Origin of the sequence: Amycolatopsis jiangsuensis (genome assembly GCF_014204865.1) — a bacterium.
Classification (GTDB): Bacteria; Actinomycetota; Actinomycetes; order Mycobacteriales; family Pseudonocardiaceae; genus Amycolatopsis; species Amycolatopsis jiangsuensis.
This window is the reverse complement of record NZ_JACHMG010000001.1, coordinates 3,002,501-3,060,171: the sequence shown is the minus strand read 5'-3', so window position 1 is coordinate 3,060,171 and position 57,671 is coordinate 3,002,501. Positions and strand designations below refer to the sequence as shown.

Below are 57,671 nucleotides of genomic sequence, written 5' to 3'. Positions count from 1 at the left end.
GCTGCTGTGCGGCGCCGGCGCGGTGCGGGGAGGCGGCGTGAGCGGGATTCCCGGGCACAACGCCGCGATGGCGTTAATCGGTCGACGTCCCGGTGCTGATCGGGCAGGGTGAAGATCATGCGCGTGATCGTGATCGGCAGCGGGATGGGTGGCGCCGCCACCGCCTACCACCTGGCCTCCCGTGGGGCGGACGTCGTCGTCGTGGACGCAGACCTGCCCGGGGTGGCCACGGACGCGGGCGCGGGGATCATCAGCCCGTGGACCTCGCGAGGCGACGACGCGGTGTACCCGCTCGCCGCCGCGGCCGGCGGCTACTACCCACGGCTCGCTGCCGAGCTGCGGGAACTGGGGCACGAACCGTCGTACGAAGTCGTCGGCGGGCTCGTCGTCTCGGCGGCCGGCGAGGAGCTGGCCGAGGTGGAGGAACGGCTTGTCGCCCGTGCCGCGGACGCCCCCGAGGTGGGCACCGTGCGGCGGCTGGACCCGGAGCAGGCGCGGGAATTGTTCCCGCCGCTGGCGCCGGACCTCGCCGCAGTGCACCTGAGCGGCGCGGGCCGGGTCGACGGGCGGGTGCTGCGCCGCGCACTGATCTCCGCGTCGATCGACCGTGGCGTGCAGTTCGTCGAGGCACCGGCTTCGCTGCTGCCCGGGCTGCGGGTTCGGGCGGGAGCGGACGAGCTGACCGGGGACGCGGTCGTGCTCGCCGCCGGCGCGTGGTCGGCCGAGGTGGCCGAGCCGGTGGGCATCTCGGTGCCGGTCACGGCGCACCGGGGCCAGATCAGCCATTTCGACCTGCCGGGCACGGAGACCGCGGCCTGGCCGGTCGTGCTGCCGCGCAGGAGCCACTACCTGCTGTCGTTCCCCGGCGGCCGGGTGGTCGCGGGCGCGACCCGGGAGGCCGGCACGGGCTTCGACCACCGGGTGACCGTGGCCGGTCAGCGGGAGGTCCTGGACGAGGCGCTGCGGACCGCCCCCGGCCTTGCCGACGCGAGCCTCGCCGAAACCCGCGTCGGCTTCCGGCCCGCGACCCCGGACACGCTGCCGCTGCTGGGTCAGGTCGCCCCCGGCCTGTTCCTGTCCACCGGCTTCGGCCCGGCCGGGCTGACGCTGGGCCCGTACGCCGGGAAACTGGTCGCCGACCTGGTACTGGGCGAGGACGTCCCGGCCGACCTCCTCGCCGCCTGTGCCCCGACGCGGTTCTCCTGAACCCTGCTGTGGCTGGGCTTGATGGCGTGGGGGCTGGCCTTTTGGCTGTCTGTGCTGCGGCGCGGTTCTCCTGAACCCTGTTGTGGCTGCGTGGCCGGGCTTGACGGCGTGGGATTGTGGCGCTCTCCACGGTGCTTGACCGCGTCTGTGGACGGCTCCTGAAGTGCCGTGAAGGCGCCTTCACGGCACTGTGGGCCGGGGTCAGTCTCCGGTCAGGAGTTCCAGTGCGTGTTCGCCGGTGCGTTCGACGGTGAGGCCTGCCTTCGACGCCACCCGGGCCAGCTGGTCCACAGTGGACGGCTCGCTGCGGGTGGTGGCGAGCACCGCGGCCAGCCGTCCCTTGTAGGCCTTGTTGAAGTGACTGACTGTGGTGCGGTTGCCGTGCGCGTCCTCGGTGACCACGCGCACCGTGACCGCGTCCTGGCGCAGTTTCGCGAAGGCCGCGTAGCTGCCCGAGCGCAGGTCGACCACCAAGCCTTCGACGTCGCGCAGCACCGGTTCCAGCACCGGCTTCCACAGCCCCCGCACGGTTCCCAGCGCAGGCACCGTGGTGCCGCCGGAAAGCCGGTAGGCGGGGATCGGGTCGACTGCCGAGACCGCCCCGAACAGCGCGGAGGTGACGGCGAGCCGCCGCTGTGCCTTGTCGAGCGCCGCGCGGGTGAAACCGCGCACGTCGAGCGCGTCGTAGAGCACGCCGGTGTAGCGGCGCAGCGCCGGCATCGTGGGCGAGGTCCACAGCTGCGCGTTGCGGGTGACTTCGTCGGCCTGCCGGGCCGAGATGCCGAGCGCGGCCAGGCTCGCGGGAACGTCCCGGGCCAGCTCGACCAGCGCGTCGGCGAGCTTGGCCCGCACCGGATTCAGCTCGGGGAACGACAGGGCGTCGAGGTCCAGCGGAGCGCCTTTGCCGCCGTCGGCCTTGGTCTCGGAGGGAGGGAGGAGCACCAGCACACCCCGGAGCGTAGCCGCCGGAACATCCGGAGCACCGGGCCCGTGCCGCGCTGCCCGTACTGCGCCGGATGGACGTGCGGTGCTCGGATGGTGCGGCATGGACCTATGTGGCGTGAGGCGGTGGGCATGCCCCTGCGCGACCTGGACGGCGCGACCTGGACGGCGCGACCTGGACGGCGCGACCTGGACGGCGCGACCTGGACGGCCCGGCGTGGAGCTGCGAGGTTCGTCCGCGCGACATGAACCCGCGACATGAACCCGGTACGACATGGATTTGCGCGGCGTGGAGCCCTACGACAGAACCCGCGCGGCATGCCCCTGCGCCACACGAACTCGCGCCGGCACCGTTCCCGCTCCTGCCGGTCACCGGCTCGGCTTTTTCACCCCGCTTCGGTCAGCCGACGTCCCGCTCGGCGACGCAGAACTCGTTGCCTTCCGGGTCGGACAGCACCGTCCACGCGAGGCCGGGCTGGGTTTGCCGGTCCAGTTCCGTGGCGCCGAGTCCGACCAGCCGGCGTACCTCTGCTTCCCGGTCGGAGGCGACGAAGTCTGTGTGCACCCGGTTCTTGCCCGGGCGCGGTTCCGGGACCTGCTGGAATCCCATCGTCGGTCCGCCCGAGGCGGGGCGTTCGAGCATCACGAACGCCCCGTAGTCGGCTGCGACCCGTACGCCCAGCGCAGCCGTCCAGAAGGCCGCCAAACCGCGCGGGTCGGCGCAGTCGACGGTGATCATGCCCAGTTCGAGTGCCATGGGAGCGACGCTAACGGGCACCACCGACAAAAACGGCCGCCCCGGATAACCCGCATGCGTCCGGGCCCGGGGGTTGACTACTCTGTGCGAAACGTCTAAAAGCACCGCTCAGTGCAGGGAGTCCGCAGTGATCACCAGGATGTCGTCGTTGTTCCTCCGCACGTTGCGTGAGGATCCGGCGGACGCCGAGGTACCCAGCCACCGGCTGCTGGTCCGCGCCGGCTACGTCCGCCGGGTCGCGCCGGGTGGTTACTCGTGGCTGCCGCTCGGGCTGCGGGTGCTGCGGCGCATCGAGCAGGTGGTGCGCGAGGAAATGAGCGCGATCGGCGGCCAGGAGATCCAGTTCCCCGCGCTGCTGCCGCGGGAACCCTACGAGGCCACGGGCCGCTGGACCGAATACGGCGACACCCTCTTCCGGCTCAAGGACCGCAAGGGGGCGGACTACCTGCTCGGCCCCACGCACGAGGAGCTGTTCGCGCTCACGGTGAAGGGCGAGTACACCTCGTACAAGGACTTCCCGGTCACGCTGTACCAGATCCAGACCAAGTACCGCGACGAGGCGCGCCCCCGCGCGGGCATCCTGCGCGGGCGCGAGTTCGTGATGAAGGATTCCTACTCCTTCGACCTCGACGACGAGGGTCTCGAGCGGTCCTACCAGGCGCACCGCGGCGCCTACATCAAGCTCTTCGACCGGCTCGGGCTGGAGTACGTGATCGTGGCCGCCACGTCGGGCGCGATGGGTGGCTCGGCGTCGGAGGAGTTCCTGGCGGTCGCCGAGACCGGGGAAGACACGTACGTGCGCAGCACCGGATCGGGTTTCGCGGCCAACGTCGAGGCCGTGGTCACGCCCGCGCCGCCCGCTCGCCCGCTCGACGGGCTGCCCGCGGCGCAGGTGCACGACACCCCGGACACGCCGACCATCGAAACGCTGGTCGCGTTCTTCAACGCCGCGGGGCTCGGCCGCGAGTTCACCGCCGCGGACACGCTCAAGAACGTCATGGTCAAGACCCGCCGGCCCGGTGCGAAGGAGTGGGAGCTGCTCGGCGTCGGCGTGCCGGGCGACCGCGAGGTGGACTTCAAGCGGCTCGAGGCGTCGCTGGAGCCGGCCGAGGTGGAGCTGATCGAAGAGGCCGACTTCGCGAGGAACCCGTTCCTCGTCAAGGGGTACATCGGGCCGAAAGCGTTGCAGGAGAACGGGGTTCGCTATCTCGTCGACCCGCGCGTCGTCGAGGGCACGGCCTGGGTGACCGGCGCCGACCAGCCCGGCCGGCACGTACTGGACCTCGTCGTGGGCCGCGATTTCACCCCGGACGGCACCGTCGAGGCGGCCGAGGTGCGCGAGGGTGACGCTTCGCCGGACGGCCACGGCACGCTGGTCGCCGCGCGCGGGATCGAGATCGGCCACATCTTCCAGCTCGGCCGCAAGTACACCGACACCTTCGAGGTGGACGCGCTCGGCCCGGACTCCAAGCCGGTCCGGATCACCATGGGGTCCTACGGCGTCGGCGTGTCCCGGCTGGTCGGCGTGCTCGCCGAGCAGAACCACGACGCGTCCGGCCTGGTCTGGCCGCGTGAGGTGTCCCCGTTCGACGTGCACGTGGTCATCGCGGGCAAGGACGAGGCGGTGCGCGCGGGCGCGGAAAAGCTCACCGCCGAACTCGACGAGGCCGGGCTCGAGGTGCTGCTCGACGACCGCAAGTCCACGCCCGGTGTCAAGTTCGCGGACGCGGAACTGGTCGGGGTCCCCACGATCCTCGTGGTCGGCCGCGGCCTGGCGAACGGCGTGGTCGAGGTGAAGGACCGCCGCACCGGGGACCGCGAGGAGATCGCCCTCGACGAGGTGGTCGGCCACCTCGTGAAGCTGGTCCGCGCCTGACCCTGCGATGGCACTGTTCCGGCGCCGCCCGCGCGCCCGCTCGGGCGGATACCAGGACAACGCCGCCCTGACCGGCTTCGGCGGCTACGAACCGGCCGGGGACGGGGACTCGACGGGTTTCGGTGCCGGTGTGTTCGACGGTGCCCGGGACGTGGCAGGGTCGGGTTCGGCGGGCTTCGGTGCGGGTGTGTTCGGTGGTGCCCCGGATTCGGCGGGGTCGGGTCCGGCAGGTTCGGGCGCCGGTACTGCCGGTGCTGTTTCGGGTTCGGCGGGGTCGGGTCCGGCAGGTTCGTGCGCCGGTACTCCTGGCGCTGCTTCGGGTCACGCAGATTCCGGTACGAGTGCATCCGGTGGTGGCCCGGGTTCGGCAGGTACAGGTTCGGCAGGTTCGGGCCCGGCAGGGTCCGGCGCCGGTACGCCTGGCGCTGCTTCGGGTCACGCAGATTCCGGTACGAGTGCGTCCGGTGGTGGCCCGGGTCCGGCAGGTTCGGGCCTGGCAGGTTCCGGCGCCGATACTCCCGGCGGTGCACCGGATTCGGCAGGTTCCGACTCCGTGCGTTTCGGCACTGGCGCGCCGGACAGCGACGTGGCCGGTTTCCCGGTCGCCGAGCACAGGCGCGGGGCGTCTCGGCCGGTAGTACCCGCTCGGTCGTCGTCCGCGGGTGCTGTGCCTCGTCGCGGTGGGCGGCGGGTGGGGATGCTGCTTCTGCCGTTGGCCGTTGTCGTCGGGGCCGGGTACGGGCTGGTGCGTGCTGTGCTGCCCGCAGGGGACAGCAGCGGCCACAGCGTTCCGCGCGGCCCGGTCACTGACCAGCCGTCGCCGCGGGTGGTCGTGCCGCCGGTTGTCGCCGGGTGGCAGTCCGTCGCCGGCCGGGACGGGGCCTACGCCTACGACGTGCCGCCATCCTGGACGCCGGAACCGCGTGTCGTGCACGGCTGGGAGCCGGGCGTCGGTTCGGCCGGGGTCACGCTCGCCGCCAGTGCGTTCCTCGGCGAGGGCAGCTGCCCGGCCAACGAGGTCACCTCACGTGGTGGCGCCGGCGTCACCAGCAGCGAGCTGCCCGATGCCGAGGCGGCCGCACGGCAGACCGTGACCGAGGTCGGCGTCGGCGCCTACACCGCGGACGGCGCCCCGCCCGCCCGCGTCGCGTTCGGACCGGTCGAGCCGGTTTCCGTTTCGCTGTCCGGAAAAACCGTGCCAGGACGGCTCGTCGTGGCCGACGTGCAGCCCAGCGGTGACGGTCCGTGCCGGCCGGCGCACGCGCTCGTCGGCGCGGTCGCGGTCGCGGGCGGATCCCGTTCCGTCGTGCTCGCCGCGTATGCCGATGAAGGCAGCGCGCCGCGCGACGAGCTGACCCGGATCCTGCGCAGCTACCGAGGGGTGCCCGCCGCCGACCGGTCCACCACGACCCCGCCGCCCACCACGCGCTGACGGCGCAGGGCCAGCTTCGCGAAGTCCTTCAGCCCGGCGTTCGGCAGGTACGCGCGACTCAGCGCGACGCCAATCCGCGGCAGATCCGCCGCGTCGCGGAAAGCGAGGTACATCGGTTCGTGCCGCGGCTGGAACTTCGCCTTGAACGCGTGCAGGGAGCGGAATCCGTAGTACGGCTCCATCAGCGCGCCGACCTTGTCGAGCATCCGGTCGACCGCGCGGCCCGGCGCGCATTCGCGGCTGCGCACCAGCGGAGCACCGGACAGCGACACGAACTTCGCGCCCTCCCTGCGGAAAGCCAGGCACGCCGAGGCGATCAGGAACTCCATCACCGGACGGAATCCGTCGCCCCGCCTGCGCATCACGTCGAGCGTCCACCCGCCGACGGCGCCCTCACCGGTGTGCACCGGCAGCCACGACGTCACCCCGTGCACGACGCCCTCGCCGTCCACCGCCAGCCCCACCCTGGTCGCCGGGTCCATCGCCTCGTCCACCCCACCGAGGGTGAAGCCCATCTCCGGCAGGCCCTTGTCGCCGAGCCATTCCTTCGACAGCTCGCGCACCTGGCTCCGGATCGACCGCGGCTCCTCGGCGAGGCGCACCAGGCGGAACTCGATGCCGTCCTTCTTCGCGCGGTTCAGCGCCGTGCGCACGTCCTGCCACGCCTTGCCGCGGAACTGCAGGTTTTCCAGGTCCACCAAGGTGTCTTCGGCGACCTGCACGTGCTGCCAGCCCAGCTCACGGGTCACCGCGACCGTCGCGGACGTCGCGGAGAACACGCACGGCACCAGCCCGGTGTCCTCGCACATCGCCGCGAACTCCCGCAGCGTGCGTTCCCCGGAGCCGTCCGGGGCCACCGGGTCGCCGAGTGCCACCGCGGCGCCGGCGTGGCGCTGGTAAGCCAGGTACGACGCACCGTCGGAGGCGACGAAGTAGGCGTTCTGCGGCCAGGTCGTCATCCACGAGATGGTGCTGCCCCCGTTGCGCCCCAGCAGAAGCCGCGCGAACGCCGGATCCGGGCCCGGCCGGAACAGCTTGCGGCAGCGTCGTCGCGACGGTACCCGGAAGGCTCGGCGCGCGGCGAACAGCAGCACCAGCTCCACTGTCCACAAGAGATTGTCCACGAAGAACAGGGCAAGCCCGTGCCCGTCGAAGTCCGCGTGGAGGATCCGCCCGACCGCCACCACGCCGCCGACCACGAGCGCCTGCGACACCGCGAAGGCGCTCAGCGCAATCGTGCACCGCCAGGCGAACCGCGAACCACGGCGCAACCCGTTCAGCATCGGCACCACGAGCAGGCACAGCACCAGAATCTCGATCCCGGACAGCGACACCTCGTCGGCGGAACCGAACGGGCCGGTGTCGGGCAGCAGCCACATCAGCACCTCGGCGACGGTGAGCAGCACCAGCCCGGCACAGGCCAGGAAACGCCATTCACGCTGGCTCAGCTTGCGGCCGTCCTGCGCGCGGCCCGGACCGGCCAGCCGGTGCCCGAGCGGCAAAGCGACCACGAGCGCGAAGAAGTGCACGAGATCGGCGAGCGTGCCGACGAACACGATGGCCACCCCGGCGTACACGCACAGCGCGGCTCGCAGCCGCAGCCGCCACGGATGGCGCAGAGTCGCGCTCGCCACCGCGATCGCCACGAGCGCGCCGCCGGAGAAGCCGACGTCGAGGGTGGTCGCGATCCGGTCCGCCCATGCCCAGCCGGAATGCCGGCACAGTTCGAGGAACTGCAGGGCGGCGATCGTGGAAACCACCTGGCCGCCGACGGTCACCGCGATCGCCCGCCGGGTCCCGAGCTGCCATTCGGCGAGCCCGGCGAGCAGGGCGAACGTGCCCGCCATCGGCAGGTAGAACAGCGGCCGCAGCGCGAAGAACGGCCCGGTCGCCAGCGTCCACCAGCGTCCGTGCTCCATCGACGGCAGTCCGTAGGCGTAGTAGCCGAACGCGCCTTGGTGCTCGGCGGCGTGCCACAGCGCGCCGCTCGCGAACCCCACGGCCAGGATCGCGAGCACGACAATGGTGGTGAACGGTAGCCGGTGCCACAGCACGGCGAACCGCCCGAGCGCCGCTGTGGCCGCCCGCCCGCGTCCCCCAGTACCGGCACCGTCGGCGGTCCCCGCCGCCGGCGTTGCGGTCGTCATGATCCTCAGTCTGGCGTGCCGGACGCCCGCGGACATCGGTCAAGCTACTGACTTCTCCCCCTAAGGGAGTGCCACCCCGGACGGAGCAAAGTCTGGCCGAAAGGATGATCAAGGGGGAGACCGGCGGTACCCACCTGGGCAAACGTCCCCGAGCCCGGCACTGAGCAGGTCCGGGAGGACCCGGAGCAGGGGTTGCCGTCCCGCGCTCAGCCGAGTACGGCCGTGCGCACCGCGTCCAGGTCGGCGAGGTCGGGCAGCACGGTGTGGGCCCCGGCATCGGCCAGCTCGGCAGCGCTGTACCGGCCGGTGGCCACGGCGACCGCGACCGCACCGTGGTCCAGCGCGGCCCGCACGTCGTTCGGTGTGTCCCCGATGATGACGACCGCCTCCGGGGCGAAGACCGCACCGTGCTTCTCCGCGGCGGCGGAAACCGCGTGCGGGACCAGATCCCGACGGTGCGCCGACAGCGAACCGTAGCCGCCGATCTCCAGGTCGAGGTGGGTGTCCAGGCCGAACGCGGCGAGCTTGTACCGCGAGATCTCCGGCAGGTTCCCGGTGACCAGGGTCTGCACGACCCCGTCCCGCCCGGCGAATTCGGCGAGCGCGGCGGCGGCGCCCTCCAGCGCCCGGCCCTGTTCGGGCAGCGTGGCCTCGGCGCGGCCGGCGACCGCGACCAGTTCCCGCCAGAGTCGCCGGATCACCTCGTCGTCGGCTTCGATCCCGTGCAGGGTCAGGATGTCCGTGCTGATCGCCCGTTCGGTGCGGCCGCCGTAGTCCGGCTGGGTGTGCATCCGCACCCCGGTCGCGGTGGCCAGCGCGTCGGCGTACCAGAGGCTGCCGAGGCCGGTGTAGTCCACGAGCGTGTGGTCGATGTCCCAGAGCACCAGCCGGTGCGCGCGCGTCGTCACGTCCGGCGATGGTACCGGCTCACCCGGCGAGAAAGCTGAACCGGACCTTGCGCACCGGATTGTCCACGTTGGTGTCCACCAGGCAGACCGACTGCCAGGTGCCCAGCACCAGCACACCGCCGAGCACCGGGATGCTCGCGTACGGCGGGACGAGCGCGGGCAGCACGTGGTCGCGGCCGTGGCCGGAGCTGCCGTGCTGGTGGCGCCAGCGGTCGTCGCGGGGGAGCAGGTCGTCGAGGGCGGCGAGCAGATCGTCGTCGCTGCCGGCGCCGGTCTCCAGCACGGCGAGCCCGGCCGTCGCGTGCGGCACCCACACGTGCAGGAGGCCGTCGGTGGCGTCGGCGTCACGCAGGAACGCTTCGGCTTCGCGCGTCAGGTCGTGCACCACGGCTTCGCCGCCGGTGCGCACCTCGATCTCGGTGGAGTACATGCCTCCAGGGTAGGTCTCACGAATCGAGGTAGCGGAGCACGGCGAGCACCCGCCGGTTGTGCCCCTCCGACGGCGGCAGGCCGAGCTTGCCGAAGATGCTCGTGACGTACTTCTCCACCGATCCGGCGGACAGGTGGGCCTCGGCCGCGATCGCGGAGTTCGAGCGGCCCTGCGCCATCATGCCCAGCACCTCGCGTTCCCGCGGGGTCAGCTCGGCGAGCGGGCCGGAACGGCCGGTGGTGGCGAACAGCTGGCGCACCACCTCCGGGTCGAGCACCGTCTCGCCGGCCGCGACCCGCTCGAGCGCGGTGAGGAAGTCCGACACCTCGGCGACGCGGTCCTTGAGCAGATATCCGACCGCGCCCGCCTCGCCGGCCAGCAGCTCCTTGGCGTAGGTGGTCTCGACGTACTGGGAGAACATCAGGATCGCGCACCCGGGACGTTCGGCGCGCAGCTCGATGGCCGCGCGCAGGCCCTCGTCGGTGTGTGTCGGCGGCATGCGTATATCCACAATGGACACGTCGGGCGCATGCTCGCGTACTGCCACACGGAGATCGTCGGCGTTCTTCACGGCGGCGACCACTTCGTGGCCACGCAACCCCAGCAGCTCGGCGAGGCCCTGGCGCAGAATGGCCGAATCCTCGGCAACCACGATCCGCACGGATCCCCCTTTCTCCGGTGTCGTGAGCCTAGCGGGCGACGGGTACCTCGGCGGTGACCACGGTCGGCCCGCCGGGCGGGCTGTGCACGCTGAGCTCGCCGTCGACCGGACGCAACCGTTCCGCGATACCGGCGAGCCCGCCACCGGGCACGACTGCGGCTCCGCCGGTGCCCTCGTCGGTCACGGTCAGCCGTAGCCCGCCCTTGTCGTCGGAAACCCTTACCGCGCACGGCGCGCCCGCGTGTTTCGCGGCGTTGGTCATCAGTTCCGCGGCGGCGAAGTAGACGACCGTCTCCAGCGACGGTGACGGCCGGCGTGTCAGCTCCACCGAAACCGTCGCCGCGAGCCCACCAGACGTGGCCAAAGTGGACAGTGCGACACCGAGTCCGTCGTCCAGCGCCGGCGGGTGGATGCCGCGGGCGAGGTCGCGCAGTTCGACCAGCGCTCGTTTGGCGTTGCCGTGCGCGTCCGAGACGAGGGCGCGAACCTGGGGGAGATCGATCTCGTCGGTGGCCAGTTCTTCTTTCGCCAGGCCGAGTTTCATGGCCATCGCGACGAGTTGTGCCTGGGCGCCGTCGTGCAGGTCGCGTTCGATGCGACGCAGTTGTCCGGCGGCGTCCTCCAGCGCGGTCGCCCGGGTCTCCTCCAGGATCCGCACTCGCTCGCGCAGCCCGGGGTCGGCGAGCAGCAGCCGCACGAGCAGCCGATCCACCGAGACGACGGCGTGCGTGAACGCGGGCCAGACGACCAGCGCGGCGATCCCGGCCACCGCCCACAGCAGGGTGCCCGCCCACGTCTGGCTGTGGATCCCGAAGACCGGGAGTTCCTGCTGCTGCGTGAAAAGCCAGGTGACCGGGTAGCTGGCGGCAGCGCCGCCGAAGATGCCCAGCAGCGTGGTGAGGAGCAGGCCGCACAGCCCGAATGGCAGCCGGAGCAGGAGGTAGGCCACCGCACGCCAGGAGTGCGGATCGGTGAGCCACGCGACGAGCCAGCGCCACAGCCCCGGCCGCACCTGGCGCGCCGGCGGCCGGGGCAGCCGCTGCCGCAGCAGGGCGTCGGCCAGCCGCCGATGCGCACCCCCGAGCAGCCGCGCCCCGCCGAGCACCCCGGCGAGCACGATCGTTCCGGCGAGCACCGGCGTCAACGCCACCCCGAGCACCAGCCCGGCCAGCACGAGCACGACCGCCACCGGAGTCAGCACCCCCGCCACCACCAGCCACCCGACCTCGGCAACCCCTTCCCGCCACGACGAGGGCCACAGCAGGCGGGGAACGCCCGCGCCGCTCATCGCCGTGTCCGGATGGCGGGTTCGGCGGGGGACGTGGCCCGATGCGGGCACGTGCCGGTGCGAGCGGAGTGCGGTGTCGCCGGAGCCGTGGTCCGGTGGGAACCGGTGGCCGGCCGGCGCGTGGAGTCGCTGTGCTGCGTGGCCCGCGATGGTGCCGGGCCGACGGTGGTTCCGGCTGCCCCGGAGTCGGCACTGTGCTGGATGACCGGAACTGCGCCGGCGCGGGTGTTCACCACGGCTCTCACCAGGCCGAGTCTGCCGTCCGGGCCCGGGCCGGGCCACCAGGGTGACCCGTCGGTCCGGGTGGGGAAAACCCCCACCCGGACCGACGGGTCACGGCAGGTCCGGTTCCTCCGGGGCGGCCGGGTGACGTGGTTCGTCGGCGCGGGCGCGGGCGGCGGCTTCGCGCATTTCGATCAGGTCGGTGAACCAGTCGCCGGTTTCGCGGGCGATGTCGCGGACCGCGCCGGTGATGATGGTGGCGATGGCGCCGATGTGGCCGGCCGCGGACTCGGTGAGTTCCTGCACGGTGTCCTTGCTGCTTTCGAACTGACCCACCATGGGAATTCCTCAGGCTGCTCGGAGTTGCCGGTCGGGGTCCACGGTAGCGTCCGGCGCCGGACCCTGCCCGGGCAAGGCCAGCCGGACGATCTTCTTCGCCACCGACCAGAGCTGCTTGCGCAGCGGCCCGGTGTGATACGGCAGGCCGTAGCGTTCGCAGATCTCCCGCACCTCGCCGGCGATCTGCGGGTAGCGGCGCGCCGGCAGGTCCGGGAACAGGTGGTGCTCGATCTGGTGCGACAGGTTCCCGGAAAGCACGTGGAACAGCGGGCTGCCGCTGATGTTCGCCGAGCCGAGGATCTGGCGCAGGTACCACTGCCCGCGCGTCTCGTTCTCGGCCTCCTCCTCGGTGAAGCTCTCCACGTCGGCCGGGAAGTGCCCGCAGAAGATGATCGCGAACGCCCACAGGTTGCGCACCAGGTTCGCGCTCGCGTTGCCGAGCAGCGTCAGCGGTGCCAGCGGGCCGGTCAGCAGCGGGAAGAGGACGTAGTCCTTGCCGATCTGCTGCGCGGCCTTGCGCACGATCTTCTTCAGCACCGGCACGTTCTCGGCCCAAGAACGTTCCCCCTGCACGACCCGTTCGACCTCGAGGTCGTGCAGCATCACGCCCCATTCGAACAGGATTGCCAGCAGCGTCGCGTACAGCGGGTTGCCCAGGTAGTACGGATGCCACTTCTGCGCCGGGTCCATCCGCAGGATCCCGTAGCCGATGTCGCGGTCCTTGCCGAGCACGTTGGTGAACGTGTGGTGGATGTAGTTGTGCGAATGCCGCCAATTCTCCGCAGGGGCCACGTTGTCCCACTCGAACCGCTGCGAGCCCAGCTCGGGGATGTGGGTCCAGTCGTACTGGCCGTGCATCACGTTGTGGCCGATCTCCATGTTGTCCAGGATCTTCGCCAGCGACAGCGTTGCCACCCCGGCCAGCCACGCCGGCGGCAGGAACCCGGCGAACAGCAGGCCGCGCCCGGTCACCTCCAGCGCGCGCTGGGTCTTGATCAGGTTGCGGAGGTAGGTCACGTCCTCCTCGCCGAGGTTGTCGACGATGCGCTGGCGCAGTGCGTCGAGGTCGCGGCCGAAGTCCTCGACCTGCTCGGGGGTCAGCCGTTGCGTACCGGTCATGGTTGTCTCCTCCAGGATGTCCGCCCTCGTGCGCGGCTACGCCGGGTGGGAACCGGCGCCGCCACGCACGAGGGGGTCAGGCGTCGATTTCGACGTCCCCGACGGGGACGCTGATGCAGAGCTGGATTTCCTCGTTCTCCTCGCCGGTGACCTCGCCGGTGCGGGCGTTGCGGACCCGGCCGGCGGTCTTGAGCTGCGTGCAGGAGAAGCAGATGCCCATCCGGCAACCGTGCTCGGGCGTCAGGCCCACGTCCTCGGCCTGCTCCAGCAGCGGCTTGCCGGTGTTGTCGCATTCACGGCCGCTGCGGGCGAACCGCACCCGGCCTTCGGCGGCCGTGGTGTCGAAGGTCAACGGCGCGGCCGTGAACTCTTCGGTGTGCAAGTGTTCACTCAAACCCTCGCGTCCGTACAGGTCCGACACCGCGGACATCAGCGGAGGCGGACCGCAGACGAAGGTCTGGGCTTCGCGGAACCACGGCGCGGCCCGCTCCAGATGCGCCTCCGAGAACAGGCCGTGCAGATCCCCGCCGGTGCGGGCGTGTGTGTAGGCGTGTATCACCCGCAGGCCCGGGTGCTCGGCCGCGAGCGCAGCCAGTTCCTCGCGGTAGAGCGCGTCCGAGCCGGAGTTCGAGTACTGCAGGAACACGATCTCGCCCGGATGCCGTTCGGCCACCAGCGTGCGGGCCATCGCGAGCACCGGTGTGATGCCGCTGCCGCCGCTGATCAGCACGATCCGCGACGGTCGCGGCGAGGGCAGGGTGAACTCCCCGTCCGCGGGCGAGAGCCCGACCACGGTGCCGACGCCGGTGGTCTCCTGCAGGTGCCGCGACACCAGTCCGGACGGATCGGCCTTGACGGTGAACTCCAGCTCGCCGCTGTGCTCCGCCTCGCAGGGGGAGTAGCACCGGGTCCGCCGCACGCCGTCGATCTCGACCTGCAGCCGCACGTACTGGCCGGCCCGGAAACCCCGCCACGCCCGGCTCGGCCGCACGCGGAAGGTGACGCTGTCCGGGGTCTGCCGCCGGACCGCGACGACCCGGCCGCGGAGCTCCCGCCGCACCAGCATCGGATCGACCAGCTCCAGGTAGCGGTCCGCGCCGTGCGGGGTGAGCAGGGCCTCGGCGAGCGAGGCGAGCCCGCGCATCCGGCGCGGGATCAGGGTGGCCATCACGCCCTCCACAGTTTGAGTGCACACCTGTACACTGACAAGTAAGAGGCAGGACCGGCCACTCTGTCAACGTGGGAGCGAGGTGATGTGACGTGGGGCACGTGGCGGACGCCAGTACGCTTCCCGACGTGTCGACAACCGGGGAGCCGGCCGCTGCGGTGAGCCGGCAGGAGCGCAAGCAGCGCACCCGGCAGGCGCTGCTCGACGCGGCGCTGGAGCTGCTCGCCGAGCGCGGGTTCGCCAGCCTTTCGCTGCGTGAGGTCGCCAAGCACGCCGGCATCGTGCCGACCGCGTTCTACCGGCACTTCTCGTCGATGGAGGAGCTGGGCATCGCGCTGGTCGAGGAGACCACCCGCACGCTGCGCGGCATGCTCCGCGCGGACCGCACCGAGCCCGGTAGCTACGAGGGGATGATCCGGGCCTCCGTGCGGACCCTGCACCGGCAGGTCCGCGCGAACGAGGACCACTTCCGCTTCGTGACGCGCGAGCGTTACGCCGGGACCGGGCCGGTGTCCCGCGCGATCGCGGTGGAGCTGCGGATGTTCGCCGGCGACCTGGCCGTGGACCTGGCCCGGTTCGACTACCTGCGCGCCTGGCCCACCGAGGACCTGCAGCTGCTGGCCGACCTCATCGTCACGGCCATGATCGCCACCGTCGTCGACCTGCTGGAGACCCGGCCCGGCGACTCCGCGGCGGACGAGCGCACGGTGTCGGCCGCGGAGAAACGCCTGCGGATGATCCTGGTCGGGGTGCCGCAGTGGCGGCCTCCGTCCCGGTCAACGTGATCGAGCTGACTAGGGCAGCCGCTTCGCGCGTGGTAGAACTCGCACGTCCGATGATCCTCACGGTCGAGGAGGTCGCGTGGCGGAAAGCGGAAGCCGGCTCACGGTCGGCGTGGTCACCGAATCCCGCCCTGGCGAAAGCCGGGTCGCGCTGGTACCGAAGCTCGTATCGAGGCTGGCGACGCGCGGCCTGAGCACCATCGTCGAACGCGGCGCCGGGGCCGGCGCGCAGCTGGCCGACGAAGCGTACGTCGAAGCGGGCGCCGAGCTCGGTGATCCCTGGCAGGCGGACGTCGTGGTCAAGGTCGCCGCGCCGACGGCGGAGGAGATCGGGAAGCTCAAGCGGGGCACCGTGCTGATCGGGTTCCTCGATCCCCGCGGCGATCCGGACGGGATCGCCGCGCTTGAGCAGGCGGGCATCCGGGCGTTCGCGATGGAGGCGGTGCCGCGCATCTCGCGGGCACAGGCGATGGACGCGCTGTCGTCGCAGAGCAGTGTCGCCGGATACCGCGCGGTGTTGCTGGCCGCGGAGAAGCTGAACCGGTTCTTCCCGATGCTCACCACCGCGGCCGGCACCGTGCCGCCGGCGAAGGTGCTGGTCCTCGGTGCCGGCGTGGCCGGGTTGCAGGCGCTGGCCACGGCGAAGCGGCTCGGCGCCCAGACCACCGGTTACGACGTGCGGCCCGAGGTCGGTGAGCAGGTCCGGTCCCTCGGCGCACAGTTCCTGGACCTGGGCATCGAGGCGGTCGGCGAGGGCGGCTACGCCCGGGAGCTGACCGAGGAGGAGCGCGCCGAACAGCAACGCCGGCTCACCGAGGCGATCACGAAGTTCGACGTCGTGGTCACCACCGCGCTCGTGCCCGGCCGTAAGGCCCCGACTCTAGTCACCGAGGACGCGGTGCGGGGTATGCCGGCCGGCGGCGTGGTGCTCGACCTGGCCGGGGAGTCCGGCGGCAACTGCGAGCTGAGCCGCCCGGGGGAGGACATCGTGGCGCACGGCGTCACGGTCAGCGCGCCGCTCAACCTGCCCGCCGGGATGCCGGCGCACGCGAGCGAGCTGTACGCGCGCAACGTCACCGAGCTCCTGGAACTGCTCGTGACCACCGAGGGCGAGCTTCGGCTCGACTTCTCCGACGAGGTCGTCGCCGGTGCCTGCGTGGCCGGCCGGGAAGGGAGCGAGTCGTGACGCTGGTGGAAAACCTGGCCGTGCTCGTGCTCGCGGGTTTCGTGGGCTTCGCGGTCATTTCGAAGGTGCCGAACACCCTGCACACGCCGTTGATGTCGGGCACCAACGCGATCCACGGCATCGTGCTGCTCGGCGGGCTGATCGTGCTCGGCCTCGGCGTCGACGGGGTGCTGAACAAGGTGCTGCTGGTGATCGCGATCGCCTTCGGCACGATCAACGTGGTCGGCGGATTCCTCGTGACCGACCGGATGCTGGCCATGTTCAAGGGCAAGAAGCCGGGCTCCGGTGAGGATGAGGAGGCGGGCAAGTGACCCAGCTCGTCGCGGTCCTCTACATCGTCGCGTTCGCCCTGTTCATCTACGGCCTGATGGGGCTGACCGGCCCGCGCACCGCGGTGCGCGGCAACTGGATTGCCGCGGGCGGCATGGTGATCGCGGTGATCGCCACGCTGCTCACCCCGGGCATGGGCAACTGGCTGCTGATCATCCTCGGCGTCGCGATCGGCGCGCTGGTCGGCGTGCCGTCCGCGCGCAAGGTGAAGATGACCGCGATGCCGCAGATGGTGGCGCTGTTCAACGGCGTCGGTGGTGGCGCGGTCGCGCTCATCGCGTGGGTGGAATTCCACAACACCGACGGGTACGCGCACGAACCGCTCTACGTGGCGATCGCGTCGCTGTTCGCCGCGCTGATCGGATCGATCTCGTTCTGGGGCTCGAACGTCGCGTTCGGCAAGCTGCAGGAGCTGATCACCGGCCGGCCGGTCACCCTCGGGAAACTGCAGCAGCCCCTGAACGTGCTCGTGCTGCTGGTCGCGGCCGCGTGTGCGGTGGTGATCGCCGCGGGCGGGGACGCCGAGCTGCTGATGATCGGTCTGCTGGTCGCGGCCGCGGTGCTGGGCCTGTTGGTGGTGCTGCCGATCGGCGGCGCGGACATGCCGGTGGTGATCTCGCTGCTGAACGCGTTCACCGGGCTGTCCGCGGCGGCGATGGGGCTCGCCCTGTCGAACACCGCGCTGATCGTGGCGGGCATGATCGTCGGCGCGTCCGGGTCGATCCTCACCAACCTGATGGCGAAGGCGATGAACCGGTCCATCCCGGCGATCGTGGCAGGCGGGTTCGGTGGCGGCTCCGCCGTCGCCGGGGGTGCGCCGGGTTCCGGCGAGGTGCGGCCGGTCCGCAGCACGAGTGCCGCGGACACGGCGATCCAGATGGCCTACGCGAGCAAGGTCGTGGTGGTGCCCGGCTACGGGATGGCCGTGGCGCAGGCCCAGCACACCGTGCGGGAGATGGCGAAACTACTGGAGGGCAAGGGAATCGAGGTCGCCTACGCGATCCACCCGGTGGCCGGGCGGATGCCGGGGCACATGAACGTGCTGCTCGCCGAGGCCGACGTGCCCTACGAGCAGCTGCGGGAGATGGACGAGATCAACTCCGAGTTCGGCCAGACCGACGTGGCGCTCGTGATCGGCGCGAACGACGTGACGAACCCGGCCGCGCAGACCGATCCGTCCTCGCCGATCTACGGCATGCCGATCCTGAAGGTCAACGAGAGCCGTTCGGTGATCGTGCTCAAGCGCGGGATGAGCTCGGGCTTCGCCGGCATCGACAACGAGCTGTTCTACGATCCCAAGACCAGCATGCTCTTCGGGGACGCGAAGTCCTCGGTGGGCGAGATCGTGGAGGAACTGAAAACCCTATGACCGACGGGTCGGACGTGCGGGCCGAGTTCGCGGATCCGACCGAGAACCTCGCCTTCGACGAGGCACTGCTGCGGGAGGCCCCGACGGCGCCGGTGCTGTGGCTGTGGCGCAATCCGGTGTGCGTGGTGGTCGGGCGCGGGCAGAAGCTCGCGCGAGAGGTCCGGGTGGCCGAGTGCGCCCGCGACGGCGTGCCGGTGCTGCGTCGTGCTTCCGGCGGCGGCACGGTGTTCCACGACCCCGGGAACCTCAACGTGACGATGCTGCTGCCCGGCCCCACGGACCGTCCGATGGACATGCTCGGCCGGCTGATGACGGGTGTGGTGGAGCGGCTGGGCCTGCCGCCGCGGCTGGGCGATCGGGGCGTGTTCGTGGGTCCGGCGAAGCTGTGCGGATTCGCGGTGTTCCGCACGAAGGAAGGCCTGCTCGCGCACTCGACGCTGCTCGTCGACACGGACGCCGCCCGGGTCGGCGCCTACCTGACCGGCCCGCCGCCGGACCCGAAACCCCTGGATTCCCACCGCAGCGCGGTGGCGTCGCTGGCGGACCACGGCGTGCACCCGGCCGAGGGCGAGGTGGAGACGGTGGTCCGCACGGTCGCCGCCGAACTGCTCGGCCCGCTCCCCCCACGCCCCCCTGCTGCTGCGGAACTGACCCGGCAGCAGGAACTCCTGCGCACGCGCTACCACTACCCGCCGTGGCACACCGAGGGACGGCAACGCCCAGCCTGATCCCCCCCCAGCCTGATTTCAGCTGCCGGAAGAGAACCGAACCACGGGAACGTTCCGCGCGGCCCGGCGCGCCCTGGCCGGCGCCGCGGAGGGATCGGTGAACGCGGGCTGGGGCGTGGTGGCCGCGCCCCGCGCCGGGACGGTGGCTTTGCCGCTGCTGGCCTTGCTGCCGGTCGCGGCTTTGCTGCCAGTGGCGGTGGTGGCGGCTTTGCCAGTCGCGGTGGTGCCGGTGGCGGGCTTGCTGCGAGTTGTTGCGGCGGCTTTGGAGGTGGTGACCCTGTTAGCGGCCGCAGTGGTGCCGGTGGCCGGCTTGCTGTGGGTTGGGGTGGTGGTCGACGCCTTGGCTCGGGTTGTGGTTTTCGCTGTGGTCCGAGCCGGGGTGGCGGCCGCGTTTCCCCTGGGGCGGGCAGTGGGCGGCGTGGCCGCGGCGGTGTTGCGGGCCGCGGCGGAGGTGGTGGTCCGGCGTGGCGGGGCAGTGGCCTTGCCGGTCGAACGGGTGGCTGCCGTCTTGGCCGGGTTTGCCTTCGCTCGTGCGGTCTTGGCGCCGGCCACCTTGGCCGTCGCCTTCGCGCCGCCGGCCTTGGCGGCCGTCGGCTTCGTGCCGCTGGTCTTGGCGGCCGTCGCCTTCGTGCCGCTGGTCTTGGCGGCCGTCGGCTTCGTGCCGGCCTTTGCGCCCGTGGCCTTCGTGCCGCTGGTCTTGGCGCCCGCAACCTTCGTCCCAGCCTTGGCGGCCGTGACCTTCGTGCCGGGCGTCTTCGTGCTGTCTGCCTTGGTTCCGGTCGCCTTCGCCGTGACTGGCTTCGTGCGCGCCGTCTTCCCCGGTGCCGTCGTGGCCGTGCTCGCCTTACTGACGTTCGCCTTGTCCACGGTTGCCTTGGCGGGCTTGGGTTTCTTCGCCACCGCCGGTTTGGCGGCCGCCGCGGCTCGGGTGCCGGCTGCCGGCTTTGCGGTGCTGCGTTTGGCTTTCTGCGCGCCGGGAAGGTATCGGGGCCGAAGCTTGCGCCCGCCCGTGCGGCGGCCGTGTGTGGTGTAGCGGCCGAGGAGGGCGCGGAGCGTGGCGGCGTTGCCCGGCGAGAGGTCGATGTCGTAGTCGGCGCCGTCGAGCGCGAACGTCACGGTCTCCGACGCCGGCTCGCCGGTCAGGTCGTCAGGGGTGCGGACAGCGGTGTTCTTGGCCATGGGAGTCTCCCGTGCTCGATCGAGGTCGTGCGTGCAACCGGCACGGCGACGCCCCGGTCCTCCCGGTGCCGCCGGTTTCTTGCAGCTCGCTGACGAGAGTAGCTGCTGGCTTGCGCGAACCCGCGTGGTGGTGTGCGCTGGGCGGATGGCAGAACAGACTTTCGACGTCGTGGTGATCGGCGCGGGCCCGGTCGGTGAGGTGGCCGCGGAACGGGCCGCCAAGGGCGGGCTGAAGGTGGCGCTCGTCGAACACGAACTGTTCGGCGGAGAATGCTCCTACTGGGCGTGCATCCCGAGCAAGGCGTTGCTGCGTCCGGGAAATCTGCTCGCCGCGGCCAAGCGGATCCCCGGCGTCCCGGTCGGCGACGCGCTCGAGCCCGCGCGCGTGCTCGAGCGCCGCGACTGGTTCACCGGCAAGGGTGACGACACCGGGCAGGTCGACTGGGCGCGTGGCGCGGGCATCGAGCCGGTGCGGGGCCACGGCCGGATCACCGGCGAACGCGAGGTGACGCTCGACGGCGGTGAGGTGCTCGTCGCACGGCACGCGGTGATCGTGTGCACGGGCAGCGTTCCGCGTCTGCCGTCGATCCCGGGGCTGGACACGATCCGGCCGTGGGGTTCGCGCGACGCGACGTCGGCGTCCGAGGTGCCGGCGCGGCTCGGCGTGCTCGGCGGAGGCGTGGTCGGGGTCGAGATGGCGCAGGCGTGGGCTCGGCTCGGCGCGCGGGTCGACCTCGTGATCACCGGCCCGCGGCCGCTGCCGAAGCTGCCGCAGTTCGCCGGTGACCTGCTGCTCGACGGGCTGCGCGAAGCGGGCGTGCTGGTGCACACCTCGTCCGGGCTCGAGGAAGTGTCCGCTGTGGACGGCGGTACCGCGCTGAAGCTCACCGGCGGTGCCGAACTGGTCGTGGACGAGCTGCTGGTCGCGACCGGCCGCACGCCGGCGACCGGCGACGTCGGCCTCGACGTGCTGGGCCTGTCCGCCGGCGATCCACTCGAGATCGACGACAGCGGCCGGGTGTCCGCTGTGGACGGTGGCTGGCTCTACGCGGCCGGTGACGTGACCGGCCGGGCGCTGCTGACCCACCAGGGCAAGTACGAGGCGCGCGTCGCCGGGGACTCGGTGGCCGCGCGGGCCGGTGGTGCGGAAATCCCGACCGGGCCGTGGAGCCGGTACAGCGCCACCGCCGACCACCGCGCGGTGCCGCAAGTGGTGTTCACCGATCCGGAGGTGACGTCGGTCGGGCTGACGGAGGCGCGCGAGGGCTCCGCCGACCGGGTCGTGGACCTCGACATCGCGGTCGCCGGTTCGTCACTGCACGCCGACGGGTACGCCGGCAAGGCGCGGATGGTCGTGGACACCGAACGGGGAGTGGTGCTCGGCGTGACGTTCGTCGGCCAGGACGTGTCCGAGCTGCTGCACTCGGCGACGATCGCGGTGGTCGGCGAGGTGCCGCTGGACCGGCTGTGGCACGCGGTGCCGTCGTTCCCGACGATCAGCGAGGTGTGGCTGCGGCTGCTGGAGGAGTACGGGCTCTGAGCCGCCGGTTCAGGACGGAAGCGAAAGCTCGAGTGCGCCGGCAGCGGCGCGGGCGAGGCCGGGATCGTCCGGAGTGGACGGTCCCGGCAGCCAGACCGCCTGCACCAGCCGCACGCCGTCACCCTCGAGCTTGCTGGTGTAGGCGGCCCCGTCGAACTGCGGGGCCGCGCCCGGCCACTCGCCGGTCTCGGTGGCGACGTCGAGGATCCCGCCGCCGCCCGGAGTGTCCGCGACCTCCTTGAAGTGCGTGGCCTGCCCGGCGTCGGGAAACTCGACCACGGCGACGGTGACCGCGGCGGCCCGCCCGTCCACCTCCGCGGTGTAGCTGGCCCGGCGTACCGAGGAACAGCTCGTCTGCTGGAGGCTGCCCTGGACGTCCCCGAAGGCGTGCGAGGCACACCGCTGGTCGGCGCTGCTCGCCCGCGGCTCGAAACTGAGGCTGGGCGCCGCCGCACTGCTCGGCGGGGCGCTGCTGGCCGGTGCCGGATTGTTCGCCGGCGCGCTGCTGGTCGCCGGGGGAGCCGCGGCCTCCCCGCTGTCCCCGCCACTGGTCGCGACGACCACCGCGGCCACCACCAGCACGACCAGCAACGCGATCGCTCCGAGCGGCACCCACCGCCCGGTCCGGGACGGCTGGGCCGCGCTGGTCGCGGCCCCTCCCGACCCGGCCGGCGGCGGCTCGTCGGGAGGCGCCGCCCTCGGCGACGGTGACGGCGGGTGCGCGTGTGACGAACCACTGGCGGCCGGCTCCGGGAACGGCCGCGGCCGGCTCGGCGGCGCCGAAGCGGCCGAGGCACCGGCGTCGGAAGCTGTCCGGACCGCAGGTGCTCCGGCCGGGGCGGGATGGGCTGTGCCGGAGGGAGTCGCACCATCTCCGTCCGCAGCCGAGCCCGAGGTGGCCACCTCGGACGAAGCGGGCCCGATCGAGGCGGACCGGGTCTCCGAAGCCGCTTTGTACGAGCCGGGGCGATCGGGGGATGCGATCTTCTCCGTCGGTGGCTCGACGGATTCGGTCGGTGCTTCGGCGAACACGTCCGGTTCGTCTTCCGTCGACGGTCGCGGGGCCACCGCCGGAATCGGCCGGATCGACGGGATCACCGGTGGTGGCGGGGGCACCGACACGATGCGGGGACGCGGCGTGCCGGGGGAGGCGGCACTGCCGGAGGCACCCGCCGGAGACGGAACCGGACGGGGCGCGGGCACCGGGCCTTCGCCACCGGGCTCTCCGCTGGGCGGCGCGGGAACGGAATCCCCGCCGCGAGTCCCGGATTCAGACGCTCCGCCGACGGAGCCGGAAGCAACGCCTCCGTCACCGGCCACCGGGGAAGGGGCGGGGCCCGAGGCAGCCCCCGGAACCGAAGGTGCGGCAGCGCTCGGACCCGCGGCAGCGGCAGGGCCGAACGCAGCAGCAACTCCCGAACCCGTGGCGTCGGCAGGGCCAGGGCGCGGAGCAGAACCCGAGGCGGCCCCCGGTGCCAGAGGAGCTACCGGCGCGGGGTGCCCGGCCGGGGAAGAGCCGGCGACCGGCGGGACCGGGGTGTCGTCGGCGAAGCGCACGAAGCCTTCGCCCAGCAGGGTCTCGTCGGACAGTTCCGGGGTGTCCGGGGCGAGAGCGGCGATCAGCGCGCGTGCCTGGTCCACCGAACGCGGGTGCCGCGCGGTGGCCAGCGAAACCGTGGCGGCGAGCATGGCCGTCGGGCTCGGGTGCAGGACCCGGACCGGGCCGGCCAGATCGCCGGGGGGCTGCTCCACCGTCTCCACGTACGGGCCGACCGCGATGATCGTGCCGACCGGGCCGCCGCCCAGCTCCGCGATGCGGCGTTCGCAGTCCTGGGCCAGGTCGAGTGCCTCGGTGGCCGGGTTGACCGCTTCTTCGCCGTGCACCAGCGGCCAGCCGTCGGCCTTCCAGGGACCGCTCAGCGGGGCTTCCAGGCGCAGCGCCGGATCCGGCAGGTCGACGCCGATCACGACCAGCACGCCGGTGGGCAGCAGCACGACCGCCTCCACCGGGACGTCGCCGGCCGGGCGGGCTCCGACCAGCGCGATGCCGCCGATCACCGTGCTCCCCCGGCCGAGGGAGGCCAGCGCGGCCCGCACGTCCTCCGCGACGCGCGAGGGCTGTTGCCCGAGGCGGACCAGTCGCACCGAAACCCTCCTCACCCCGACCGTTTCCGGGGCACCACGCTAGCGTGCCGGGCACGCGGAAACGTGGTAAACGGGTGCGCGTCGGCGTGGCTCACCTCAACGGGGGTTCCCGAGCGACTTGTGGTGTTCGTGTGGCCAAACAGCACTGTTGAGGTGCACAATGTGCTACACAGTCGGGGTAGCCGTGGTGGCCGGCAGCCTGCGCAGTTCGAGAGGTCGTAGGGGAAGACGTCCCTCGTCGAACAAGCGGAGGTCAGCAGTGAGCACCCGTGGCAACACCCGAGGCGTGGTGTACGTCCACTCGTCGCCGTCTGCGGTGTGTCCGCACGTCGAGTGGGCCATTTCGGGCACCCTGGGTGCCCGTGTCGAGCTGAAGTGGACGGCGCAGCCGGCCAGTCCGGGACAGCTGCGCGCCGAATGCGGCTGGCGCGCGCCCGCGGGCACCGGCGCCAAGCTGGTCGCCGCGCTCAAGGCGTGGCCGATGCTGCGGTTCGAAGTCACCGAGGAACCCAGCACCGGCGTCGACGGCGAGCGGTTCTGCTTCGCGCCCGGCCTCGGCCTCTGGCACGGCCGAACCAGCGCCAACGGCGACATCGTGGTCGGCGAGGACCAGCTGCGCGCGCTCGTCAGCATGACCCGCGGGGGTGAGACCCTCGCGCACAAGCTCGACGAACTGCTGGCCGCCGCGTGGGACGAGGCGCTCGAGCCCTACCGGCACGCCGGCGACGGCGCCCCGGTCACCTGGCTGCACCAGGTCGGGTGATCCGGGCGCGGTACCCTCACCCGGGTGAGCGCCCAATCGCCGTCCCGCCAGCGGTGGCTGATCCCCGTGCTCGTCGTGGTGCTGTCCGTGACCGTCGCCGGCGGCCTGCTCGCCCGCGAGCTCTACCACCGCGGTACCGACGAGATGCAGCCCGGCGTCCTGCCGATCACCGTGCCTTCGTCCACCTCGGACGGACCGCGTGACGAGCCGGGGCCGGCCCGGGTCGAGATCACGCCGGACGCGGCCGGGCATCCGCTGGGTGACGCGGTGCGTGACGCGCTGCAGGGCTACTTCGACGCGCTGAACGCGAAGAACTACGGCATGTGGAGCAAGACGGTCACCCGGGCCCGGCTGGAGCAGACGACCCCGGCGCTGTGGAAGCAGGACTTCCAGTCCACGAAAGACGGCAGCATCCTGCTGTACCGCATCGAGCCGGGTGCGCAGAACTCGCTGCGCGTGCTCGTCGGGTTCACCAGCACGCAGTCGCTGAACGAGGCGCCTCGGGACTTCCAGCACCCGTGCATCCGCTGGCGGCTGGTGCTGCCGATGAAGTTCGAGAACGGCTCCTACCGGATCGACACGGTCGAATCCGGCACCACCACCGAGCACGAAGCCTGCTGAACCGCACGAAAGAGGCCCCTCCACCAGGAGGGGCCTCTTTCCGTGACGTGCGCGATCAGCCCGCGGGAGTGAACAGCAGGGCGGTGTTGTGGCCGCCGAAGCCGAAGGAATTGCTGATCGCCGCGGTGAGCTCGACCTTGCGGTTCTCTCCCGACACCACGTCGAGCTGGACCTTCGGGTCGAGGTCGGCCAGGTTCAGCGTCGCCGGTACCACGCCCTCGGCGACCGCGAGCACGGTGGCGATGCCCTCGACCGCGCCGGCTCCGCCGACCAGGTGGCCGAGTGCGCCCTTCGGCGCGGTGACCACCGGGTGGTCGCCGATCGCCGACCGGATCGCGGCCGCCTCGCCGATGTCACCGACCACAGTGGACGTCGCGTGCGCGTTGACGTGGCCGATGTCCGAGGGCGACAGTGCCGCCATCGCCATCGCGGCCCGCATCGCGGCGATCTGCCCGATACCGTCCGGGTGGTTGCCGGTGATGTGGTAGGCGTCGGAGGTGATGCCGTAGCCGGCGAGCTTCGCGTAGATCCGCGCGCCGCGGGCCCTGGCGCGGTCGGCCCGCTCCAGCACCACGACGCCGGAACCCTCGCCCAGCACGAAGCCGTCGCGGCTGACGTCGAACGGCCGGGAGGCGGCCGCCGGGTCGTCGTTGCGCGTGGACACCGTGCGTGCCTGGGCGAAGCCGCCCAGGGTGATCGGGTGGATGCACGCCTCGGTGCCTCCCGCGACCACCACGTCGGCCCGCCCGGACCGGATCATCTCGAAGCCGTTGGCGATGCCCTCGGCGCCGGAGGCGCACGCCGAAGCCGGGGAGTGCACCCCAGCCCGCGCCTTCAGGTCGATGCTGACGTGCGCGGCCGGGCCGTTGGGCATCAGCATCGGCACGGTCAGCGGCGACACCTTGCGAAGACCCTGCTGCTGCAACAGCTCGTTCTGGGACAGCAGGGTGACCGGACCGCCCACCCCGGTGCCGATGGACACGCCGAGGCGTTCCGGTTCGACGTCGGTGTGCTCGTCGGTCTGCTCGGCGAACCCGGCGTCGGACCATGCCTGGCGGGCGGCGATCAGCGCGACCTGCTCGCAGCGGTCGAGCCGGCGGGCCTGCACGCGCGGCAGGATGTCCGTGGGCTCGACGGCGAGCGTGGCGCCGATCTTCACCGGGAGGCCGAGTTCCTCGACCCAGTCCGCCTCGAGCCTGCGGATCCCGCTGCGGCCGGCCAGCAGGCCGTCCCAGGTGGACGCGACGTCCCCGCCCAGCGGAGTGGTCGCACCCATGCCGGTGATCACGACGTCGATGTTGCTCATGGAGAGTCTCCCCAAGGTCGGCTCCGGGCCGGGACGCCCCGGCCCGGCTACGAAGAGGACTTACTTGGCGTTGGCGGACACGTAGTTCACCGCGTCGCCCACGGTCTTCAGGTTGGCCAGCTCGTCGTCCGGGATCTTGACGCCGAACTTGTCCTCGGCCTGCACGGCGATCTCGACCATCGACAGCGAGTCGATGTCCAGGTCGTCCACGAACGACTTCTCGGCGGTGACGTCGTCCTGAGTCACCCCGGCCACCTCTTCGACGATCTCGGCGAGGCCGGCGAGGATCTCAGCGTTGTCAGCCATCGGTGTTGTTTCCCTTCTCGGTTCTTCTCGAGGTCCACCTCGCGGGCACGGCGCCCGCGAGGGAAGTATCCACTCAGGGCAGGACGAAGACCTGCCCGGCATACGACAGCCCGGCGCCGAAGCCGACCGCCAGCACCACGTCTCCGGACTTCACGGTGCCCGCCCTGCGCATGTGGTCCAGCGCCAGCGGGATCGACGCCGACGAGGTGTTGCCCGAGTACCTGATGTCGTCGGCCACGAGCAGGTCCTCACGGGCGCCCTTGGCCCGCAGCTTCTTCGCGATCGACTCGACGATGCGCAGGTTCGCCTGGTGCGGCACGAGGACGTCCACTTCGGACGGCTGCACCCCGGCGGCCTCCAGTGCGCGCAGCGCGATCGGCGCGATCTGCGTGGTCGCCCACCGGAAGACCGACTGGCCCTCCTGGTAGATGAACTTGTGCTCACGCATGTAGATCAGGTCGACGAGGTCGCCCGCGCTGCCCCACACCACCGGCCCGATGCCCGGTTCCCCGGCCGCGCCGACCACGGCCGCGCCCGCGCCGTCGGCGAAGATGATCGCGTTCGCGCGGTCGGTCGGCTCGATCCAGTCGGTGAGCTTCTCGGCGCCGATCACCAGGACCTTTTTCGCCGAGCCGGCGCGGATCAGGTCCGAGGCCAGGCCGAGGCCGTAGCAGAAGCCGGCGCACGCCGCGTTCAGGTCGAACGCGCCCGGGCTCGGGATGCCGATCCGGGCGGCGACCTGGGCGGCCGCGTTCGGGATCTGCGAGGGCATCGTGCAGTTCGGCAGAATCACCGTGTCCACTTCGGACGGCTCGACGCCGGCGTCGGCCAGCGCCGCGGTGCCCGCGGCCACCGCGAAGTCGACCAGCAGCTCGTCCTTCTCGGCGAACCGGCGTTCGATGATGCCGACGCGGTCGCGGATCCACTGGTCGTTGGTATCCATCAGCTGCGACAGGTCGTCGTTGGTCACGACCTTGTCCGGCTGATGGCTGCCGAACCCGAGGATCCGGGCGCCGGCGGCGCCGGTGGTCTGACGCAGGCGGGGACGGTCGGTCACTGGATGCCCTCCTCGCGCAGTGCCGCCAGCTCGGCGGGCGACTTCAGCGCGGTGGTAGTGGTGACCACGCCCTTGAGCTGCCGCCGGACCAGGCCGGTCAGGGTGCCCGCGGGCGCGAGTTCGACGGTGTGGTCCACGCCGAGCGAGGCGAGCCCGGCCATGGTCAGGTCCCAGCGGACCGGACGGGTCACCTGGGCGACGAGCCGCCGCAGGTACTCGGCGCCGCTGGTGACCACCTGGCCGTCGGCGTTGGACAGCAGGGGGCGCGTGGGGTCGGCCGGGGTGAGGCCGGCGGCGTGCTCGCGCACGGCGTCTTCCGCGGGCGCCATGTAGGGCGTGTGGAAGGCGCCGGCCACCTTGAGCGCACGGATCTTCGTGCCCTCCATCGGTTCGGCGACGATGTGCTCGATCGTCGCGGCGGCGCCGGAGGCCACGATCTGGCCGGCGCCGTTGCGGTTGGCCGCGGTCAGGCCCTGGCCCTCGAGCCAGGCGACGACCTCGTCCGGGTCGCCGAGCATCACCGCGGCCATCGAGGTCGGCTCTAGCGCGCACGCCTTGGCCATCTCGGCGCCGCGGACCGCGGCCAGCGCGATCGCGTCGGCCGGGGACAGCACGCCGGCGATCGCGGCGGCGGCGAGCTCGCCCACCGAGTGCCCGGCCACCGGCGCGTCGCCGGGCAGCGGCACGTACTCGGCGGTGAGCAGGGAGAGCGCGACGATGAGCGGCTGGGCGACCGCGGTGTCCTGGATCTCCTCGGCGCCGGCCTCGGTGCCGAGCCGGAGCAGGTCGAGCCCGGCCTGGGCGGACCACTCCTGCACGCGCGCGCGAGCGCCGTCGAGCTCGAGCCACGGGGTGAGCATGCCGGGGGCCTGGGAACCCTGGCCGGGGGAGAGGACTGCACGTGTCACGGTCTCTATGAGACCACGGGACGGGTGCGATCTTCAGATGCGGCCGGTCACCAAGTCCGTGCGAGGTTATTGGAGGAAACCTCCAAAGACCCGCCGTGGATCTCGCTCCTTAACCCATTGGCCTTGTGGGATTCAACCAGCGTGTGCCGTGAAGTCCGTCACCAGAGACCGCGGGCGCGGGCCAGCCTGCCGACGGTCAGCGCGACCCGCAGGACGAGGGCGTCGCGGGGGTCGGTGGGGTTGCGGCCGGTCACTTCGGTGGCTTTGCGGAGCCGGTAGCGGACGGTGTTGGGGTGCACGAACAACGCCTGGGCGCAGCGTTCCAGTACGCCGCCGTTGTCCAGGTAGGTCTCCACGGTGCGCTGCAGGGCCGCGCCTGCCTCCTCCAGTGGCCGGGCGACCTGGTCCACGAGCAGCCGTTCGGCGCCGGGGTCGCCGGACAGCGCGCGTTCGGGCAGCAGGTCGTCGGAGCGTGCCGGACGCGGCGCGCCGGGCCAGCCGACCACGGCGCGCAACCCGGACAGCGCCTCGGCCGCGCTGTGGTGCGCCTCGGCCAGAGTGGGCACGGTCGGGCCGGCGACCACCGGTCCTTCGGCGAACACAGTGGACATCCGCGCGAGGATTTCGCGGTCCTTCGGTCCGCCTTCGGTGGCTCCGCCGATCACCAGCACCAGCCGGGAACCCTGCACGGACAGCAGAACCGGGCGTCCGACCCGGGCGGCACGGGCGCGGACCTCGAACACCACTGTGGGCGGATCGTCCGACGGCGGGTTGCCCACCAGCACGGTCGCCATCCCGGCCGGATCCCAGCCCAGCGCGGCCGCGCGGGACAACACGGCCTCCTCGGCGTCGCCGCGGACGATGCCGTCCACGACGAGGGCCTCGAGCCGGGCGTCCCAGGCACCACGCGCTTCCGCGGCGGCAGCGTAGGAATTGGCCGCGGCGAACGCGATTTCCCGGCCGTAGCGCAGAATCCCCTCGATGAGCGCGGCCCGTTCCGCCTCGTTCGCGGCGAATTCCGGCAGCTGCTCCTCGAACACCTCGATCGCCAGCCGGACCATGCCCACCGCCTGGCGCAGGCTGATCCAGCGCGACAGCTCGGCGGGCGCGTCGCGGAACGCCTCCGTGGTGAACTTCAGCGCTTCCTTCGCGTCACGCAGCCAGCTGACGAACCCGGCGGCCCCCGCCTGCGTGATGAGCAGGACGCTGGCCCGCTGGTCGGCGGGCAGCCTGCCGAACCCCACCAGCCGCTCTTCCATGACCGCGACACTGGCGCTCGCCAGCCGCCCGGAGGCGCGCTCGAGGTCGCGCAGGGTCTTCGCGGACAGTCCGTGGTGCTTGGGCACCCGGCGCCCGCCCTTCGTGTCAGCCATGTCGGCCCGATCCTACGTGGACGGCCGGTCCGCAACTTTCGGCGGCGGACACGCAACCGGTGCAGGTGGGCGGGCCGGGTGGGCACTGCCTACGATCGGCAGCCGGGTGGGGTAAGTCACCCGTGGACGAGCGAAGGGGGACGGGCGATGGCAGAGCCCGGGCTGGAGATCGACGGGATCTCCAAGAGGTACGGCGCCGTGGTGGCGTTGCAGCAGATGACATTCGACGTGCGGCCGGGCGAATTGTTCGGATTCGTGGGCAGCAACGGCGCGGGCAAGACGACGACCATGCGCATCAGCCTCGGGGTGCTGAGCGCCGACGCCGGCGAGGTGCGCTACGCGGGGCAGCGGATCACGCACGAGACCCGCCGGCACATCGGGTACATGCCCGAGGAGCGCGGTCTGTACCCGAAGATGAAGGTGGGGGAGCAGCTGACCTACCTCGCCCGGTTGCACGGGATGCGTGCCGGCGAGGCGAAGGCGTCCACGCAGCGGTGGACCGAACGGCTCGGCGTGGCCGCGCGCCGGGACGACGAGGTGGAGAAGCTCAGCCTCGGCAACCAGCAGCGGGTGCAGCTGGCCGCCGCGCTGGTGCACGAGCCGCGGATCCTGGTGCTGGACGAGCCGTTCTCCGGGCTCGACCCGGTGGCGGTGGACGTGATGAGCGCGGTGCTGCGGGAGAAGGCGGCCGAGGGCGTGCCGGTGGTGTTTTCCAGCCACCAGCTGGACCTCGTGGAACGGCTGTGCGACCGCATCGGGATCGTCCGGAGTGGACGGATGGAGGCCTGCGGTTCGGTGCCGGAGCTGCGTTCCGGGGCCGGCGGTGCGACGCGGGTGTCGGTGGACGCGCCGTCCGCGCCACCGGACTGGGCGGCCGCGCTGCCCGGCGTGACCGTGCTGGGCCGCAAGGGCGACGTGACCGAGCTCGAACTGGAACCGGGCGCGGACGACCAGGCGGTGCTGCGGGCCGCGCTGGCGACCGGGCCGGTGCGGGAGTTCGCGCGGAAGCAGCCGTCGCTGACCGAGCTGTTCCGTTCCGTCGTGGCCGAGCACCAGGAGGCGGCGGCATGAGCACGCGCGAAGTGCAGATGAGCCCGGTGTCCGCGGTGGGGCTGGTGGCCTCGCGCGAGATCGGCACCCGGCTGAAGTCCAAGGCCTACCGGATCACCACGCTGGTCATGCTGATCATCGTGGTCGCGCTGGTCGTGGTGTTCAAGTTCATCGGCGGTGGCGGCGGAGCGGACGCGACGGTCGGCTACGTGCCCTCCGCGGCGCAGCTGGCCGCGCCGCTGACCGCGACGGCGAAGACCCTCGACCAGAACGTCGCCACGCAAGCGGTGCCCGACCAGGCGGCGGGCGAGGCGAAGCTGCGGGACGGTTCGCTGGACGCGCTGCTGGTGCAGGACGCGCAGCGGGTGCACGTCCAGGTGCAGAAAACGCTCGACGGCACGCTGAAGAACGCGCTCACCGTGCTCGCCGGGCAGGTGGCGCTCGACCAGCAGATCACCGGCCTCGGCGGTGATCCGGCGCAGGTGCGCCAGGCGATGGCGAGCGCGTCGGTCGACGAGCTGCCACCGCTGGAGAAGCCCTACGACTACGACGGCCAGCAGCTCACGCTGGGCATCATCGCGGGCATCCTGATCTACTTCTCGCTCATGCTCAACGGCCAGATCGTGGCGCAGGGGGTGGTCGAGGAGAAGACGTCGCGGGTGGTCGAACTGCTGCTGTCCACGATCAAACCGTGGCAGCTGATGGCCGGGAAGGTGCTGGGCATCGGCACGGTCGGGCTGATCCAGATGCTCGCGATCGGGGTGGTCGGCCTCGCGGCCGGGCTCGGGTTCGGGGTGCTGACCATTTCGGTGTCCGCCGCGGTCGGCACCGTGATCTGGCTGATCGTCTGGTACCTGCTCGGGTTCTTCATGTACTCGATCGTCTTCGCCGCGCTGGGTGCGCTGGTGTCGCGGCAGGAGGACGTCGGCGGCACGACGATGCCCGCGCTGCTGCTGGTGATCGCCGGATACGTGGTCGGGATCTCGGTGCTGCCCTCGGACCCGTCGAACACGTTCGCCGAAGTGCTGTCGGTGATCCCGTTCTTCGCGCCCACCTTGATGCCGATGCGCCTGGCGATGGGCGGTGTCCCGGTCTGGGAAGCGGTGGTGTCGGTGGGACTGGTGGTGCTGCTGATCCCGCTGCTGATCTGGCTGGCCGCCCGCATCTACCGCAACGCGGTCATGCGCACCGGCGCGAAGGTCAAACTGAGCGACGCCCTCCGGGCAGCGTGAGGCCGGCCCTCCCCGGCCGACCGTGACGAGGCCGGTCACCCCGGACGTGATTCCCGGGGTGACCGGCCTTCGGTTTTTCTGGTCTGCCGGTTTTCAGGTCGGCGGCGGGCACCGGTGGGTCGGCGGGCATGGCAGGTTGGTGAGTTGGAGGGCATGGCGGGCTCGTGAGTTGGCGGGCACGGTCGGTTGGCGGGGGTTCGCGGGCCCGGCGGAGTGACGGCGGGTCAGTGGGCCGTCGGTTCCCCGCAGGAGCGAGGCAGTGCTGTGCAGTGTGGCTCTTGCACGCAGAGCGCTGTGCAGTGTGGCTCTTGCACGCGGAGCGTGCCGTGGATCGCAGTGCCGTGGTGCGGTGTTCTGCAGTGCGGCGTGATCGTGGATCGGCCGAGGCCTGGGTGACAGCCGCTCCCTGTCCTCAGGGGCTGGGTGACAGCCACTCTCTGGCGTTGGGGGCTGGGTGACAGCCACAGCACTCTGTCCTTGATGTCCGGAAAGTGCGTCTATCTCGCCGCATTCCGGCAAGTTGAAATCCTGCCTCCGCCGCCCGGCGGTCGTCCGGAAGACGGCCGAGCCGGTATGTCGTGGGTGGCCGGGCGGTGAACAGACCCCGGTCAGGAGGAAAACGCGAACGCGGTTCGTAAGGCCGGCGAAAGATTTCCCGCCGAATATCGGTGAGTCATCCGTCAGCTATCGGCGAGCCACTCGTCAACTATCCGTGAGGCGCCCGTGAGGTATCGGCGAGCCGCCTGTGAGCTTTCGGTGAGCTACCGGTGGGTAAATGCTCGAGGCCGCCCGGCGCTGAGCGGTTTTCGCTGCGCCGGACGGCCTCGTCTCCCCGGTCCCCACCGGTAGAACAAGTATGGCCGTGCTTGATCTTCTCGCGCCAGTCGTCTCACTCGATCGTGGTGCACAGCACTCGGGTCGTCTGGGTACCAGTGGTGCATCCACGGTGACACAGCGCGAAGGGAGCCGGCGTGGGCGAGCAACTGAAGGACGGACTCGGGCAGGCCTGGAATCTGGTGGCCACGTTCGTTCCGAAACTCGTGGGTTTCCTGATCATCCTGCTGATCGGCTGGCTGATCGCGAAAGCCGTGTCCAAAGGCCTCGGGCTCGTTCTCGGAAAGCTCGGTTTCTCGCGTCTGGTGGAGAAGACCGGGCTGACCGGAATGCTCCGGCAGGCGAATCTCGACGCCACCACGATCCTGGTGAAACTGGTCTACTTCTTCATTCTGCTGATCGCGCTGCAGCTGGCGTTCGGCGTGTTCGGCCAGTCGAATCCGGTCAGTCAGCTGATCAACGACATCATCGCGTTCCTGCCGCGGATCGTGGTGGCGCTGGTGCTGATCGTGGTGGCCGCGGCGATCGCGAAGGTGGTCCGGGACGTGGTCACCTCCGCGCTGGCGGGTCGTTCCGCCGGGCGTCTGCTCGGCACGATCTCCTACTGGCTGATCATGGCGTTCGGCATCATCGCCGCACTGGGCCAGGTGAACATCGCGACGACGGTGACCGGGCCGGTGCTCGTCACCGTGCTCGCCACGATCGGCGGCGTGATCGTCGTCGGCTTCGGCGGTGGCCTGATCAAGCCCGCGCAGGAACGCTGGGGCGGCTGGCTCAGCAGCCTGCAGAGCCAGGTCGGTGGCGGAACGCAGGGTCAGGTCGGCGGCCGGCCGGCGCCGCAGCAGCCGGGTGCGCACGAGGCCCCCACGGCGGCGTACCCGGCCGGTGACCCGGCTCAGCCCGGCACGCAGCACCAGAGCGGCCAGCTGCCGACCGGGGCGCCCGAGCCCGGCGGCGACACCCCGGCGGGCACCGATCGGCCCGGCGGCCGTCCGATGCCGGGTACAAGCCAGCCGGGTACAAGCCAGCCGGGTGCAGGCCAGCCCGGGACCCGGCAGCCGGGTACGCCGTCGGGTGGCCAGCAGTCCGGTGGCCAGCAGCCCGGCACACCGCCGCCGGCGACACCGCCCGGCACGCAGCCTCCGGTGGACCCGCCCACGCCGCCGTCCGGCTTCCGCCCCGGCGGGAGCTGACGCGACGCACCCGAAGGCGAACAGGCGCGGGAGGTCCGGTACCCGATCCGGGTGCCGGGCCTTCCGCTGTCCACGCCGGGTGCCGGGCCGTCTGCTGTCCATGCCGGACCCCCGCGGTTGACGCCGGTGCCGAACCCCTCCGCTGTCCACTGGCCGGGATTGTCCGGCACCTCACATCCGGGCGGGAATGGCGCTGCGGTGCGGCATGTTGGGAGGCGTAGACCGGAAGGGGCGGAATGGACTTCCTGCTGCACCACGGCGTGACCGTGCTGGGCCAGTGGATTTCGATCGCGGAGCTGGCAGGTCAGCTGTTCGCGCTGGCCGTCGTGTTCCTCGCCGAACGCCGGACGCTGTGGACGTGGCCCGTGCAGGTGGCGGCCACCGCGCTGCTGTTCTCGGTCTACGTTTCCGCGCACCTCGGCGGTCTGGCCGGCCGGCAGGTCGCCATCCTGCTGATCTCGCTCTACGGCTGGTGGGCCTGGAGCCGGCGCAGCGATCCGGTGTACGGCGTGGTGGTGCGCCGGGGCCGGTGGACCGAGCGGTTCGCGATGCTGGCCGCCTTCGCCGGCGGAACGGTCGCGATGGCGCTCGCGCTGCAGGCGCTCGACGCGTCCTGGGCGCCGTGGCCGGACGCCGCCATCTTCGTGGGCACGCTCGTCGCGTTCGCCGCGCAGGGGGTGGGGCTGGTCGAGTTCTGGGGCGTCTGGCTGGTGGTCGACGCGATCGGGGTGCCGCTGCAGATCGGGTCCGGGCTGTACTTCTCGGCCGCGATCTACGTGGTGTTCGCGGCGCTGGTCGTGCACGGCTGGATCAGCTGGAGCCGGTCGGCCCGCCGCGTCCGCGCGCAGGAGCACGTCACGGCAGCACCCAGCTGAGCACCGGGGTGCTCTGCCCGAGCACGATCAGGCACAGCACCACCAGCAGCCCCACGCTCCACGGCAGCACTTTGCGCAGCAACCGCCCTTCCGAACCGGGCAGGTTCGCCGCCACGCAGGCGATGGTGAGGTTCTGCGGCGAGATCATCTTCCCGAGCACTCCGCCGGAGCTGTTCGCCGCCGCGAGCAACGGCGCGGGCAGTCCGGTCTGGTGGGCCGCGGCCACCTGCAGAGCCCCGAACAGCGCGTTCGCCGACGTGTCCGAACCCGACACCGCGACGCCGAACCAGCCCAGTACCGGGGAGAGGAACGCGAGCCCGGCGCCGGCCGCCGCGATGAACGTGCCGATGGTGTTCGTCTGGCCGGACAGGTTCATCACGTACGCCAGCGCCAGTACACCGGCCACGGTGAGGATGGCGAACCGCAGTTCGGCCACGGTGGCGAGCCATTCGCGCACCGCGGTGCGTCCGGCGATGCCCAGCGCCAGCGCGGTGATCAGCCCGGCCAGCAGCACCAGAGTGCCGCCGGTGTTCAGGAACGGCAGGGAGAAACTGTTGCCGGACACCGCTTTCCCGTCGGGTGCGTGCACGTCCAGTCCGGGCCAGTGGAATTTCCAGGTGGCCGTGTCGAGCAGCTTCTTCACCGGTGGCACCTGGGCGAGTGAGAAGATCACGATGATCAACGCGTACGGCAGGTAGGCGCGCACCACCTCGCCGCGCTCGTCCGGCCGGTCCGCGGTGGCGGTCGCCGTTCCGGTGAGCGCTTGGGCGCGGACGTCCGCGGGCACCGCCCGGCGCGTCGCGGGCAGGGCGACGAGCGCGGCCGCCCCGGCGAGGGCGGCGGCGATGTCGGCGAGCTGCGCGGACACGTGGTTCGAGGCGAGGAACTGGACGACGCCGAAGGCGGCTCCGCAGGTCAGTGCCGGTATCCAGGTTTCACGCAGGCCGCGACGGCCGTCCACGATGAGCACCAGCAGCAGCGGCACGAACAGCGCCAGCACCGGGGTCTGCCGTCCGACGATGGACGACACCTGGTCCAGCGGCAGGCCGGTGACCTGGGCGAGTGTGACGACCGGCGTGCCCATCGCGCCGAAGGCGACCGGTGCGGTGTTCGCGACCAGCGAAACGACCGCAGCCCGCACCGGGCTGAACCCGACGGCCACGAGCATCACCGCGCTGATCGCGACCGGCGCGCCGAACCCGGCGAGCGCCTCCATCAGCGCGCCGAAGCAGAAGGCGATGATCAGGGCCTGCAGCCGCGGATCGTCGGAAATCCGGCCGAACGAGCGGCGCAGCACGTCGAAGTGCCCGGTGCGCACGGTCAGCCGGTAGACCCACAGCGCGTTGACCACGATCCACAGGATCGGGAACAGCCCGAACACGGCACCCTGCAGCGCCCCGGACACGGCCTGGCCGATCGGCATCCGGTAGGCCACAGCACCCACCACGAGCGCGGCGACCAGCCCGGCCAGCGCGGCGTGGTGTGCTTTCGCCCGTACCGCCCCCAGCAGCACGAGCACGACGGCCAGCGGAACGACCGCGACGAGCGCGGAAAGTCCCAGCGAGCCCAGCGGAGTCAGGTCTTGCACGAACACGGCGACCTCCGGGGGGCCGCTGTTTCCGCATCACGGAAACAGCCTTTCACGAGGTGGCTGAGATCTTCGTCACCCGCGTGCTGTTCCGTCAACCCCGTGTCATACGTCTGGCCGCTCGGAGACCGCCTCCGGCGCCTGTCAGCAGACCGCGCGCGGTTCGCCAAGTGCCCGCAGCCCGTCGGCGGTCAGCTCCGCCCGCGTCCACTGCCCGGCCGCGACGGCGTGGCGCGGACGGACCAGGCCCGTCCGCGCCAGGGCGTGCGCGGTCGCCTGGTCGCAGCAGAGCAGCCCGTCGATCCGCAGGTCGGGCTCGCAACTGCAGGTCAGCTCGGCGCGGCCGGCGGCGACCGCGCGCAGCATCGCCAGCGCACGGCCGTTCAGTGTGGTGGACATCGGCGTTCCCTCCGTGGTCGTCGGAGAGGAGACGTGACCGCGGCCACCGAATACGCGAAATCCACCCGGTTCGCCCGGAAGGTGCAACGTCACCCAGCGCCGGCCCGTGCCGGACTTCACCGCCGGCGGGAAAGCGGTCCGACGTTCAGTGGAGGGTGGCGTGCGAGGGACGCAGGTCCTGGATCCGGCGCACGCCGAGCAGCTGCATCGTGCGGACCAGCTCCGCGCGCAGGATGTCCACGCAGCGCTGCACCCCGCGCTCGCCACCGGCCATCAGGCCGTACAGGAAAGCGCGGCCGATCAGCACGGCGTCGGCGCCGCGGGCCAGCGCGGCCACGATGTCGCCGCCGGAAAGGATGCCGGTGTCCACCCACACCTCGGCGCCGCCCTCGAGCGCGTCGAGCACCGGGGGCAGCAGCTCGATCGGCGTGGGCGCGCGGTCGAGCTGGCGGCCGCCGTGGTTGGACAGCACGACCCCGTCCGCGCCGCGGCGCACCACCTCGCGGGCGTCGTCCACGTTCTGCACACCCTTGATCACCAGCTTGCCCGGCCAGGTGCGGCGCACCCAGTCGAGGTCGTCGTAGTTCAGCGTCGGGTCGAACAGCTTTTCCAGCAGCTCCGCGACGGTCCCGTCGAAATGGCTGAGCGAGGCGAAGTTCAGCGGTTCGGTGGTGAGCAGGTTGAACCACCACGCGGGGTGCATCGCCCCGTTGGCGAACGTCTTCACCGTGAGCGCAGGCGGAATGGTCAGCCCGTTGCGCACGTCGCGCATCCGGGCACCCGCGACCGGGGTGTCGACGGTCAGCAGGAGCGTGTCGTAGCCGCTTTCCCACGCCCGGTTCATCAGATCTTGGCCCGCGCCGCGGTCGCGCCACACGTAGAGCTGGAACCACTTGCGCGCGCCCGGAGCGGCCGCCGCGAGGTCCTCGATGGACGTGGTGCCCATCGTGGACAGGCCCATCGGGATACCGGCGCGCTCGGCCACCCGGCCCACCGCGCGCTCGCCCTCGTGCTGCATCATCCGGGTGAACCCGGTGGGCGCGAAGGCGAACGGCAGCTCCGAGCGAACCCCGAGGATCTCCGTGCTTGTGTCCACATCGGACACTCCGCGCAGGACGTTCGGGTGGAACTCCACCCGCCGGTAGGCCTGCCGGGCACGGCGGAGGCTGTCTTCGAGTTCGGCCGCGCCGTCGGTGTAGTCGAACGCCGCGCGCGGGGTGCGTTTGCGGGCGATCGTGCGCAGATCCGCGATGGTGTGCGCGACGGCCAGCCGCCGGTCGGTCGGGTTGAGCACGATCGGCTTCGGCCGCAGGATCTGCTGCAGCTCACTCGGCCGGGGCAGGCGACGCTGGACCACGGTCGGCCATCCTTCCTGACACCTTGCGGACCCCCGGCCCGACCTTAACCCCTGCTGCGCCGGTGAAACCGGGAAGGCCCCCTTGACGGAACCGAGTTCCGTCAAGGGGGCCCCACGGCATCCGGGCCGGACGCCTACGCGCTGCCGGAGTCGGACGTCTGCGGCCCGGCGGCCGCGACGTCGTCGATCCGGTAACGGCGCGCGGCCTCGGCGACCTTCGCCTGGTCGAACTCGCCGCGCCGGGCGAGCACCGACAGCGCGCCGACGGTGATCGATTCGGCGTCCACGAGGAACTTGCGCCGTGCGGCAGGGCGGGTGTCGGAGAAGCCGAACCCGTCCGTGCCGAGCGTGAGCATGTCGGTGGGCACCCACGGGCGGATCAGGTCCGGCACCGCGCGCATCCAGTCCGACACCGCCACGACCGGACCGCTCGCCTCGGACAGCTTCTGCGTGACGTAGGGCACGCGCGGCGTTTCGTCCGGGTGCAGCAGGTTCTGGTGGTCGATCTCGACCGCTTCACGGCGCAGCTCGCCCCACGACGTGGCCGACCACACCGCGGCCCGCACGCCCCAGTCGTCGGCCAGCAGCCGCTGCGCCTTGAGCGCGTCCGGCATGGTCACGCCGGACACCAGGACCTGCACCTGCGGACCGTCGCCCGCCGGCGCCTCGGCGTAGCGGTAGAGGCCCTTGAGCACGCCGTCCACGTCGAGGTTCTCCGGCTCGGCCGGCTGCTGGTACGGCTCGTTGTAGATCGTGATGTAGTAGAACACGTTCTCGCCGTTGCCGTCCGGGCCGGCCTCGCCGTACATCCGGCGCAGCCCGTCCCTGACGATGTGCGCGATCTCGAACGAGTAGGCCGGGTCGTAGGCCACCGCGGCCGGGTTCGTCGCGGCCAGCAGCAGCGAATGCCCGTCCGCGTGCTGCAGCCCCTCCCCGGTCAGCGTGGTGCGCCCCGCGGTGGCGCCGAGCACGAAACCGCGGGCCATCTGGTCGGCCGCCGCGTACAGGCCGTCGCCGGTGCGCTGGAACCCGAACATCGAGTAGAAGATGTAGATCGGGATCATCGGCTCGCCGTGCGTGGCGTACGAGGTGCCGACGGCGGTGAACGACGCGGTGGAGCCCGCCTCGTTGATGCCCTCGTGCAGCAGCTGGCCCTTCTCGGACTCCTTGTAGGCCAGCATCAGGCTCGCGTCGACCGAGGTGTAGGTCTGGCCGTGCGGGTTGTAGATCTTCGCCGTCGGGAACATCGAGTCGAGCCCGAAGGTGCGGGCCTCGTCCGGGATGATCGGCACCACGCGCTTGCCGATCTCGGAATCCTTCGCCAGCTCGCGGACCAGCCGGACGAACGCCATCGTGGTGGCGACCTCCTGCTTGCCCGAGCCCTTGCGGATGCCCTCGTAGACCTTGTCTCCGGGCAGCACGAGCGCCTTGGCGGTCTTCGGCCTGCGCTCCGGCAGGTACCCGCCGAGCGCCTTGCGGCGGCCGATCATGTACTCGATCTCCGGCGAATCCGGGCCGGGGTGGAAGTACGGCGGCAGCTTCGGGTCGCGCTCGAGCTCCTCGTCGCTGATCGGGATCCGCTGCGCGTCCCGGAACAGCTTCAGGTCGTCGAGGGTGAGCTTCTTCATCTGGTGCGTGGCGTTGCGGCCCTCGAACGACGGGCCGAGGCCGTAGCCCTTGATCGTGTGCGCCAGGATCACCGTCGGCTGGCCGTGGTGCTCCATCGCCGCCTTGTAGGCCGCGTACACCTTGCGGTAGTCGTGCCCGCCGCGCTTGAGGTTCCAGACGTCGGCGTCGGAGAGGTCCTTGACCAGCTCCTTCGTCCGCGGGTCCCGGCCGAAGAAGTGCTCGCGGACGAAGGCGCCGTCGTTGGCCTTGTAGGTCTGGTAGTCGCCGTCCGGGGTCACGTTCATCAGGTTGACCAGCGCGCCGTCCCGGTCGGCCGACAGCAGCGAGTCCCACTCGCGGCCCCAGATGACCTTGATCACGTTCCAGCCCGCGCCGCGGAAGTACGCCTCGAGCTCCTGGATGATCTTGCCGTTGCCGCGCACCGGTCCGTCGAGCCGCTGCAGGTTGCAGTTGATCACGAAGGTCAGGTTGTCCAGGCCCTCGCCCGCGGCCACGTGCACCAGGCCACGCGATTCGGCCTCGTCCATCTCGCCGTCGCCGAGGAAGGCCCACACGTGCTGGTCGGAGGTGTCCTTGATGCCGCGGTCACGCAGGTAGCGGTTGAACCGCGCCTGGTAGATCGCGTTCATCGGCCCCAGGCCCATGGAGACCGTGGGATTCTCCCAGAACTCCGGCATCAGCCGCGGGTGCGGGTAGGACGGCAGGCCGCCGCCCTCGCCGGCGTGGCTGTACTCCTGGCGGAAGCCGTCCAGCTGCTGTTCGCTCAGCCGGCCCTCGAGGAATGCCCGGGCGTACATGCCGGGGGAGGCGTGCCCCTGGAAGAAGACCTGGTCACCGCCGCCGGAGTGGTCCTTGCCGCGGAAGAAGTGGTTGAAGCCCACCTCGTACAGCGCGGCGGAGGAGGCGTAGGTGGAGATGTGCCCGCCGACGCCCACGCCGGGACGCTGCGCCCGGTGCACCATGATCGCCGCGTTCCAGCGGATGTAACGGCGGTACCGGCGCTCGATCTCCTCGTCACCCGGGAACCACGGCTCGTTCTCGGTGGGGATGGTGTTCACGTAGTCGGTGGACGTCAGCGCCGGGACCCCGACGTTGCGCTCCCGGGCGCGCTCCAGGATGCGGAGCATCAAATACCGGGCGCGCTGCTGGCCACCCCTGGCCAGTGCCTCGTCGAAGGAGTCCAGCCACTCGCTGGTCTCCTCCGGGTCGATGTCGGGCAGGTGCGCCGCGAGTCCGTCACGGATGACGCGTACGCGTGCCGGGGTCTCCTTGCCGGAGGCGCCGTCGTTCTGCGGGGCCAAGGGGTCTCCTTGAGGCTGGTCGTGCTGGTGGGCGGGAGTGCTCGCCGACATCCATGGTCGTCCCCGGCCCGGCTCCCGTCACCTTTACTGTCCGGTAACAAGGGTCGCCCCGAGTGCACCACTCCCCGTGCGCGGTGTAACGCGCGCGCGTTTCTCTCCTCCACCCTAAAGGAGGGCCCCGCGGGAGGTGCTTCAGCGGGTGCCGAAGCGGCCTCGCGGGGCGCTGCGCTGCGACACGACTTGTGAAAGATCCGGTGTGGACGGTTGCGCGCAGCGCCGCGCCAGTGTTCGCTATCGGCAACCGTGTACACGAGCGTGGTGGGCGGAGCGGTCCCGAGGGACCCGGTTCCCGCCACTCTCCGTCGTAGTTGGAGGAGTGGAAGCAGTGGTCGCCGCGGGAGACGCAGGCAACGCCAGCGTCGCCGAGAGGCTTGGCATCAAGCCGGACATGGTGGTCCAGGAGATCGGCTGGGACGAGGACGTCGACGACGACGTCCGCGCGGCGATCGAGGAGACGATCGGGGCAGAGCTCCTCGACGAGGACGCCGACGAGGTCATCGACGTGGTCCTGCTCTGGTGGCGGGACGAGGACGGTGACCTGGGTGACGCCCTGGTCGACGCCAGGGGCCCGCTGGACGAGAACGGGGTCATCTGGGTACTCACCCCCAAGACCGGCCAGCCCGGGCACGTCGAACCCAGTGAGATCGCCGAGGCGGTGCCCCAGGTGGGGCTCGCCCAGACCGCCAACATCAGCGTGGGTGACTGGCTCGGCAGCAGGCTGGTCTCGCCGAAGTCCTCGAAGGCCAAACAGCGGTGAACACGGGCCCGGCCACCCACGCTAGGGTGGTCCGGGCAGACACGTGTTCACTCTCGAGAGGAAACGCCGGTATGGCCGTCGAGGTCGGTTCGCAGGCCCCTGACTTCACGCTCAACGACTACAACAAGCAGCCGGTCACGCTCTCGCAGTTCCAGGGCGACAAGCCGGTCCTGCTCGTGTTCTTCCCGTTCGCGTTCAGCGGGGTGTGCACCGGGGAGCTGTGCCAGCTGCGGGACGAGTTCAGCGACTACGACACCAAGGGCGTCCAGGTGCTGGGCGTCTCGTGCGACGCGGTGTTCTCCCTCAAGGTGTGGGCCGAGCAGGAGAACTACCAGTTCCCGCTGCTCTCGGACTTCTGGCCGCACGGTGAAGTCGCGCAGAAGTACGGCGTCTTCAACGACCAGGCCGGTCTAGCCCTGCGCGGCACCTTCCTGATCGACACCACCGGCGTCGTCCGCTTCGCCGAGGTCAACCAGCCCGGCGAGGCCCGCGACCAGGCAGCATGGAAAAAGGCGGTGGCCGAACTGGCCTGAACCACCCCGGCCGGGACCCCGTCGTCCCGGCCGGCCCGGGCGCATAGCTCAGCGGGAGAGCACTCGGTTTACACCCGAGCGGTCGCAGGTTCGAACCCTGCTGCGCCCACTCGCTCGTGGGCGTGCCCTGCTCGCGCGCCGGGGGCGCGCTCGCCTGGCTCGCTCGTCATTGCTTCTGGGGGTGCAACCCCCAGACCCCGCCCGGAGGGCTTCGCCCCCGGACCCCCCCGGACCGTGGTTGCGTTGGTGACTGGGGCTCGCGTTGGGGACGGGCCGGGGTCAGATCTCGGTGAGGTCGACGGTGAGCGGGAACGGGACGGTGGTGTCGATCATGCCGGGGAAGACCGGGCCATCCCGGTAAGACCGGGCGGCGGGGTCGAGGACGCAGTCAGCAGGCGATCGGGAGACCGCCCGCTGACTGCTCGACCCGCCAGTAGAACGGGATCCCCGCCTTGGCGTACTGATCGGTCTTGACGATCCGGTCGGTGGTTCCCGAGCCGGGGGAGACGACCTCGACGACCAGGAGAACGTGCTCCGGTCGGGTCGGGGTCAGGTCGAGCGGTGCCGTGGCAGAGGCCGGGTGTGCACACGAAAAGCCTCCCGGCCCGGTGTCCCCCACACCGGGCCGGGAGGCCGTTCGCCTGCCGCTGCGCCGGGTCTGCCCCCTCGACAGGCCCGGCCGCGGCGTTCCACGGGAGTACTCGGTACAGGAGGGGGCATCCGGGCCGGCAGATACTGGACCGATCGGGTGAACTCAGCCGGCGAGGTCCGGGAGGCTGTCGACCGCGGTGACCAGCCGGTCGATCTCCTCCTCCGAGTTGTAGTAGTGCACCGACGCGCGCACCAGGTTCGGCAACTGCCGGGCAGTGAAGTCGAACTGCGCGGAGGTCGCGCCCGAGACGCTCGTGGTGATCTTCCCTTCGCTCAGGCGCTGCTTGACGACCGCGGATTCCATGCCGGCGACGCTGAAGGTGACCAGACCGCATTTGCGCACCCCGGCGTCGTGGACCGTGACGCCGCCGAGCGCGCCGAGCCGTTCCCGCATCGTCGCGGCGAGGCCGGCGACGCGCTGTTCGATCGCCTGCAGGCCCCAGCCGAGCGCGTAGTCCACGGCCGCGCCCAGACCCAGCACCGCCGCGAAGTCGCGTTCCCACAACTCGAAGCGCTTGGCCGTCGGATCGACCACGTACTCGGTCGGCGCAGTCCAGGTGGCCGAATGCAGATCGAGCACCGCAGGCTCCAGCCGTTCACGCAGCCGTGGGTGCACGTACAGGAATCCGGTACCCCGCGGGCCGCGCAGGTACTTGCGGCCGGTGGCACTCAACGCGTCACAGCCGAGCCGGGTCACGTCCAGGTCCAGCTGCCCGGCGGACTGGCACGCGTCGAGCAGGAACGGGACGTCCGCCTCCCGGGCGACGGCACCGATCTCCTCGGCCGGGTTCACCAGGCCGCCCTGCGTCGGCACGTGGCTCACCGCGATGAGCTTGACGTTCGCATCCACCCGGCGGCGCAGGTCGGCCACGTCCAGCTGCCCGCTCTCGTCGTCGTCCACCACCTCGACGACGGCACCGGTGCGGCGAGCGACCTGCAGGAAAGCGAGGACATTGCTGGCGTACTCGGCCCGGGAGGTGAGGATCCGGTCGCCGGGCCCGAACGTCAATGCGTAGAACACCGCTTGCCAGGAACGGGTCGCGCTGTCGGTGAGCGCGATGTCGTCGGGCTCGGCCTTGAGCAGCCGGGCGACCGACGCGTAGACGGCTTCGAGCCGATCGGCCGTCGCGTCCGCGGTCTCGTAACCGCCGAGCAGTGCCTCGGTACGCAGGTAGTCGACCACCGTGTCGGTGACCTGCGACGGCGGAAGTGCGGTACCGGCGTTGTTGAAGTGGGTGACGCCGGCACAGCCTGGGGTGTCGGCTCGCGCACGGGCGAGATCGAACGGCGGAATGCTGGTCATGTCAACTGAATACAGTAGGGCTCTACTGCATGCAATACTGCCGCCATGACGAAACGTCCCCTGCGCGGCGACCTGCTCGGCGAGATCACCGCGCGGATCCTCGACGGGCGGCTCGCCGACGGCGGCCGGATCAACGAGGTGCACCTCGCCCGCGAGCTGGGCGTGAGCCGTACCCCGCTGCGCGAGGCACTGATCGGGCTCGCCGACCGCGGGCTGCTCGTCGTCGCGCCGGGCCGGGGGTTCCTCGTCGCACCGCTCGATCCGGAGGAGGCACGCCGGCTCTACCCGCTGGTCGCCGAACTGGAGGCGCTGGCACTGCGCTGGACGTCGCCGCTGGAGCTGGCCACGCTGCCGGACGCACTCGACCGGATCGCCGCCGAACTGGCCGGCCCCGGCGGTGCCGCCGAACTGTCCGAAGTGGACGACCGATGGCACGCATTGCTGCTGTCCCGGTGCGGCAACGCGCATCTGCTGCGTCTGATCGAGCAGACCAAGCCCCTCCTCAAACGGTACGAAACCCGGTACTTCGGCGGGCAGGCGCGGGCGGCGGAAAGCGTGGCGGAGCACCGGGCGATCGCGGCCGCGCTGCGGGAAGGCGATCTGCCGGCCGCGTCCGCCCTGCTCGTCCGCAACTGGGTGAAGGCATTGACCGACTGGGAAAGGGACTCCGCACAATGAGGATTTTCGCGCAGCTGTCCGATCTCCACCTCGACGGCGGGGACCGCGCCGACGCTCGCGCGGCCGCGGTGCTGCGGTTCCTGCATGAGTGCGTACAGCCGGTGGACGCGGTGCTCGTCACCGGCGACATCGCCGACCACGGGCTGCCGGAGGAGTACCGGCGGGCCGCCGAACTGCTGGAGTACCCGGCGCCGGTGGTGGTCTGCCCTGGCAACCACGACGTTCGCGCGCCGTTCCGCGAGGGGCTGCTGGGCGGCCCCGCCGCGGATGGGCCGGTGAACACGGCGACCGAAGTGGCGGGGGTGCTGATCGCCGCCTGCGATTCGTCCATCCCCGGCCACGGCGCGGGCTACCTCGCCGACGAAACGCTGTCCTGGCTCGACGAGGTGCTCGCCGGGCACGACGGCCCGGCGCTGGTCGCCTTCCACCACCCGCCGGTGGAAGTCGGCATCCCGCTGGTCGACCGGATCCGCCAGACCGGCGAGGACCGGCTCGCCGCCGTGCTGCGCCGGCACCCCGGGGTGGCCGGACTGCTGTGCGGGCACGTGCACACCGGCGCGGCGACGACGTTCGCCGGGGTCCCGGTGCGGATCGCGCCGGGCGTGGTCTCCGGCTCACTGCTGCCGATCGAACCCGGCTCCGGCCGCGGCTGGGACGAGGGCGGCCCGCTGGAATTCGACCGACCGCCCTCGCTGCTGCTGCACGTCCTGCACGACGACGGACGGCTGACCACCCACCACCGAGTCGTCACGCCCTGAAGCTCTGCGGACGCCTCCTTGAGTACGGCACTGCCGGCGGTCAGGGGGTGAAGACCGGCAGCGTGATCCGCGAAGGGCGCGTCTCGTCGTGGAACACCTCGAACCGGTTCGGCTTTCCCGCCACCGCGGAGGCGACCGGATCGGCGGTGCCGTGGTTGCGGGCGAACCGCGGGAACGCACCACCGGCCACCTGCACCCGCAGCCGGTGCCCGCGGCGGAAGCGGTACGCCGTCGGGTCCAGCTCCACCTCCGCGCGTACCACGCCGTCCTCGCCGGCTTCCGGAGCGCCAGGACGCAGCCGCAGAATCCCGTCCGTGACGTTGCGGGAGACACCACCGGAGTCGACGTCGCACAGCCGCACGTACACGTCCGCGTAGCCCAGTTCGGTGCGCACGAAGACGGTCGCGGCCACCTCGCCGATCACGTCGAGGTCCGCGGCCAGCGGCTCGCCGGTGAACACCAGCACGTCGTCGCGGGCCTCGACCTCGGAGTTGTCCCGCTGCTTGGTCTTGCCGGTGAGCAGCGGACCGCCGACCGCGGGGGTCGGATCCGCCGGGTCGTAGGTGAACGGCGTGGGCGCGGCCTGTCCGGACACCGTCTCGCCGAGCCCGCCGACCGGCCGCAGATGGGACTCGGTCGCGGTGGCCGGCGGCGGCCACTGGTCGAAGTCGAGCCAGGTGCCGGACTGCTGCAGGAAAATCCGCACCGGCGAACGGTGCAGGCCGGTGCGGTTACCGGTGAACTGCGCGGTGAGGAAGCCGAGCTGGTCCTGCACCAGCGCCCGCATCCCGCCCGGGTCGCTGTGCGCCCACGGCCCGATGGTGATCCGCGGGGCGCGCCCGGCGTCCTGCAGGATCCGGAAGTCGCGCAGCTGCCGGCGCAGGAACAGGTCGTACCAGCCGGTGCTCATGGTCACCGGCACGGTCAGCCCGGCGACTTCCGCGCTGTGGTCGGACATTCCCCAGTAGTCGTCGCCCGGTTCGGCGTGTTCGGTCACGTCCTGCAGGAACCGCACCGGACGGCCGATCGCGGCCACGTCCGCGCCGTTGACCGGCAGCTGCTCCATCGCCCGCCGCGTCCGCCGCGTCTGCAGCGGGTTCGGCAGCCCGGCCAGCGGGTCCTCCTGCCTGCCGATGAGCGCCGACCAGGACACCATGTTGTCGGCGGCGAGCACCCCGCCCGGGTAGAAGGTGGTGACGAACTCCGACGCCGTGACGGCGAGGCACATGGCTTCCAGCGGCGGATCGAGGTAGGGACCGACCGCCCACTGCGTGTGCCCGAGATAGCTGGCCCCGGCCGTGGCGAGGCGTCCGTCGCACCACGGCTGCGCGCGCAGCCATTCAGCGGTCGCGACGCCGTCCTCGCGCTCCAGGTGGAACGGCCGGAACTCGCCCTCGGACCCGAACGTGCCGCGCGTGCTCTGGAGCACGACCTGCAGGCCGTGCCGGGCGAACGTTTCGCCGAACAACTTGCCCATCGGCCCGCCACGGCCGTACGGCGTGCGGACCAGCACCACCGGCCCGGACCGCAGCCCGGCCGGGGCGTAGCGGTCGGCGAGCAGGTGCACGCCGTCGGGCATCGGGACCCGCAGGCCCCTCGTGATCTCCGGCGCCGGATCGTCGGCCACCGGCAGCCCGAGGACCCGGTCGGTGATCCGGTCGATGATTCGGTTCAGCACACGCCAACCCCTTCGCTCCGCGGACCTCTCCGAAGCTACTCGTCCGCGGGCCACGGGGTGGCGAGCTCGCCGGTCACCCGAAGGGCGGGATCGCGCAACGACGCGAGCGCCTCGCCGTCCACTCCCGCGTGGGACAGCGCCGCGGCGAGCACTGCCGGCCGGGCCCGGTCACCACCGTCGGCGATTTTCAGCGCGACAGCGGTGCCGTCGGGCAGCGCAGCGAGTTGCACGGCCTCGAAGCCGTCCTTCGCGATCAGGCCCGGGACCGCGCGCATCAGGCGGGTGACGTCGCGCCGGGTTCCGGCGACCAGGTCCGGACGTTGCCGGATCCCTTGCGCCACAAGCCCTTCCGGGGTTTCCTCGGGGGCGCTGGCAATCCGCGACACGGCTCGCGCGAGCCCGCGCAACGACACCGCGAACAACGGCGCGCCACACCCGTCGACCGCCACCCGCGCCACGGCATCCCCGGTGAGGTCTTCGACGGTTTCGCGGATCGCCTGCTGCAACGGATGTGCCGGATCGAGACAGGTCTCGACGTCCCAGCCCCGTTCCCGGCAGGTGGCGAGCATCGCGGCGTGCTTGCCGGAGCAGTTGTGCGCGAGCCGCGACGGCCCGCGTCCGGCGGCCACCCACCCGTCCCGTTCGACCGGATCGAACGGGAAATCGACGGGATTGCGCAAGTCGCCCTCGGTGCAGCCGTGTCCGGCGAGGACGTCCGCGGCGGCCGCCAGGTGCCGTGGTTCGCCGGAGTGGCTGGCCGCGGCGATCGCGAATCCGGCCGGGCCGGGCCGCAGCCCGAGCCGGGCCATCGCGGTGGCCTGCAACGGTTTCGCGGTGGAACGCGGGTACGTCGCGACGTCCGGATCACCCGCGGCGAACAGCGTCGAACCATCCGGCGCCAGTATCACCACGGAGCCGTGGTGCACGCCCTCGATCATGCCGTCGCGGATCAGGTGGACCAGCGGCACGTGCCGCGGTTCGCGCTGGGCGGCGGTCACGACTCGGCCCGGTCGAAGGCGCCCATGTCGATCCGCTTGCGCACGCAGAACCACCCGATGACCAGCGCGACGATGATCGCCGGCAGCGCGAGCAGGGTGATCCGGCCGGTCTCGTCGAAGCCCATCAGCACGACCACCAAGGCGAGAAAGGCCAGCGTCACGATCTCCGTCCACGGCGAGAACGGCAACCGGAAGTGCGGCCTGCGCACCTCACCGCGCCGGGCCTTGCGCACGAACAGCAGATGGCTCAGCACGATGATCGCCCAGGTGGCGAGAATGCCGATCGCGGCGAAGTTCAGCACGATCTCGAACGCGTTCTCCGGCACCACGTAGTTCAGCCCCACGCCCAGCACACAGACCGCCGCGGTGAGCAGGATCCCGCCGTAGGGCACCTGGTTGCGGTTCATCACACCGGTGAACCGCGGCGCCGAACCGGCCACCGACATCGACCGCAGGATCCGCCCGGTCGAGTACAGCCCGGAGTTCAGGCTCGACATCGCCGCGGTGAGCACGACCAGGTTCATGATGCTGCCCGCGGCCGGCACGCCCAGGTGCGAGAGCACCGTGACGAACGGGCTCTCGTCGGCGGTGTAGGAGCTCCACGGCATCAGCATGGCCAGTACCACGACCGAACCGACGTAGAACAGCGCGATCCGCCACATGATCGAGTTGATCGCCCTGGGCACGGTCTTCTGCGGATTCTCCGTCTCCCCTGCCGCGACGCCGACCAGCTCGCACGAGGCGTAGGCGAACACCACGCCCTGCACGATCAGGATCATCGGCACGATCCCGGCCGGGAACACCCCGCCGTGGTCGGCGATCAGCTGCGGGCCGGGGATCGTCCCGTCGATCGGATGCCGGGTCACCAGCAGCACGATGCCGACGATCAGGAACGCGACCAGCGCCGCGACCTTGACGATGGCGAACCAGAACTCCATCTCGCCGAACAGCCGCACCGACACCAGGTTCAGCGTGAGCACCACGGCCAGCGCGATCAACGCGAGCACCCACTGCGGGACCGGCACGAAGAACGACCAGAAATGCGCGTACAGCGCGATCGCTGTGATGTCCGCGATGCCGGTGGTCGACCAGTTCAGGAAGTGCATCCAGCCGGCGGTGTAGGCACCTTTCTCGCCTATGAACTCCCGCGCGTAGGACACGAACGCACCGGAGGACGGCCGGTACAGGATCAGCTCACCGAGCGCGCGCACCACGAAGAACGCGAAGAGCCCGCACACCGCGTACACGATCGCGAGCGCCGGCCCGGCCTGCGCGAGCCGGCCGCCGGCGCCGAGGAACAGCCCGGTGCCGATCGCGCCGCCGATGGCGATCATGGAGATGTGCCGGGATTTCAGCGCCTTGCGGTACCCGGCGTCGCCCGCGTCGGCCGGCCCTCCCGCCTCGTCGGTACCGGGGGAGGGCAGGGTGTGCTCGGTCACGCGGTCGGTCTCGTTTCTGCGTCGCTCGTGCGGCCGGACCACACGATCGTGATCAACGTCTGCTCGACATGGTCGAGGTGGGTAGTCATCGCCGCCACCGCGGCGGTCTCCGACCCGTCCGCGATCGCGTCGAGGATCCGGCGGTGCTCGACGTTCGACTCGGCCCGCCGATCGCCGAGCCGGTTCAGGAACGCCGACTGGCGGGCCAGCGCGTCGCGGATCTCCTCGATCACCTTCGCGAACACCGGATTGCCCGAGGCACGGGCGATCGCGACGTGGAACTGCGAGTCCAGCGCAACCCAGGCAGGCTCGCGGGTCTCGGTGTCCATCCGCTCGACCAGCGCGGTCAGCAGCGCCAGCTCGTCCTCACCGCGCCGTCGCGCGGCGAACCCGGCCACCGGGACCTCGACGTGCCGGCGCACCTCGACGAGGTCCTGTGCCGAGTACTGCCCGAAAGTGGGATTTTCCGGCGGGCCGTCCGCGGTGACGAAGGTGCCGCGCCCGGTCCGCGAGACGGTGAGCCCGAGTGCCTGCAACCCCCGCAGCGCCTCACGGACGACCGAGCGGCTGACCTGGTACTCCCGGCTCAGGGAAGCCTCGGACGGCAGCCGGTCGCCGACCGCGTAGTCCCCGCGGCCGATCGCGTCACGCAGGTGGGTCAGCACCGCTTCGCGGGCGCTGACCCGGCGTGGGACCGGTACGGCTACCCGGCTGTCGGACAGGTTCACGAGAGGTGATCGTGCGGCCCGGCCGGGACCGGAGTCAAGGGCCGTGGTGTACCCCACACGGGCGGCCACCGGCGAGCCCGGAACGTCTTCCCCGGCGCGTCGGACCCGCGCGCCGGAGCGTCAGGGGGCACGATCGGACCGCCCGGTTCGCCGTGCCGACCGCGGCGCCGGAGCACAGCGGCAGCGGACTAGGGTGGGCAGCCCGGGTCACGCCGCAGCAAGAGCCGGGAAGCCGTCTGCCTAGGGGAGGTTTTCGCTGGTGTCGAACGATTCTTTCGTCCACCTGCACGTCCACACCGAGTACTCGATGCTCGACGGCGCGGCGAAGATCGGCCCGCTGTTCGCCGAGGCGGCGCGGCTGGGCATGCCCGCGGTGGGGATGACCGACCACGGCAACATGTACGGCGGCGACGAGTTCTACCAGACCGCGAAGAAGCACGGCCTGAAGCCGATCATCGGCATCGAGGCCTACATCGCGCCGGAGAGCCGGTTCCACAAGAAGCCGGTGTTCTGGGGGCAGTCGAACCAGCGGGGCGCCGACGAGCTGGGTGAGGGCGGCGACGTTTCCGGTGCCGGTGCCTACACGCACATGACGATGCTGGCGGAGAACGCGACCGGGCTGCGGAACCTGTTCAAGCTGTCGTCGCTGGCCTCGATCCAGGGCTACTACCGCAAACCGCGGATGGACCGCGAGCTGATCGCGGAGAACGCGGCCGGCATCATCGCCACCACCGGCTGCCCGTCCGGTGAGGTGCAGACCCGGCTGCGGCTGGGCCAGCGCGAGGCGGCGATCCAGGCGGCCTCGGACTACAAGGACATCTTCGGCGCGGACAACTTCTTCCTCGAGCTGATGGACCACGGGCTGCCGATCGAGCGATCGGTGCGCGAGGGCCTGCTCGAGATCGGCAGGCTGCTCGACCTCAAGCCGCTGGCCACCAACGACTCGCACTACGTGACCAAGGACCAGGCCGACACGCACTCCGCGCTGCTGTGCGTGCAGGCCGGCAAGACACTCAACGACCCGACCCGGTTCAAGTTCGACGGCGACGGCTACTTCCTGAAGTCGGCCGCGGACATGCGCGAGTACTGGGACAAGGAAGTACCCGGCGCGGCGGACTCCACGCTGATGATCGCCGAACGGGTCGAGTCGTACGAGGAGGTCTACACGCACAAGGACCGGATGCCGGTCTTCGAGGTGCCCGGGGGACACGACGAGGCCTCGTGGCTGCGCCACCAGGTCGCCGACGGCCTGAAGTGGCGGTTCCCCGAGGGCATCCCGGACGGTTACGAGCAGCGGTGCGACTACGAACTCGGCGTCATTGAGCAGAAGGGCTTCCCGGCCTACTTCCTCATCGTGGCCGACCTCATCCAGCACGCCCGCGAAGTCGGCATCCTGGTCGGGCCGGGCCGTGGTTCTGCGGCCGGTGCGCTGGTCGCGTTCGCTCTGGGCATCACGAATCTCGACCCGATCCCGCAGAAGCTGCTGTTCGAGCGGTTCCTCAACCCGGAGCGGATGTCGATGCCCGACATCGACATCGACTTCGACGACCGCCGGCGCGGTGAGATGATCCGCTACGCCACGGAGAAGTACGGCGCGGACCGGGTCGCCCAGGTGATCACGTTCGGCACCATTAAAACCAAGGCCGCGATCAAGGATTCCGCCCGCGTGCACTTCGGTCAGCCGGGCTACTCGATCGCGGACAAGATCTCCAAGGCGCTGCCACCGCCGATCATGGCCAAGGACATCCCGCTGGCCGGCATCGTGGACTCGAAGCACGAGCGCTACGCCGAGGCCGCGGAGGTCCGCACGCTCGTCGAGACCGACGAGGAGTGCAAGACCATCTTCGACACCGCACGCGGGCTCGAGGGCCTGATCCGCAACGCGGGTGTACACGCCTGCGCGGTGATCATGTCCAGCGAACCGCTCACCGATGCGATCCCGGTGTGGCAGCGCGACGACGGGTCGGTGATCACCGGCTGGGATTACCCGTCGTGCGAGAACATCGGCCTGCTGAAGATGGACTTCCTCGGCCTGCGCAACCTGACGGTGATCGGCGACGCGCTGGCCAACATCAAGGCCAACCGCGGCGAGGAGATCGACCTCGACCGGCTCGGCTTCGACAATGCGGAGGCGTACGAGCTGCTCGGCCGCGGTGACACGCTCGGCGTGTTCCAGCTGGACGGCGGCGCGATGCGGGACCTGCTGCGGCGGATGCAGCCGACCGGGTTCGAGGACATCGTCGCCGTGCTCGCGCTGTACCGGCCCGGCCCGATGGGCATGAACGCCCACAACGACTACGCCGACCGCAAGAACAACCGGCAGCAGGTCACGCCGATCCATCCGCAGCTGGCCGAACCGCTGCGGGAGATCCTGGCCGAGACCTACGGCCTGATCGTGTACCAAGAGCAGATCATGCAGATCGCGCAGAAGGTCGCGGGCTACACGATGGGCCGCGCGGACACGCTGCGCCGCGCGATGGGTAAGAAGAAGAAGGAAGTCCTCGAAAAGGAGTACGAGGGCTTCGAGGCCGGGATGCGGGCGAGTGAACTCGTGCCCGGCGGCTTCTCCGCGGAAGCGGTCAAGGCGCTGTGGGACACCATTCTCCCGTTCGCCGGGTACGCGTTCAACAAGTCCCACGCGGCGGCGTACGGCCTGATCGCGTACTGGACCGCCTACCTCAAGGCGAACTACACGCCGGAGTACATGGCCGCGCTGCTCACCTCGGTCGGTGACAACAAGGACAAATCGGCCATCTACCTGTCGGAGTGCCGACGGCTCGGCATCAAGGTGCTGCCACCGGACGTGAACGAGTCGGCGCTGCGGTTCGCCGCCGTCGGGCAGGACATCCGGTTCGGCATGGGCGCCGTCCGCAACGTGGGCGCGAACGTGGTCGAGTCGATCATCAAGACGCGCGAGGAGAAGGGGAAGTACTCCTCGTTCACCGATTTCCTGGACAAGTCGGAGCTGGTGGCGTGCAACAAGCGGGTGATCGAGTCGCTGATCAAGGCGGGTGGCTTCGATTCGATGGGCTACCCGCGCTTGTCGATGGTGCAGGTGCACGAGGACGCGGTCGAAGCCGTCGTGCCGCTGAAGCGGCAGGAGGCGATGGGGCAGTTCGATCTGTTCGGGTCGTTCGGTTCCGATTCCGGTGACGGTGAGGCCGAGGTGGCGGCGTCGTCTCCGCTGGCGCATCTGAAGTTCGGCGAGGAGGAGTACCCGCGCAAGCAGTTGCTGGCCTACGAGCGGGAGATGCTCGGGCTGTACGTGTCGGCGCATCCGCTGGACGGGGCGGAGCGGATCCTGCGCAAGCACGCGCCGAAGTCGATCGCGGCGCTGCTGGCCGACCCGCCCAAGGAGGGCGAGGTCGTCATCTCCGGTCTGCTCACGTCGCTGGAGCGGCGGGTGAACAAGAACGGGGAGCCGTGGGCGATCTGCACGGTGGAGGACATGGACGCGGCACTGGAGGTGCTGTTCTTCGCCAAGGCGTACTCGATGTTCGCCGCCGACCTGGTCGAGGACAACGCGGTGCTGGTCAAGGGCCGGGTCAACTGGCGTGAGGACAAGATGTCGGTCTTCGGCGGCGGCCTCGTCCCGCTGGATCTCTCCGGCATCGGCTCCGGCGACGAGGAACCACCGCTGGTGCTGCTGGCCGCCGCGGAGAAGATCGACCAGTCGGTGGTCAGCGAGCTGAAGTCCACCCTCCTCGCCCACAAGGGGGAAACCCCGGTGCATCTGAAACTCGTCGGCAAGAACCAGACGGTGTTCGCGCTCTACGATTACCCGGTGAAGGTCAGTTCGATGCTCATCGGTGAGCTGAAGGGCATCCGCGGGATCACTGCGAACACCTGATGCCCGCGCCCGGGCCGGACCCCCGGCGCTGGCGGGCGCTCGCGGTCACGCTGACGGCGGGGTTCATGACGTTGCTGGACGTCAGCATCGTCAACACCGCGCTGCCCTCGATCCAGCGAGACCTGCGGACCGGCGCGGGCACCATCCAGTGGGTGGTCTCCGGCTACGCGCTCACCTTCGGCCTGGTCCTGGTCACCGGCGGACGGCTGGGGGACGCCTTCGGCCGGCGGCGGATGTTCCTGATCGCGCTGGCCGCGTTCGTGGCCACCAGCGCACTCGCCGGCGCCGCCGGGGACCCGGCCACGCTCGTGGCCGCCCGTCTCGCCCAGGGGTGCGCCGCGGGCATGCTGACGCCGCAGAACAGCGGCCTCATCCAGGACCTGTTCCGCGGTGCCGAGCGCGGCCGCGCGTTCGGCCTGTTCGGTTCGGTGGTGGGCGTGTCCACCGCGGTCGGCCCGGTGCTCGGCGGGGCGCTGCTGGCCGTTTTCGGCGATCCGGACGGCTGGCGGTGGGTGTTCTACGTGAACGTGCCGATCGGTGCCGTCGCGTTCGTGCTCGCGCTGCGCATGGTGCCGACGTCGCAGCGGCGCAAGATCCGGCTGCGCACGGAAATCGACTTCGTCGGCATCGCGGTGCTGGCCGTCACCGTGCTCGGGGTGCTGCTCCCGCTGGTGCAGTCGGAACAGGGCGGCCTGCGCCGGCTCTGGTGGCTGTTCCCGGTGGCCGCGGTGGCCGGCGTGCTGTTCGTGTGGTGGGAGCGGCACGTGGTGGCACGCGGCCGTGCGCCGCTGCTCGACACCCGCCTGTTCACGAACACTCCCGGGTACGCGAGCGGCGCGGCGGTGGGCGCGCTGTACTTCTGCGGGTTCTCCGGGATCTGGCTCGTTTTCGCGCTGTTCTTCCAGCAGGGCCTCGGTTATTCGCCACTGCAGTCCGGGCTGTCGGTCACGCCGTTCGCGCTCAGCTCGGCGGTGATGGCCGCGTTGGCCGGACGGCAGGTGCCCCGTTTCGGACGGCGGCTCACGGTGGCCGGGCTCGGCCTGGTGATCGCCGGGTTGCTGCTGGTCGCCCTGGTGGTGCAGCTCGTGCCCGCGTCGTTCGCCGGGCTCGCGATAGCCGCGCCGTTGTTGCTCGGCGGACTGGGTGGCGGCATGGTGACCTCGTCGAACACCACGCTCACCCTCGAATGCGTGCCGACCCGGATGGCCGGCGCGGCGGGCGGCGCCCTGCAGACCGGCCAGCGCATCGGCACGGCGATCGGCACCGCCGTGCTCGCCTCGGTCTTCCAGTCGGTGGTCGCGGGTTCCGGTCACCAGTACCCGGCGGCGCTGTCCGCGGCGATGTGCTGTGCGGCCGGGCTGACCTGCGTCGCGCTGGTGCTGGCGAGCTTCGAACTCCGTGCCCGCCGCCGGCATGCCGGACTCAGCGAGGAACACCACGCGGCACGGGCCGCGGCCGACGCGCATCGGTGATCAGGCAGGACGAGCATCCAGGGTGAGTCGATCACACTCACTTTGCACGCTCAGTGAACTACTTTCCGCCACAGGGTGATGCTCCATCCGAGTGACACGGGCATACAGCCTCTGGCGCTACTCAGAGCAACCAGGTAGACCTTATGGGGCCTTCAGAATGACACTTTCGCTACCTACAGTGGCAATTCGATCGGTCGACCGGGGATGGGTCGACCGGCCGGGCGGCCGAGGGAGTCCGGAGAAGCGGGGGAGCGGACACCCGAGGTCACCTCCCAGGCACAGGATCGTCGGCGTCCGCGGGGGACCGTACGGCGACCGCCGGGAGCGCCCTGGGGTCGCGCACGAGTGCGGTGAAGGCAGCAGGCGGGCCTGGTTGAGGGGGAACCGGGCCCGCCTCTCCACGTCCCCGCGTTCGCGACGTGCCGCCGATCATGTTGGGATGGGCCGGACCGAGCGAACCCGGGAGGGTGGATGGCCCACGAATCGTTGCCGGACAACCGAATCCGGCGGTGGTACCAGCCCATGCGGGCACGGGACCGGGACGAGCCGCACCGGGCCTCCACGCCACTGGAGCTGCTGTTCGACCTCTGTTTCGTCGTCGCCGTCGGACAGGCCGCGACCCAGCTGCACCACGCGTGGGGCGAGGGCCACATCGGACACGGGGTACTCAGCTTCGCGATGGTGTTCTTCGCCATCTGGTGGGGCTGGCTGAACTTCAGCTGGTTCGCGTCCGCCTTCGACACCGACGACGTGCCCTACCGCGTCGCGACGCTGGTGCAGATCGCCGGCGGCCTCACCGTCGCGGCCGGGGTCGACCGCGCTTTCGAGGGCAACTACGACGTCGTCGTGGCCGGGTACGTGCTGCTGCGGCTGGCAGCCGTCGTGCAGTGGCTGCGAGCGGCGCGTCAGTCGCCGGAGACGCGGAGGACCGCGTACTTCTACGCCGTCGGCATCACGATCGTGCAGGTGCTGTGGATCGCCCGCCTCGCCCTGCCCGAGTCACTGGGACTCACCAGTTTCGTGGTGCTCGTGCTGGCCGAGCTTTCCGTGCCGGTGCTGGCGGAGCGCCGTGCCGGGACCGCCTGGCACCCGCACCACATCGCCGAGCGGTACGGCCTGTTCACCCTGATCGTGCTGGGGGAAACGGTGCTGAGCGCGACGAACGCGGTGAAGGAAGGCCTCGCGTCCGGCGAGCACACCGGTGACCTGGTGTCGCTGGC

At 71.1% G+C, this 57,671-nt stretch carries 48 protein-coding genes, 1 tRNA gene and 2 pseudogenes (2 of these 51 running past the window's edge); 24 read left to right on the top strand and 27 right to left on the bottom strand.

From position 1 onward, the window contains the following. Nucleotides 1-112, top strand: a pseudogene (locus BJY18_RS13420) (phytoene desaturase family protein) (it extends 1,204 nt beyond the left edge of the window). A 5-nt stretch (nt 113-117) separates the two neighbouring features. Beyond that, nucleotides 118-1,206, top strand: coding sequence for an NAD(P)/FAD-dependent oxidoreductase (locus tag BJY18_RS13415; protein WP_184780295.1), 1,089 nt, complete (start codon nt 118-120; stop codon nt 1,204-1,206). Nucleotides 1,207-1,407: 201 nt separating this feature from the next. Here BJY18_RS13415 and yaaA read toward each other — a convergent pair whose 3' ends face one another. Together yaaA and BJY18_RS13405 are read right to left on the bottom strand one after the other, a co-directional pair. Further along, nucleotides 1,408-2,154 carry a peroxide stress protein YaaA gene (gene yaaA, locus BJY18_RS13410; protein ID WP_184780294.1) on the bottom strand — a complete coding sequence of 249 codons (747 nt, stop codon included), beginning with the start codon at nt 2,152-2,154 and terminating at the stop codon, nt 1,408-1,410. 394 nt (nt 2,155-2,548) lie between these two features. After that, complete coding sequence (locus BJY18_RS13405; RefSeq protein ID WP_184780293.1) at nt 2,549-2,905, bottom strand: VOC family protein; 357 nt, start codon at nt 2,903-2,905, stop codon at nt 2,549-2,551. 127 nt (nt 2,906-3,032) lie between these two features. Here BJY18_RS13405 and BJY18_RS13400 point away from each other — a divergent pair, with 127 nt between their 5' ends. Next, the gene (locus BJY18_RS13400; protein ID WP_184780292.1) at nt 3,033-4,781 is read left to right on the top strand and encodes a proline--tRNA ligase; all 1,749 of its coding nucleotides are present in this window, start codon (nt 3,033-3,035) and stop codon (nt 4,779-4,781) included. Nucleotides 4,782-5,478: 697 nt separating this feature from the next. Further along, complete coding sequence (locus tag BJY18_RS13395; protein WP_452039153.1) at nt 5,479-6,213, top strand: DUF8017 domain-containing protein; 735 nt, start codon at nt 5,479-5,481, stop codon at nt 6,211-6,213. Here BJY18_RS13395 and BJY18_RS13390 read toward each other — a convergent pair. From BJY18_RS13390 to BJY18_RS13355, 8 genes are all read right to left on the bottom strand, one after another. Beyond that, entirely contained in the window at nt 6,153-8,360 is a 2,208-nt protein-coding gene (locus BJY18_RS13390) for an MprF family protein (protein ID WP_184780290.1), read from the bottom strand. The genes BJY18_RS13395 and BJY18_RS13390 overlap by 61 nt on opposite strands. Before the next feature lie 206 nt (nt 8,361-8,566). Continuing rightward, complete coding sequence (locus BJY18_RS13385; RefSeq protein ID WP_312873832.1) at nt 8,567-9,268, bottom strand: HAD family hydrolase; 702 nt, start codon at nt 9,266-9,268, stop codon at nt 8,567-8,569. 19 nt (nt 9,269-9,287) lie between these two features. Continuing rightward, nucleotides 9,288-9,698 carry a YjbQ family protein gene (locus tag BJY18_RS13380; RefSeq protein WP_184780289.1) on the bottom strand — a complete coding sequence of 137 codons (411 nt, stop codon included), beginning with the start codon at nt 9,696-9,698 and terminating at the stop codon, nt 9,288-9,290. A gap of 16 nt (nt 9,699-9,714) precedes the next feature. After that, nucleotides 9,715-10,359, bottom strand: coding sequence for a response regulator transcription factor (locus BJY18_RS13375; protein WP_184780288.1), 645 nt, complete (start codon nt 10,357-10,359; stop codon nt 9,715-9,717). 28 nt (nt 10,360-10,387) lie between these two features. Next, on the bottom strand, nt 10,388-11,647 hold the full coding sequence (locus tag BJY18_RS13370) for a sensor histidine kinase (protein ID WP_184780287.1): 1,260 nt from the start codon (nt 11,645-11,647) through the stop codon (nt 10,388-10,390). A 333-nt stretch (nt 11,648-11,980) separates the two neighbouring features. Next, a complete protein-coding gene (locus tag BJY18_RS13365) occupies nt 11,981-12,208 on the bottom strand; it encodes a hypothetical protein (protein WP_184780286.1) in 228 nt (75 codons plus the stop codon). A 9-nt stretch (nt 12,209-12,217) separates the two neighbouring features. Further along, on the bottom strand, nt 12,218-13,327 hold the full coding sequence (locus tag BJY18_RS13360) for a fatty acid desaturase family protein (protein WP_184780285.1): 1,110 nt from the start codon (nt 13,325-13,327) through the stop codon (nt 12,218-12,220). A gap of 76 nt (nt 13,328-13,403) precedes the next feature. Further along, on the bottom strand, nt 13,404-14,495 hold the full coding sequence (locus BJY18_RS13355) for a ferredoxin reductase (RefSeq protein WP_184780284.1): 1,092 nt from the start codon (nt 14,493-14,495) through the stop codon (nt 13,404-13,406). A 92-nt stretch (nt 14,496-14,587) separates the two neighbouring features. On the opposite strand from BJY18_RS13355, the gene BJY18_RS13350 reads away from it, so the two are divergent. The 5 genes from BJY18_RS13350 to BJY18_RS13330 all read left to right on the top strand — a co-directional run bounded on the left by BJY18_RS13350 (nt 14,588) and on the right by BJY18_RS13330 (nt 18,890). Further along, nucleotides 14,588-15,280 carry a TetR family transcriptional regulator gene (locus tag BJY18_RS13350; RefSeq protein ID WP_184780283.1) on the top strand — a complete coding sequence of 231 codons (693 nt, stop codon included), beginning with the start codon at nt 14,588-14,590 and terminating at the stop codon, nt 15,278-15,280. Between the two features lie 76 nt (nt 15,281-15,356). Next, nucleotides 15,357-16,463, top strand: a complete 1,107-nt coding sequence (locus BJY18_RS13345; protein WP_184780282.1) for a Re/Si-specific NAD(P)(+) transhydrogenase subunit alpha — start codon at nt 15,357-15,359, stop codon at nt 16,461-16,463. Nucleotides 16,464-16,465: 2 nt separating this feature from the next. Next, entirely contained in the window at nt 16,466-16,774 is a 309-nt protein-coding gene (locus BJY18_RS13340) for an NAD(P) transhydrogenase subunit alpha part 2 (protein WP_184784598.1), read from the top strand. After that, entirely contained in the window at nt 16,771-18,162 is a 1,392-nt protein-coding gene (locus BJY18_RS13335) for an NAD(P)(+) transhydrogenase (Re/Si-specific) subunit beta (protein WP_184780281.1), read from the top strand. Before BJY18_RS13340 ends, BJY18_RS13335 begins: the two co-directional genes overlap by 4 nt. After that, nucleotides 18,159-18,890 (top strand): lipoate--protein ligase family protein, encoded by a 732-nt coding sequence (locus BJY18_RS13330; protein ID WP_184780280.1) that lies wholly within the window; start codon nt 18,159-18,161, stop codon nt 18,888-18,890. Before BJY18_RS13335 ends, BJY18_RS13330 begins: the two co-directional genes overlap by 4 nt. 18 nt (nt 18,891-18,908) lie before the next feature. Here the strand turns inward: BJY18_RS13330 and BJY18_RS36830 are convergent, their stop codons facing one another. After that, on the bottom strand, nt 18,909-20,069 hold the full coding sequence (locus tag BJY18_RS36830; RefSeq protein WP_246458860.1) for an Lsr2 dimerization domain-containing protein: 1,161 nt from the start codon (nt 20,067-20,069) through the stop codon (nt 18,909-18,911). Between the two features lie 145 nt (nt 20,070-20,214). On the opposite strand from BJY18_RS36830, the gene BJY18_RS13320 reads away from it, so the two are divergent. Beyond that, nucleotides 20,215-21,609, top strand: a complete 1,395-nt coding sequence (locus BJY18_RS13320) for a dihydrolipoyl dehydrogenase family protein (protein WP_184780279.1) — start codon at nt 20,215-20,217, stop codon at nt 21,607-21,609. A gap of 9 nt (nt 21,610-21,618) precedes the next feature. Here BJY18_RS13320 and BJY18_RS13315 read toward each other — a convergent pair whose 3' ends face one another. Further along, a complete protein-coding gene (locus BJY18_RS13315; RefSeq protein WP_184780278.1) occupies nt 21,619-23,754 on the bottom strand; it encodes a hypothetical protein in 2,136 nt (711 codons plus the stop codon). 259 nt (nt 23,755-24,013) lie between these two features. Here BJY18_RS13315 and BJY18_RS13310 point away from each other — a divergent pair, with 259 nt between their 5' ends. Both BJY18_RS13310 and BJY18_RS13305 read left to right on the top strand, forming a co-directional pair. After that, nucleotides 24,014-24,517: a DUF3145 domain-containing protein gene (locus BJY18_RS13310; protein ID WP_184780277.1), complete on the top strand. Its 504-nt coding sequence runs from the start codon at nt 24,014-24,016 to the stop codon at nt 24,515-24,517. A gap of 24 nt (nt 24,518-24,541) precedes the next feature. Next, nucleotides 24,542-25,138: a hypothetical protein gene (locus tag BJY18_RS13305; protein WP_184780276.1), complete on the top strand. Its 597-nt coding sequence runs from the start codon at nt 24,542-24,544 to the stop codon at nt 25,136-25,138. A 55-nt stretch (nt 25,139-25,193) separates the two neighbouring features. Here BJY18_RS13305 and BJY18_RS13300 read toward each other — a convergent pair whose 3' ends face one another. The 5 genes from BJY18_RS13300 to BJY18_RS13280 form a co-directional block, all read right to left on the bottom strand. Then, nucleotides 25,194-26,444, bottom strand: coding sequence for a beta-ketoacyl-[acyl-carrier-protein] synthase family protein (locus BJY18_RS13300; protein ID WP_184780275.1), 1,251 nt, complete (start codon nt 26,442-26,444; stop codon nt 25,194-25,196). A 60-nt stretch (nt 26,445-26,504) separates the two neighbouring features. Beyond that, a complete protein-coding gene (locus BJY18_RS13295; protein ID WP_184780274.1) occupies nt 26,505-26,750 on the bottom strand; it encodes an acyl carrier protein in 246 nt (81 codons plus the stop codon). A gap of 73 nt (nt 26,751-26,823) precedes the next feature. Further along, the gene (locus tag BJY18_RS13290) at nt 26,824-27,807 is read right to left on the bottom strand and encodes a beta-ketoacyl-ACP synthase III (protein ID WP_184780273.1); all 984 of its coding nucleotides are present in this window, start codon (nt 27,805-27,807) and stop codon (nt 26,824-26,826) included. Further along, nucleotides 27,804-28,715 (bottom strand): ACP S-malonyltransferase, encoded by a 912-nt coding sequence (locus BJY18_RS13285; RefSeq protein WP_184780272.1) that lies wholly within the window; start codon nt 28,713-28,715, stop codon nt 27,804-27,806. Before BJY18_RS13285 ends, BJY18_RS13290 begins: the two co-directional genes overlap by 4 nt. Before the next feature lie 158 nt (nt 28,716-28,873). After that, entirely contained in the window at nt 28,874-30,088 is a 1,215-nt protein-coding gene (locus tag BJY18_RS13280; RefSeq protein WP_184780271.1) for a PucR family transcriptional regulator, read from the bottom strand. Between the two features lie 147 nt (nt 30,089-30,235). On the opposite strand from BJY18_RS13280, the gene BJY18_RS13275 reads away from it, so the two are divergent. The 4 genes and pseudogenes from BJY18_RS13275 to BJY18_RS13260 all read left to right on the top strand — a co-directional run bounded on the left by BJY18_RS13275 (nt 30,236) and on the right by BJY18_RS13260 (nt 35,272). Then, on the top strand, nt 30,236-31,159 hold the full coding sequence (locus BJY18_RS13275) for an ABC transporter ATP-binding protein (protein WP_184780270.1): 924 nt from the start codon (nt 30,236-30,238) through the stop codon (nt 31,157-31,159). After that, on the top strand, nt 31,156-32,370 hold the full coding sequence (locus BJY18_RS13270; RefSeq protein WP_184780269.1) for an ABC transporter permease: 1,215 nt from the start codon (nt 31,156-31,158) through the stop codon (nt 32,368-32,370). Before BJY18_RS13275 ends, BJY18_RS13270 begins: the two co-directional genes overlap by 4 nt. A gap of 971 nt (nt 32,371-33,341) precedes the next feature. Next, nucleotides 33,342-34,052, top strand: a pseudogene (locus BJY18_RS36825) (mechanosensitive ion channel family protein); the annotation flags it as partial. A 581-nt stretch (nt 34,053-34,633) separates the two neighbouring features. After that, on the top strand, nt 34,634-35,272 hold the full coding sequence (locus tag BJY18_RS13260; protein WP_184780267.1) for a nicotinamide mononucleotide transporter family protein: 639 nt from the start codon (nt 34,634-34,636) through the stop codon (nt 35,270-35,272). On the opposite strand, the gene BJY18_RS13255 is transcribed toward BJY18_RS13260, so the two are convergent. The 4 genes from BJY18_RS13255 to aceE form a co-directional block, all read right to left on the bottom strand. Beyond that, complete coding sequence (locus BJY18_RS13255; protein ID WP_184780266.1) at nt 35,253-36,866, bottom strand: L-lactate permease; 1,614 nt, start codon at nt 36,864-36,866, stop codon at nt 35,253-35,255. The two genes, BJY18_RS13260 and BJY18_RS13255, sit on opposite strands and share 20 nt — an antisense overlap. A 138-nt stretch (nt 36,867-37,004) precedes the next feature. Further along, a complete protein-coding gene (locus BJY18_RS13250) occupies nt 37,005-37,259 on the bottom strand; it encodes a hypothetical protein (protein ID WP_184780265.1) in 255 nt (84 codons plus the stop codon). 145 nt (nt 37,260-37,404) lie between these two features. Continuing rightward, a complete protein-coding gene (locus BJY18_RS13245) occupies nt 37,405-38,616 on the bottom strand; it encodes an alpha-hydroxy acid oxidase (protein ID WP_184780264.1) in 1,212 nt (403 codons plus the stop codon). Nucleotides 38,617-38,750: 134 nt separating this feature from the next. After that, entirely contained in the window at nt 38,751-41,546 is a 2,796-nt protein-coding gene (gene aceE, locus BJY18_RS13240) for a pyruvate dehydrogenase (acetyl-transferring), homodimeric type (RefSeq protein WP_184780263.1), read from the bottom strand. A gap of 385 nt (nt 41,547-41,931) precedes the next feature. Between aceE and BJY18_RS13235 the strand changes: the two genes are divergently transcribed. The 3 genes from BJY18_RS13235 to BJY18_RS13225 all read left to right on the top strand — a co-directional run bounded on the left by BJY18_RS13235 (nt 41,932) and on the right by BJY18_RS13225 (nt 43,005). Beyond that, nucleotides 41,932-42,363 carry a DUF3052 domain-containing protein gene (locus BJY18_RS13235; protein ID WP_184780262.1) on the top strand — a complete coding sequence of 144 codons (432 nt, stop codon included), beginning with the start codon at nt 41,932-41,934 and terminating at the stop codon, nt 42,361-42,363. A 71-nt stretch (nt 42,364-42,434) separates the two neighbouring features. Then, nucleotides 42,435-42,896 carry a peroxiredoxin gene (locus BJY18_RS13230; RefSeq protein ID WP_184780261.1) on the top strand — a complete coding sequence of 154 codons (462 nt, stop codon included), beginning with the start codon at nt 42,435-42,437 and terminating at the stop codon, nt 42,894-42,896. Nucleotides 42,897-42,933: 37 nt separating this feature from the next. Further along, a tRNA-Val gene (locus BJY18_RS13225) sits at nt 42,934-43,005 on the top strand. A 279-nt stretch (nt 43,006-43,284) separates the two neighbouring features. On the opposite strand, the gene BJY18_RS37740 is transcribed toward BJY18_RS13225, so the two are convergent. Both BJY18_RS37740 and BJY18_RS13215 read right to left on the bottom strand, forming a co-directional pair. Further along, nucleotides 43,285-43,515 carry a Uma2 family endonuclease gene (locus tag BJY18_RS37740; protein ID WP_312873830.1) on the bottom strand — a complete coding sequence of 77 codons (231 nt, stop codon included), beginning with the start codon at nt 43,513-43,515 and terminating at the stop codon, nt 43,285-43,287. A gap of 135 nt (nt 43,516-43,650) precedes the next feature. Further along, complete coding sequence (locus BJY18_RS13215) at nt 43,651-44,850, bottom strand: aminotransferase class V-fold PLP-dependent enzyme (protein ID WP_184780260.1); 1,200 nt, start codon at nt 44,848-44,850, stop codon at nt 43,651-43,653. 45 nt (nt 44,851-44,895) lie between these two features. Here BJY18_RS13215 and BJY18_RS13210 point away from each other — a divergent pair, with 45 nt between their 5' ends. Further along, nucleotides 44,896-45,528 carry a GntR family transcriptional regulator gene (locus BJY18_RS13210; protein WP_184780259.1) on the top strand — a complete coding sequence of 211 codons (633 nt, stop codon included), beginning with the start codon at nt 44,896-44,898 and terminating at the stop codon, nt 45,526-45,528. Beyond that, nucleotides 45,525-46,286, top strand: coding sequence for a metallophosphoesterase (locus BJY18_RS13205; protein ID WP_184780258.1), 762 nt, complete (start codon nt 45,525-45,527; stop codon nt 46,284-46,286). The genes BJY18_RS13210 and BJY18_RS13205 overlap by 4 nt, the downstream gene beginning before the upstream one ends. A gap of 40 nt (nt 46,287-46,326) precedes the next feature. Here the strand turns inward: BJY18_RS13205 and BJY18_RS13200 are convergent, their stop codons facing one another. The 4 genes from BJY18_RS13200 to BJY18_RS13185 are packed head-to-tail and all read right to left on the bottom strand — an operon-like array spanning nt 46,327 to nt 51,129. After that, nucleotides 46,327-47,952: a CocE/NonD family hydrolase gene (locus BJY18_RS13200; protein WP_184784597.1), complete on the bottom strand. Its 1,626-nt coding sequence runs from the start codon at nt 47,950-47,952 to the stop codon at nt 46,327-46,329. Nucleotides 47,953-47,999: 47 nt separating this feature from the next. After that, nucleotides 48,000-48,962, bottom strand: coding sequence for an asparaginase (locus BJY18_RS13195; protein ID WP_184780257.1), 963 nt, complete (start codon nt 48,960-48,962; stop codon nt 48,000-48,002). Next, nucleotides 48,959-50,401: an amino acid permease gene (locus tag BJY18_RS13190; RefSeq protein ID WP_376774661.1), complete on the bottom strand. Its 1,443-nt coding sequence runs from the start codon at nt 50,399-50,401 to the stop codon at nt 48,959-48,961. The genes BJY18_RS13195 and BJY18_RS13190 overlap by 4 nt, the downstream gene beginning before the upstream one ends. Next, nucleotides 50,398-51,129, bottom strand: coding sequence for a FadR/GntR family transcriptional regulator (locus BJY18_RS13185; RefSeq protein ID WP_184780256.1), 732 nt, complete (start codon nt 51,127-51,129; stop codon nt 50,398-50,400). Before BJY18_RS13185 ends, BJY18_RS13190 begins: the two co-directional genes overlap by 4 nt. A gap of 259 nt (nt 51,130-51,388) precedes the next feature. Here BJY18_RS13185 and dnaE point away from each other — a divergent pair, with 259 nt between their 5' ends. The 3 genes from dnaE to BJY18_RS13170 form a co-directional block, all read left to right on the top strand. Continuing rightward, nucleotides 51,389-54,979 (top strand): DNA polymerase III subunit alpha, encoded by a 3,591-nt coding sequence (gene dnaE, locus BJY18_RS13180; protein WP_184780255.1) that lies wholly within the window; start codon nt 51,389-51,391, stop codon nt 54,977-54,979. Beyond that, the gene (locus BJY18_RS13175; RefSeq protein WP_184780254.1) at nt 54,979-56,451 is read left to right on the top strand and encodes an MFS transporter; all 1,473 of its coding nucleotides are present in this window, start codon (nt 54,979-54,981) and stop codon (nt 56,449-56,451) included. The genes dnaE and BJY18_RS13175 overlap by 1 nt, the downstream gene beginning before the upstream one ends. Nucleotides 56,452-56,922: 471 nt before the next feature. Beyond that, nucleotides 56,923-57,671, top strand: partial view of a low temperature requirement protein A gene (locus BJY18_RS13170; RefSeq protein ID WP_184780253.1) — the 5' portion only. It continues 442 nt past the right edge of the window; the window shows 749 of its 1,191 coding nt (coding positions 1-749); its start codon is at nt 56,923-56,925; its stop codon lies beyond the right edge, outside the window.

Bases quoted from the DNA above. Each gene is read 5' to 3' on its own strand.
- BJY18_RS13275 (WP_184780270.1), top strand. From the start codon at position 30,236: ATGGCAGAGCCCGGGCTGGAGATCGACGGGATCTCCAAGAGGTACGGC.
- BJY18_RS13395 (WP_452039153.1), top strand. From the start codon at position 5,479: ATGCTGCTTCTGCCGTTGGCCGTTGTCGTCGGGGCCGGGTACGGGCTG.
- BJY18_RS13390 (WP_184780290.1), bottom strand. From the start codon at position 8,360: ATGACGACCGCAACGCCGGCGGCGGGGACCGCCGACGGTGCCGGTACT.
- BJY18_RS13415 (WP_184780295.1), top strand. From the start codon at position 118: ATGCGCGTGATCGTGATCGGCAGCGGGATGGGTGGCGCCGCCACCGCC.
- BJY18_RS13330 (WP_184780280.1), top strand. From the start codon at position 18,159: ATGACCGACGGGTCGGACGTGCGGGCCGAGTTCGCGGATCCGACCGAG.
- BJY18_RS13205 (WP_184780258.1), top strand. From the start codon at position 45,525: ATGAGGATTTTCGCGCAGCTGTCCGATCTCCACCTCGACGGCGGGGAC.
- BJY18_RS13280 (WP_184780271.1), bottom strand. From the start codon at position 30,088: ATGGCTGACACGAAGGGCGGGCGCCGGGTGCCCAAGCACCACGGACTG.
- BJY18_RS13355 (WP_184780284.1), bottom strand. From the start codon at position 14,495: ATGGCCACCCTGATCCCGCGCCGGATGCGCGGGCTCGCCTCGCTCGCC.
- BJY18_RS13370 (WP_184780287.1), bottom strand. From the start codon at position 11,647: ATGAGCGGCGCGGGCGTTCCCCGCCTGCTGTGGCCCTCGTCGTGGCGG.
- BJY18_RS13405 (WP_184780293.1), bottom strand. From the start codon at position 2,905: ATGGCACTCGAACTGGGCATGATCACCGTCGACTGCGCCGACCCGCGC.
- BJY18_RS36830 (WP_246458860.1), bottom strand. From the start codon at position 20,069: ATGGCCAAGAACACCGCTGTCCGCACCCCTGACGACCTGACCGGCGAG.
- BJY18_RS13175 (WP_184780254.1), top strand. From the start codon at position 54,979: ATGCCCGCGCCCGGGCCGGACCCCCGGCGCTGGCGGGCGCTCGCGGTC.
- BJY18_RS13295 (WP_184780274.1), bottom strand. From the start codon at position 26,750: ATGGCTGACAACGCTGAGATCCTCGCCGGCCTCGCCGAGATCGTCGAA.
- BJY18_RS13260 (WP_184780267.1), top strand. From the start codon at position 34,634: ATGGACTTCCTGCTGCACCACGGCGTGACCGTGCTGGGCCAGTGGATT.
- BJY18_RS13210 (WP_184780259.1), top strand. From the start codon at position 44,896: ATGACGAAACGTCCCCTGCGCGGCGACCTGCTCGGCGAGATCACCGCG.
- BJY18_RS13270 (WP_184780269.1), top strand. From the start codon at position 31,156: ATGAGCACGCGCGAAGTGCAGATGAGCCCGGTGTCCGCGGTGGGGCTG.
- BJY18_RS13215 (WP_184780260.1), bottom strand. From the start codon at position 44,850: ATGACCAGCATTCCGCCGTTCGATCTCGCCCGTGCGCGAGCCGACACC.
- BJY18_RS13250 (WP_184780265.1), bottom strand. From the start codon at position 37,259: ATGTCCACCACACTGAACGGCCGTGCGCTGGCGATGCTGCGCGCGGTC.
- BJY18_RS13360 (WP_184780285.1), bottom strand. From the start codon at position 13,327: ATGACCGGTACGCAACGGCTGACCCCCGAGCAGGTCGAGGACTTCGGC.
- BJY18_RS13300 (WP_184780275.1), bottom strand. From the start codon at position 26,444: ATGAGCAACATCGACGTCGTGATCACCGGCATGGGTGCGACCACTCCG.
- BJY18_RS13230 (WP_184780261.1), top strand. From the start codon at position 42,435: ATGGCCGTCGAGGTCGGTTCGCAGGCCCCTGACTTCACGCTCAACGAC.
- BJY18_RS13365 (WP_184780286.1), bottom strand. From the start codon at position 12,208: ATGGTGGGTCAGTTCGAAAGCAGCAAGGACACCGTGCAGGAACTCACC.
- BJY18_RS13380 (WP_184780289.1), bottom strand. From the start codon at position 9,698: ATGTACTCCACCGAGATCGAGGTGCGCACCGGCGGCGAAGCCGTGGTG.
- BJY18_RS13320 (WP_184780279.1), top strand. From the start codon at position 20,215: ATGGCAGAACAGACTTTCGACGTCGTGGTGATCGGCGCGGGCCCGGTC.